We start from the raw sequence: 57671 nt of genomic DNA, 5'->3' as shown, positions 1-57671 counted from the left end.
CGTCGACCTGGGACGAGCCCTGGCGGGCCGAGCTGATGTCCCTGCGCGATCACACCGACGCGGACACCGCCATGGGGGCGCTGGTCGTCGACGTGGACAGGCGTCGCTGATCAGGGCTGCCGGAATCCAAGCACGTGCTGGGCCTGGGCTTCGCACCCAGGCCCAGCACGTGCACGCAGGCAGGCCGGCGGTGACCTCAGCTGGGGCGTACGGCCATCTTGTCGAGCGCCTCCAACAGGCCCGGCAGCTCCGGACCACGGCCCACCGGCAGCACTTCGCCCGGCTCCTCGTCGAGCAGGACGAACGCGATGTCGTCGGTGCGGGCCACGAGCGACCAGCCGGGCCCGTCCGCACGCAGGGTGCGCGCGTCACCCGACGCGAAGGCCGACCGGACGCGCCCCAGGGGAGGCGGAGTGTCCACGTAGGCACGCGCCTCCGCTAGGACGCGCCGGACGCCGCTGTGGCCCTTCGGCGCGCCCTCCTCCGGGCCGTCGGTCGTCGCGGACGGCTCCTTCGGGGTCGCGAAGTCGGCGTCGTCGATCTGCTCCCGCCACGCCGCCCACTGGAGCGCGATCTCGTCCGCGCCCAGGCGTCGCTGCGCCGGACCCCAGGTGGTCGTGTCGGGCGGGGTCAACGGAGGACCCTCGGCGGCCTCCGGGTCGGGGTCGTGCGGCGCGGGAACGCCGGGGGCCGCGACGGCGACCGCCAGCGGCCAGCCCGGCAGGCCGGCGACGACCGACCGCTCGTCGGGTGAGAGGTCGTACTCCATGCCGCAGTCCCAGGACGCGATGGCGACGGCCACCAGCGACACGTCGTCGACGACGACGGTCCACCGCGCACCGTCCCCGTCCTGGCCCAGCACCAGGCCGTAGCCGTCGGCAAGCGGTGGGAGCCCGAGCGCCGCGCAGGCCTCCGGGTAGTCGTCGCCCAGCACACTCGGGAACTTCGCCGGCGTCAACAGCACCGCCGTGAGCACATAGAGCGCATCGTCCTCGGCGGCGACGGCGTCCTCGTCCGTCCCGGCCATCCCAGCCTCCCCTTGGGTTTGTCCAACGGCGCGCACCCTAGTGCGACCAGAAGGCGCTTGTCACGACTCCCCAGCACACCCGGAGCTGCAGGTTTCCACCTGGACGGGGCGAATCGACCACCGACCGTCCAGATGATCAGGCGGCGGGCAGCCCGAGAAGCGCACGGGCGACGGCCCGCGGCGACTCGTCGCGTTCCCGTGCGAGCGCGATCACCGCGCGACACGCCAGCTCGTTGACCCCGAAGGACAGTGCCTCCGGCGACACCCAGCCCGCGGCCTCGTCCATCCGTTCCTGGTCGTCCTCCGCGCAGGCCGAGACGTACGCGGACGCGGCCTCGAAGAGGTTGGGCGTGCGCCCCTTCTCGGTGCGCCGCTCCCCACTGGTGTCCGCCCCCGCCCGCGCGGTCTCCTCCGCGCGCGTGCCGTTGAACACTCGGGCACAGGCCTTGCGAACCCTGTCGAACACGCCGACCACCTTCCCCCTGTGTGGTTGTCTCGCTGATCACTCAAATACTGCCACTCAAACTAGAGTTGAAGCTTCGACGGCAGAAGGGGGAGGGCACGATGCAGCGCTTCGATCGGCTCGCACAGATCCGGCGGATGGACCCGCACGAGGACGCCTCCGAGATCTACCGGCTCACGTCGGCGTACGAATTCCCCTGGGACTTCACCCGTGCACTTGAGCTGGCCCTGTACCGCACGTACGCCGTGCCCGGTATCGGCCGGCTGCTCGCCGAGACGGCGGAGCTCACGGACCGCTCCCAGAAGCGCTACGACGACACCTCGCTGCTCCTCGACGCCGTCGTCGAGCACGGCTTCGACAGCCTCCAGGGGCGCACGGCCGTCCGCCGCATCAACCAGATGCACCGCAGCTACGACATCAGCAACGACGAGATGCGCTACGTCCTGTCGACGTTCGTCGTGATGCCCAAGCGGTGGATCGACGCCTACGGCTGGCGCAGGATGTCGCGCCACGAGATCATCGCCTCCGCCGTCCACTACCGCACCCTGGGGCGGCACATGGGTATCAAGGACATCCCCGAGTCCTACGAGGAGTTCGCGGCATTCCTCGACGCCTACGAGGAGGCCCACTTCGGGTGGGACGAGGACGCGCGCCGCGTCTCGGACGCCACGCTGGACCTGATGGCCTCCTGGTACCCGCGCCCGCTCGCACCCCTTCTGCGCGCCTCGACGCTCGCCCTGCTCGACGAGCCGCTCCTGAGGGCCTTCAGATACCAGCCGCCCGGTGCCGTGACCCGGGCGCTCGTGCGCCGAGCGGTGCGGCTGCGGGGACGTGCCGTCCGGCTGCTTCCGCCGCGCCGCGCGCCCCACCACGCGCGGCAGAACCGGGAGATCAAAGGCTACCCGGACGGCTACCGGCTGGAGGAGCTCGGCACCCGTCCGGTGCCCGGCGTCCGGGGCTGCCCCGTGCGGCACGTGGGCGGGTCAGCCACCCAGTGAGGCGAGCGTGTCCCGCAGCCAGGTGAGTTCGGCCCGGGACGTGGCGCGCGCGATGGTGAGGACGCCGCGCCGGAAGGGGTCGTCCACCTCCTCGGCGCGCAGCGGCCGGTCGCCCTCGTAGAAGAAACTCGCCGGTTCCTCCAAGAACGCCAGCCTGCGCCGCAGTACGGCCGACTGGGCGGCGGGGTCCTCCAGGTGCCGGAGGAAGGCGAGCACCGTGAACCAGCGGTTCTCGTCGGAAATGTCGCGCTGCACGGGGTCGGCGAGTCGGCGGCGCAGCTCACGTCTGCCGTCCTCGGTGAGCGTCAGCGTGTGGCGGGGGGCGGCCACGGCGCCGGGCTCTGTCGCGCGGGCCAGGAGGCCCGCCTTCTCCAGCCGCTTGATCGCTGGGTAGAGCGTGCTCTCGGCGACGGGACGGACGTGCCCCGTCAGTGCCGTGATCCTTTTGCGCAACTCGTAGCCGTGCAGCGGGGTGTCGTACAGGAATCCGAGGATGGCGAGCTCCAGCATGCCCGCATTCTCCCATGCGCGCTGTACATCGCCTGAGTAATATTGCGCTTCCTCTATACATCGGTTCCGATGTATCTTCCTTCGTGTGCCGTGCAAGGCGGCGACGCAACGAGGGAGGACGCGATGAAGCAGGCCGAGTTCGACGACAGGGGGAGCCACATCCGATGGACGGAGGTGCCGGGAACCGAACCCGCGCGCGTGTACGTCCATGGGCTGGGGGCGGCGTCCGGCGTGTACCACGCGCACATCGCGGCACGGCCCGAACTCGCGGGCCGGCGAAGCCTGTTCGTAGACCTTCCCGGGCACGGCATCAGTGACCGGCCGGCCCACTACGGGTACACGCTGGAGGACCATGCCGACGCCCTGGCGGTCGCCCTGGACGCGGCAGGCGTGACGGGTGCCGAGCTGATCGCGCACAGCATGGGTGGCTCCGTGGCCGTCGTGCTCGCCCACCGCCGGCCCGAACTGGTCTCCCGGCTGGTCCTCACCGAGGCCAACCTCGACGCCTTCCCGCCGCCGACCGCGGGGAGCAGCGGCATCGCCTCGTACGAGGAGGACGCGTTCGTCGCGGGCGAGCACGCGCGCGTGCTGGAAAAGGTCGGTCCGGTGTGGGCGGCCACCATGCGCCTCGCCGACCCGCGCGCCCTGCACCGCAGCGCCGTCGGCCTGAGGCGCGGATCGGATCCGATCATGCGCGAGATCCTCGAAGGGCTGGCCATCGAGCGCCTCTACCTCCAGGGCGGGCTGAGCGGGGAACTGGCCGGCAGACAGGCCCTGGAGGCGGCGGGCGTGCGCGTGGTGACCGTGCCGGGCGCGGGGCACAACGTCATGTTCGACAACCCTGACGCCTTCGCGGCGGCGGTCGCCGGACAGGTGTGAGGGGTGGTCAGGCCTCCCGTACGGCCAGGGCCAGGAACCGCGCGTCCTCGTCGACGTACGACGTCATCCGCCACCCGGAGCCGGCCAGCAGCGGGCGCAGACGGGCCTCGGCGCGCAGGTCGTCCGGCGTGATCTGGCGGCCCTGGCGTGCCGCGAGCGCCGCCCTGCCGATCGGGTGGAACAGCGCCAGCGTGCCGCCGGGCCGCACCACGCGTGCCAACTCCCACAGGTTCTCCGCCGGACGGGGGAGGTGCGCGATGAGGCCCGCCCCGAACACCGCGTCGAGCGACCGCGAGCGCAGCGGCAGCGCGGCCACGTCGGCGAGCACCAGGTACCCGTCCCTGCCACGCCCGGCCCGTACGGCCGCTTCCAGCATGGCCGGGGTCAGATCGGCCCCGACGACCACTCCCGAGGGCCCCACGGCCGCACGCAGCGGCGGCAGCGCGCGCCCTGTGCCGCAGCCCGCGTCGAGCACGCGGTCGCCCTCGCGCAGGGCCAGTTCGGCGACCGCGGCCTCGTAGGCGGGGCCGTCGTCGGGGAAGCGGCTGTCCCAGTCGGCGGCACGGGCCGTGAAGAACTCCTGGACGTGTGTGTGGTCGTCGCTCATGTTCCGCATGATCCCTCACCGGCGCGGAGGATGTCCCTGCGCGCATGTTCGAGCGGGACGCGATCGTTCCGGCGCAATTCTGCGTCATATTCCAGCACCTTCCGAAACGCGCCCCCTATGTGCTCCCGTGCCCCCTAGCGTCCCTGGGCCATGGGACACCTGGACCACGCCACCTTCGGCTGGCTGACCCCCGTGCTGTCGTACGCGATGGCCTGCATCGGCGCCGCGCTCGGACTGCGCTGCACCGTCCGCGCGCTCGGCGCCACCGGCAGGGCGCGCCGCAACTGGCTCGTCACCGCCGCCTCCGCCGTCGGCACCGGCATCTGGACGATGCACTTCGTGGCGATGCTTGGCTTCGGCGTCAGCGGCACGGACATCCGCTACGACGTACCGCTGACCGTTCTCAGCCTCCTCGTCGCCATGATCGTCGTCTGCGCCGGCGTGTTCGCCGTCGGCTACGGCCGCGACCGCACGCGCGCGCTGCTCCTGGGTGGGCTCACCACCGGGCTCGGGGTCGCGAGCATGCACTACCTCGGCATGGCCGCGGTACGGCTGCACGGTGAGGTGACCTACGACCCGGTGCTCGTCGCAGCGTCCGTCCTGATCGCCGTGGTCGCGGCGACCGCGGCCCTGTGGGCGGCCCTCAACAGCAGGTCGCCCCTCGCGGTCACCCTCGCCTCCCTCGTCATGGGGGCGGCGGTGAGCAGCATGCACTACACCGCGATGTTCGCGGTGAACGTGCGAGTCACGCCCTCCGGCGCGGTGCTGCCCGGGGCCACGGCGATGCAGTTCATCTTCCCCCTCGCCGTCGGCCTCGGTTCCTACCTCTTCCTGACCTCCGCCTTCGTCGCGCTGTCGCCCACGTCCGGGGAACGCGAGGCCTCCGCCACGGCCCAACGACCGGTCGAGCGCGTCGCCGGCTAGCGGCGGGCGCGGACCACGACGGAACCGCACCGCGCACGCCGACCCACGCGGGCCGCACCGCACGCCGAACCACTCCCGAGCGAGGAGGCCATGCGTACACCCCGTAGGACCCCCACAGCAGGCGCCGAGACGCCGCCCCCCGTTCACGGCCGTCGTGCGCACGCCGGACCGCCCGCAGATGAAGGGCCGGACGAGCAGATGGACACCGTGACGCACGAGGCGCCCACACGCGCGGGGCGATGGCGGATACGCCCGCGCACCGTCCGCGCCAAGATCGTCTGCCTGCTGATGGTGCCAGTCGTCTCCCTCCTCGCCCTGTGGGCGTACGCCACCGTCAGCACCGCCCAGGACGTCGCCCGCCTGCGCCAGCTGCAGCGCGTGGACTCCCAGGTCCGGGCCCCGGTCGCCGCCGCGGTCGCCGCGCTCCAGGCCGAGCGAGCCGCCGCCGTCGCACACGCGACCGCTCCCACCGCCAGCCGGGGCGACGCGTACAAGGAGCTCTCCGAGCGCACCGACCTGGCGGTCGCCAAGCTGCGCCTCGGCGACGACAGCACCGTCGCCGACAGCCAGGAACTGCCCGCCGGAGTCGCCCAGCGCCTCGAGGCGTTCGTCACCGGCGCCGAGGAACTGCGCTCCCTGCGCAGCGGGGTGCTCGACCGCAGCGCCGACTGGGACGAGACGTACGGGCGGTACACGAAGAGCATCTCCGCGGCCTTCGCGGTGGGCGGTGCGCTCTCCGGCATCCAGGACGCCGAACTGGGTTCCGACGCGCGCGTGCTCCTGGAGTTCTCCCGTGCGGGTGAGGCCCTCGCCCAAGAGGATGTCGCGCTCTCCAGCGCGCGGCTCACCGGCCGCTTCGACGGCGAACGACTCCGGTTGTTCACCGGCGCCGTCGGCACCCGCCGCGTGCTCACCGAGTCGGCCGTCGCGGACCTGCGCGGCCCCGAACGCGCCGCCTGGCAGAACCTCGCCGACGCCGGCGCCTACACCGCACTGGGAGCCGCCGAGGACAAGGTGCTCGCGGGCAGGCCGGGAGCGCACGCGATCGCCGCGGTGCCGGAGGCAGGCTGGGACAAGGCACACGTCCGTGTGCAGGACGGCATGCGGACCATCGAGGAGGACGCCGGACACGGTGTCGCCCGCCGGGCCGACCCCTTCACCCGAGGTCTGCTCACCGCGGCCGGCGCCGCCGTCCTGCTCGGTCTCGCCGCCGTCGCCGCGTCGCTCGTCATCTCCGTACGCATCGGACGCGGCCTCGTCGTCGAACTGGTCAGCCTGCGCAACGGCGCCCTGGAGATCGCCCGGCGCAAACTCCCCGAGGCCATGGGGAAACTGCGTGCGGGCGAGGAGATCGACATCCGAGCCGAAGCCCCGCCCGGGCCGCCCGCCGAGGACGAGACAGGACAGGTCGCCGAGGCGCTCGGCACCGTGCACCGTGCCGCGCTGCGCGCCGCCGTGGAGCGCGCCGAACTGGCCAGCGGCATCTCCGGTGTCTTCGTCAACCTCGCCCGGCGCAGCCAGGTCCTCGTCCACCGCCAGTTGAACCTCCTCGACAGCATGGAGCGCCGCTCCGATGACCCCGACGAACTCAGCGACCTCTTCCGCCTCGACCACCTCACGACCCGCATGCGGCGCCACGCCGAGAGCCTGATCATCCTGTCCGGCGCGGCGCCCGGCCGGGCCTGGCGCATGCCGGTCTCCTTGACCAACGTGGTCCGCGCGGCGGTGTCCGAGATCGAGGACTACGCGCGCGTGGAGGTACGACAACTCCCTGAGGCCGCCGTCACCGGCGCCGCCGTCGCCGACCTCACCCACCTCCTTGCCGAGATCGTCGAGAACGCCGCTCAGTTCTCGCCGCCGCACACGCGGGTGCGCATCACCGGTGAGCCCGTCGGCAACGGCTACGCCGTCGAGGTCGAGGACCGGGGCCTCGGCATGGGCCAGGAGACCCTCGCCGACGCCAACCGTCGCATCGAACAGTCCGAGGCCCTCGACCTGTTCGACAGCGACCGGCTCGGCCTCTTCGTGGTCAGCAGGCTCGCGGCACGCCATGGCATCAAGGTCCACTTGCGGACCTCGCCCTACGGCGGAACCACCGCGGTCGTCCTGCTGCCCACCGCGCTGCTGCACAGCGGCGCGACGCACCCCACGACCCGTCAGGCGGCCGACGCGGAACGCGAGTACACGCGCGTGCCCGACTCCGTCGCGCACCAGGAGGCCATGTCCGCCACCGCCGACCGGCCCGCCCTGGTCGCCCCCGTCCGGGCCGTCGCGCAGACCGCGGCCGAAACCCCGCCCCCCGGAGTCACCACCTTGCGCCTGCATCGCCCCCCGGACGACTCCGAAGGATCCGACGACCTCCCGCGCCGGGTGCGGCAGGCCAGCCTCGCGCCCCAACTGCGCGAGCCGCGCCCCACGGGACCGGCACCCGCGCCGGTCCCGGCGCACGACGACCGGCGCACCCCCGAACTCGTACGGGACCGCATGGCGGCCTACCGCGACGGCTGGGCGCGCGGAGGAGGCAGGCAACCAGGCGGCGGAACAACACCGAATTCCGCGCCGGGCAGCGACAGCAGCGAAGGAGACCCCGCATGATCCAGGACTCGAGCATGAGAGCGGCCCAGCGGTCCGGCGAACTCGACTGGTTGCTGGACGACCTGGTGATGCGCGTGAGCGAGGTACGGCACGCCGTGGTGCTGTCCAACGACGGCCTCGCTGTGGGCGCCTCGACCGACCTCAGGCGTGAGGACGCCGAACACCTGGCCGCGGTCGCCTCCGGCTTCCACAGCCTGGCCAAGGGCGCGGGACGGCACTTCGGCGCAGGAGGTGTGCGACAGACCATGGTCGAGATGGACGACGGCTTCCTGTTCGTGGCCGCCGCGGGCGACGGCTCCTGCCTTGCCCTCCTCACCGCCGTGACCGCCGACATGGGCCTGGTGGCGTACGAGATGGCGCGGCTGGTCAAACGGGTCGGCGAGCACCTCTTCACGCCGCCACGCGTCGGTGCGCGGCCACCCGCCGCAGGATGACGTGAGAGGGCTGTCCGCACCGATGACCGAGGACATGACGGGCGCCCCGCGCGAGCCGGGCAGCCAGTGGTACGACAACGAGGCCGGCCCCCTGGTCCGCCCGTACGCCATGACGGGCGGCCGCACGAAGCCCGGCCCCGCCGGGGTGCGCTTCGACCTGATCGCGCTTGTCACCCTGGACCCGGCCGCACCCGACGTCGACGACGACCTCGCGCTCGGCCCGGAACACCGGGCCCTGATCGACCTGTGCCGCACCGAGACGCAGTCCGTCGCCGAACTCGCCGCGGGCGCCGACCTTCCCGTGGGTGTCGTGCGAGTGCTCCTCGGTGACCTCCTGGAACTCGGCCGCGTCACAGTGAGCCGCCCGGTGCCCCCCGCCCAGCTTCCCGACGAACGGATCCTGCGCGAGGTGATCGAGGGACTACGGGCCCTCTAGACGTACCTCGCGCATCTGTTGCCGGCACTCCTGAGAGAAGTGATCGATGATCTCCGAGTACTCCGACGCCGCGGCCGACGACACGGCCCCGCTGGCGTTGAAGATCCTGGTCGCCGGCGGGTTCGGCGTGGGCAAGACCACCCTGGTGGGCGCGGTCAGCGAGATCAGACCGCTGCGCACCGAGGAACTGCTGAGTCAGGCCGGTCAGTTGGTCGACGACACCGACGGCGTGGACCAGAAGGTCACCACGACCGTGGCCATGGACTTCGGGCGTATCACCATCCGTTCCGGCCTCTCCCTCTACCTGTTCGGCACGCCCGGCCAGGACCGTTTCTGGTTCCTGTGGGACGAACTGTCCCAGGGAGCCCTCGGCGCCGTGGTCCTCGCGGACACGCGGCGCCTTGAGGACTGCTTCCCGGCCGTGGACTACTTCGAGCACCGGCGCATCCCGTTCGTGGTCGCCGTCAACTGCTTCTCGGGCGCCCGGACGTACGGCTCCCAAGAGGTCTGCCGAGCTCTCGACCTCGACCGGGGAACCCCCGTCGTGCTCTGCGACGCCCGCGACCGCGACTCGGGGAAGGAGGTGCTGATCCGACTCGTCGAGTACGCCGGGCGCATGCACACCGCCCGGCTGCTCGACTCGGTCGGCTGACCGTCCGGCCAACCGCTCAGTCGGCGACCGCCTTCTGCGCCAGCACCTTGCCGATCCTCACGCGCACCAGCAACTCGCCCGGAACGCCGTTGCGCGCGCCGAACTCCTCCGCGCGCTCCTCGCCCATGTACCGCGCGCCGATGCGGGCGGCCCAGTGGCGTATGTCGTCCAGGTCCTCCGAAATGCGGGCGCGGCCCTGCAGGACCACGAAGTCGAACGGCGGCCGGTCGTCGTCCACACACAGGGCGACCCGGCCGTCCCGGGCCAGATTGCGCCCCTTCACCGTCTCCTTCCCGGTGTTGAACACCACATCGTCCCCGTCGATCAGGAACCAGATCGGGGCCACGTGCGGACTCCCGTCGGCCCGCACGGTGGACAGCTTCGCGGTGCGGGTGCCGTACGACACGAACGCCCGCCATTCCTCATCGGTCATCTTCTCTGCCATGTACCCATCCTCCTTGCCCGGCGGCCTGTCGTTGGGGAAGGCTGGCGGAGCAATCCTCCGGCCAGGGGGAGACGTCACACGGGGAGATTTTCGGATCATGGCGCAGAACCAGGGACTCGGCTGGTTGCTGGACGACCTGACCGAACGGGTCGAACACGTACGACACGCACTGGTCCTGTCCAACGACGGGCTGGTGACGGGGGCGAGCACGGGACTCAGGCGCGAGGACGCGGAACATCTCGCCGCCGTCTCGTCCGGACTGCACAGCCTCGCCAAGGGCTCGGGACGGCACTTCGGAGCCGGCAGAGTCCGCCAGACGATGGTGGAGTTCGACGACGCGGTGCTCTTCGTCACGGCCGCGGGCACGGGCAGCTGTCTGTGTGTGCTGAGTGGCGCGGAGGCCGACATCGGCCAGATCGGCTACGAGATGACGCTGCTCGTCAACCGGGTCGGCGAGCACCTCGCCGTGGACGCCCGGCAGCCCGAACGGACTCCGATAGTGGACATGTGACCTGCGGTTTCGCCGCCCCCCGCGGAGTTATCCACAGGCTCGCCACGACAAGCGCCGGATTGGCTACGGTTTTTTCACGGCGAACGCACTCGGCGCGAGCCACCCACTCCACGGGGGAGACCGACCATGTCCGGCGACACGCTCACCACACCGCACGACCTGTCCCGCACACCCAGCCGCGCGGCACGGGAACTGGGACTCAAGCGCAGCGAGTTCGACCTCGCGGTGCACCTCGGCCGCATCCGGACCGTGCCCGACGAAGGAGGCGGGGGACGCCGTCGCGTCACCCAGCCCGAGATCGAACGGCTGCGCTCGGCGGACGGCTTTCCCGAAGCGCTGCGCGAGAGCGTCAGGGCCGTGGGCACCACGGAGGGCGCGGCCATCCTGGAGGTGACGCCCGCAAGGTTCACCCGCCTGGCGCGGCTCGGCCTCGTGATCCCGGTCAAGTTCCACCTCAATCGTTACCGCGCCGTCGTCTGGCTCTATCTCGCCGAGGAACTCCAGCAGTTCGCCGAGGGCCAGGGCAACGACCAACTGCTCAGCGGCCGCACCCCCGAGACGCTGCGGGACCAGCTGGCGGCGGGTCTGGACCTGCGGCCCCGGACCTGGCGCGGGCGGTACCTGGGATTCCTGCTGCGGCAGACCAACGACCCCTGGGAGTGCGCCGGGGCTGTGGCGGCCCTGCTCGATCCCGTGCAGATCGCGGAGATCGTCAACGACCCCTACGAACGCGCGTATCTCAACCGGTTCCGGCCAGGGCCGCCCGCGCACGGCACTCCCGGCTCACCCGCAGCGCACCTCGTCGAGAGGATCATGACGGCGGACGCCCCGGACGAGATCAGCTGGCTGCGGTCCGACCTGGAGCAGACCCTGGACCAGGCACGCGCACACCGTCCGGCCCCACGTCCCGGCGCCAGGCCGACCCCATCGACCAAGTCGGACCCGCTACCTGCGCCGATGGACACGACAGAACCGGAACCGTTCGAGGAGTCCCGGCGTCCACGCGGCCTGCTGGGCTGGCTGCGCCGCAGAAGCTTCTGAGCCCGCTCGCGCGCTGAGCGTCGTGCGCTAAAGAGCCCGGAACAGCCCCTCCTGGACGACCGACACCAACAGGCGTCCCTCAAGGTCGTAGATCCGCCCGCGGGCCAGACCCCGGCCGCCGGTGGCGATCGGCGACTCCTGGTCGTACAGGAACCACTCGTCCGCGCGGAACGGCCGGTGGAACCACATCGCGTGGTCCAGCGACGCCATGTCGAAGTTCCGCGGCCCCCACAGCGGCTCGACAGGAAGGCGTACGGCGTCCAGGAGGGTCATGTCGCTGGCGTAGGTCAGCGCGCACGTGTGCACCAGCGGGTCGTCGCCGAGCGGCCCGACCGCGCGCATCCACACGGCACTGCGCGGCTCGGCGTCCTTGACGTCCTCGGCACTCCAGCGCAACCGGTCCACATAGCGGATGTCGAAGGGCTGCCGACGCGCCATCCGCTCCAACTGCTCGGGCAGCGCGCCCAGATGCCGCCGGACCTCTTCCGTGACCGTCGGCAGGGACTCCGGGTCCGGTACCTCGCGGGCCGGCGGCAGCTGGTGCTCGAAGGATCCTTCCTCAGGCTTGTGAAAGGAGGCGGTGAGGTTGAAGATCGTGCGGCCCTGCTGCACGGCGGTGACCCGGCGGGTCGTGAACGACCGGCCGTCGCGGACCCGCTCGACCTGGTACACGATCGGCACACCCGGCCGGCCGGGACGTAGGAAGTACGCGTGCAGCGAGTGCACCGGACGCTCGCCGTCCGTGGTGCGGCCCGCGGCGACCAGTGCCTGGCCGGCCACCTGGCCGCCGAAGACCCGCTGCAGGGACTCCTGCGGGCTGCGGCCACGGAAGATGTTGACCTCGATCTGCTCCAGGTCGAGCAGGTCGACCAGCCTCTCCGCCGGATTCGTCATGACTGGGATTCTCCTTGACTCACAGCTGGCCGACATCGGTGACACGGACGACGGCGCGGCCCTCCGCGTCGGAGGCGGTGAGGTCGACCTCGGCGCTGATGCCCCAGTCGTGATCGTCGTTCGGGTCGTCGAAGATCTGCCGGACCCGCCACAGGCGGTTCTGCGGCTCCTCCTCGATCACCAGCAGCTTGGGGCCGCGCGCGTCGGGGCCGGTGCCCAGGTCGTCGTACTCGTCCCAGTACTTGTCCATCGCCTCGCCCCAGGCATCGGCGTCCCAGCCCGACTCGGCGTCCAGTTCGCCCAGTTCCCCGACCTGGTCGAGGGCGGCGAGCTCCACGCGGCGGAACATGGCGTTGCGGACGAGGACGCGGAAGGCGCGCGCGTTGCTCGTGACGGGCTTGACCTGGTCGGCCTTCTCCTGCGCCTCCTCGGCTGTCATCTCCTCCGGGTTGGCGAGCTGCTCCCACTCGTCCAGCAGGCTGGAGTCGACCTGGCGCACCATCTCGCCCAGCCACTCGATCAGGTCCTGGAGGTCCTCGGACTTGAGGTCGTCCGGCACAGTGTGGTCGAGGGCCTTGTAGGCGCTCGCGAGGTAGCGCAGCACGATGCCCTCGGTGCGCGCCAGCTCGTAGTGGGACACCAACTCCGTGAAGGACATGGCCCGTTCGTACATGTCACGGATGACGGACTTCGGCGACAGCGGGTGGTCGCCGACCCAGGGGTGACTCTTGCGGTACGTGTTGTACGCGTGGAAGAGGAGCTCCTCCAGGGGCTTGGGGTAGGTGACGTCCTGGAGGCGCTCCATGCGCTCCTCGTACTCGACACCGTCCGCCTTCATCGCGGCCACGGCCTCACCGCGCGCCTTGTTCTGCTGGGCGGCGAGGATCTGCCGGGGGTCGTCCAGCGTGGACTCCACGACCGACACCATGTCCAGCGCGTACGACGGCGACTCCGGGTCCAGCAGTTCGAAAGCGGCCAGCGCGAAGGTGGACAGCGGCTGGTTCAGCGCGAAGTCCTGCTGCAGATCCACGGTGAGGCGGACGATGCGGCCCTCGGCGTCCGGCTCGTCGAGCTTCTCGACGATGCCGCCGTCCAGCAGCGAGCGGTAGATCGCGATCGCGCGACGGATGTGCCGCAGTTGCTGCTTGCGGGGCTCGTGGTTGTCCTCAAGGAGGTGCCGCATCGCCTCGAAGGCGTTGCCCGGTCGTGCGATCACCGACAACAGCATCGTGTGCGTCACCCGGAAACGGGAGGTCAGCGGCTCCGGTTCGGAGGAGATGAGCTTGTCGAAGGTGCTGTCCGACCAGCCGACGAAGCCCTCCGGCGCCTTCTTGCGGACGACCTTGCGACGCTTCTTCGGATCGTCGCCCGCCTTCGCGAGGGCCTTCTCGTTCTCGATGACGTGCTCGGGCGCCTGCGCGACGACGAAGCCCGCCGTGTCGAAGCCCGCACGTCCGGCACGCCCGGCGATCTGGTGGAACTCGCGCGCCCGCAGCGTGCGCACACGGTTGCCGTCGTACTTGGTCAGGGCCGTGAACAACACCGTGCGGATGGGGACGTTGACACCTACGCCGAGCGTGTCCGTGCCGCAGATGACCTTCAGCAGACCGGCCTGCGCCAGCTTCTCCACCAGACGCCGGTACTTCGGCAGCATGCCGGCGTGATGGACACCGATGCCGTGCCGTACGTAACGGGAGAGGTTGCGGCCGAACTTGGTGGTGAAGCGGAAGTTGCCGATCAGCTCGGCGATCTGCTCCTTCTCCTCCTTCGAGCACATGTTGATGCTCATCAGCGCCTGCGCCCGCTCCACGGCCTGCGCCTGCGTGAAGTGCACGATGTAGACGGGGGCCTGCTTCGTCTGCAGCAGCTCCGTCAGCGTCTCCGTGAGCGGGGTGCGCTGGTACTCGTACGACAGCGGGACGGGGCGGGTCGCCGAGCGGACCACCGAGGTCGGACGGCCGGTGCGCCGGGTGAGGTCCTTCTCGAACATCGACACGTCGCCGAGCGTGGCCGACATGAGGATGAACTGTGCCTGCGGCAGTTCCAGGATCGGAATCTGCCAGGCCCAGCCGCGGTCCGCCTCCGCGTAGAAGTGGAACTCGTCCATGACGACCTGGCCCACGTCCGCGTTCCGGCCGTCGCGCAGCGCGATGGAGGCCAAAACCTCCGCGGTGCAGCAGATCACGGGTGCGTCGGCGTTGACGGACGCGTCGCCGGTCAGCATGCCGACGTTCTCCGTGCCGAAGATCTTGCACAGTTCGAAGAACTTCTCCGACACCAGCGCCTTGATGGGAGCCGTGTAGAAGGTGACCTCGTCACGGGCCAGCGCGGCGAAGTGGGCACCCGCCGCGATCATGCTCTTGCCGGAGCCGGTGGGGGTCGACACGATCACGTTCGCGCCGGAGACCACCTCGATCAGCGCCTCCTCCTGGTGGGGGTAGAGCGTGAGCCCCCGCTCCTGCGCCCACGACTCGAAGGCTTCGTAGAGGGCGTCGGGGTCGGCGGTCGGCGGCAGCTGATCGATGAGGGTCACGCACCCATCTTGCCTGCCCGCCCCCTCGATGGGGGAATCGGCTGCCGGCCCGAAGATCACGACCGCTACGCTGTGTCGCCGACGGAGCGTCATCGCACCCGGTCAACTGGACAGCGGCGCACGAAGAATGGGACGGGCAACGGCCATGATGGGACCAGCACACTCACTGTCGGGCGCCGCGGCCTGGCTCGGCGTCGGGGCGGCGGCGGCCGCAGCCGGGCACACGATGCCCTGGCCGGTCCTGCTGTGCGGTGCGTTGATCTGTGCCGGCGCGGCACTCGCCCCGGACCTCGACCACAAGGCCGCCACGATCTCCCGCTCCTTCGGCCCCCTCTCACGGTGGCTGTGCGAGATCGTCGACAAGCTGTCCTACGCCGTCTACAAGGCGACCAAGAAGCAGGGCGACCCGCGCCGCTCCGGCGGACACCGCACCCTCACCCACACGTGGCTGTGGGCGGTCCTGATCGGCGCCGGCTCCTCGGCCCTGGCGATCACCGGTGGCCGGTGGGCGGTGCTGGCGATCCTCTTCGTGCACATGGTGCTGGCCATCGAAGGTCTGCTGTGGCGGGCGGCCCGCGGTTCCAGCAGCGATGTCCTGGTGTGGTTGCTGGCCGCGACCAGTGCCTGGATCCTCGCCGGAGTGCTGGACAAGCCGGGCAACGGCTCGGACTGGCTGTTCACGGCGCCGGGCCAGGAGTACCTGTGGCTCGGACTGCCGATCGTGCTGGGCGCCCTGGTGCACGACATCGGGGACGCGCTGACCGTGTCCGGCTGCCCGATCCTTTGGCCGATCCCCCTGGGCCGCAAGCGCTGGTACCCGATCGGTCCGCCGAAGGTGATGCGGTTCCGGGCCGGCAGCTGGGTCGAGCTGAAGGTGCTGATGCCGGTGTTCATGCTGCTCGGGGGAGTGGGCGGCGCGGCCGCGCTGAACTTCATCTGAAGCGCACCGTCGATGGCGTCGACTGCTCAGGTGGTGGTGGCCCCGCCCTCGCCGTAGCGCCGCTCGAAGCGGGCGATGCGGCCCTCCGTGTCCACCGTGCGGGCCTTGCCCGTGTAGAACGGGTGGCTCTCCGAGGAGATCTCCACGTCCACGACCGGGTAGGTCTCGCCGTCGTCCCATTCGATGGTCTGGTCGCTGCTCGGGGTGGACCGGGTCAGGAAGGCGTATCCGGCCGCACGGTCACGGAAGACGACGGGGTGGTAGCCGGGGTGCTTGTCCTGCGGCATGTGCGCTCCTTGTGCGGTGGGGGCAGGGGCGACGGGCCCGGGACGCAGGGATCAGCCGGACAGGGCGTCCTCGTCGACGATGTGCACCGCGGCCTCCTCGGCGGAGGCGGCGGCGCCGTCGATACCGACGTCGGTGGCGACCAGCGCGGCCTCGTCGTCCTCGTGCGCGCCTTCGTCGGGAGCCACGAGCCGACCGGAGCGGGCGGCGCCGACCTCGTAGTCCAGCGCTTCGCCGTCGGTGCCGTCGGCGTCGCCGATGCCGTCCCCGTCGGGCGCGGTGAGGTCCGGAACCTCCTCGGCGAGCCGCTGGTCGAGGGTCTCGCCCTGTTGGCGCTCCGACGCCGTCACACCGGAGTGCTCCACGGCCCAGGGCCTCTCCGGAGGGGACCAGCCGCGGTCGAGGGGATCCTCGACACCGTCGTTCTCCAGCGTGTCCTCGGCGTCCAGCAGCCCCGCGTCGTCCTGAACCTCGGAGGCGTCGGGCTGGTACACGTCGTCTCCCCATCCGTCGGCGCTGTTCACGGGTACCTCCAGGGGGTGGGGACGGGCCCGTGCCGGCCGCGGTCTGCGCCGGACCGCAACTGCACGGGACACCGGCTGCGCGCGACGCGAACCGAGACATTCCGGGACGCTTCCCGAGCGGGTGCCGCTTCCCAGCGTTCCACTCCGGATCGGGACCGCGCAACGGCAGACGGTAAGGAAGGCGCGACGGCAGACGGTAGGGAAGGACGGCGGACCGCCCCGACCTGCACGTCGGAGCCGTGGCCGTGGTCTCGGGCAGTGCGGGGGCACCGTCCGCCGCCGGGCCAGGCAGCGCGCGGGGGCCGCCTCGTGGGAGGCGGCCCCCGGTCGGGCGAGCCGTGGGTGGGGCCGGCGGCGGTCTCGTCGGCGCCACGGTCAGCCGTGCCAGGACCTCCACAGTTCCGCGTACGCGCCGTCCGCCGCGACGAGGTCGTCGTGGCTGCCCAGTTCGCTGATGCGGCCGTTCTCGACGACGGCGATGACGTCCGCGTCGTGGGCGGTGTGGAGGCGGTGGGCGATGGCGACCACCGTGCGTCCGTCGAGGACGCGGGCCAGGGACCGCTCCAGATGGCGGGCCGCGCGCGGGTCGAGGAGAGAGGTCGCTTCGTCCAGGACCAGTGTGTGCGGGTCGGCCAGTACCAGTCGGGCCAGCGCGATCTGCTGGGCCTGGGCCGGGGTGAGCGCGACCCCGCCCGAGCCGACCTCGGTGTCCAGGCCGTCGTCGAGAGCCTGCGCCCAGTCGTCCGCGTCGACCGCGCCGAGCGCCGCCCACAGCTCGGCGTCCTCCGCGTCACCGCGGGCGAGGCGGAGGTTGTCGCGCAGGGATCCCACGAAGACGTGGTGCTCCTGGTTGACCAGGGCGACGTGCGAGCGGACCCGCTCCGCCGGCATCCGGGACAGTTCCGCACCGCCGAGGGCTACGCGGCCGTCCCGGGGTGCGTAGATCCCGGCGAGCAGCCGGCCCAGCGTCGACTTCCCCGCGCCCGAGGGGCCGACCAGCGCCAGCCGGGTGCCTGGGGCGACCTCCAAGGACACCTTCCGCAGCACGTCCACGCCCTCGCGGTAGCCGAAGTGGACTCGCTCCGCGAGCACCTCACGCCCGTCGGGCGCCAGCGTGTCGTCTCCGGCGTCGGGCTCGATGTCGCGGACCCCGACCAGCCGGGCCAGCGACACCTGGGCCACCTGAAGCTCGTCGTACCAGCGCAGGATCAGGTTCACCGGGTCGACCAGCATCTGCGCGAGCAGCGCGCCGGTCGTCAGCTGACCGACATCGATCCAGCCCTGGAGCACGAAGGCGCCGCCGAGCATGAGGACGGAGCCGAGGACCGTCACATGGACGATGTTGATGACCGGGAAGAGCACCGACCGCAGCCAGAGGGTGTAGCGCTCCCAGGCCGTCCACTGCCGGATCCGCAGCTCCGACAGCTCGACTCGACGGTCGCCGAGGCGGTGGGCCTCGACGGTGCGCCCGGCGTCGACCGTCTCCGCGAGGGCGGCGGCCACGGCGGCGTATCCGGCGGCCTCCGAGCGGTAGCCGGCCGGGGCCCGCTTGAAGTACCAGCGGCATCCGACCACCAGCAGCGGTACGGCCACCAGCACGGCGGGGGCGAGCGGCGGCGCCATGACGACGAGCCCACCGAGCAGCAGTCCCGCCCACATCACGCCGATGGTCAGCTGCGGCACCGCCTCACGCATCGCGTTGGCGAGCCGGTCGATGTCGGTGGTGATGCGGGAGAGCAGGTCACCCGTCCCGGCCCGCTCCAGGACACCTGGTGGCAGCCGGACCGACCGTACGAGGAAGTCCTCGCGCAGGTCGGCCAGCATCCGCTCGCCGAGCATCGCCCCACGCAGCCGCACCTGCCGTACGAACGCGGCCTGCACGATCAGCGCGAGCACGAACAGCGTGACGGTGAACTCCATGTGGAGCTCCCTGGCATCGTCCGACACGCGCTCGACGAGGTCGCCCAGCAACCAGGGGCCCACCATGGAGGCGACCGTGGCGGCCGTGTTGACGGCGACGAGGAGCAAGAAGGCACGGCGGTGCCGACGCAGCAGCTCACCCACGTAAGTGCGTACGGTCGCGGGGGCGCCCACGGGCAGGGTGTTCGCCGTGGTGGGGGCGGCCGGGTCGTACTCCGGTGGCGCCACGCCGATCATGCTGTCTCCTCAATTTCTTCCAGTTCCTTCAACACACCGTTGAGGGCGACACCCTCGTCTCGCGGTGCTGCCTCCCCCTCGTCCCGCGACGTGCCTTCCCCGCCGCGCAGCGCGACCTCCTCCTCGGTCTCGCGCGTCACCACGGCCCGGTACCGGTGGTCCTCGTACAGCAGTTCGCGGTGCACACCCACCGCCGCGACCTCGCCCTCATGCACGAGGACGACGCGGTCCGCTCGGTCCAGGAGCAGTGGTGAGGAGGTGAACACGACAGTCGTGCGCCCCGCCCGAAGGCCACGCACACCGGTCGCGATCCGTGCCTCGGTGTGCGAGTCGACGGCGGAGGTCGGCTCGTCCAGGACGAGCACCGGCGGGTCGGTGATCAGCGACCGGGCCAGGGCGAGGCGCTGGCGCTGGCCGCCCGACAGGGACCGCCCGCGTTCGGTGATGCGGGCGTCCATCGGGTCCTCGGCGTCGACCGACCCCTGGACGAGCGCCTCCAGGACATCCCCGCACTGCGCGGCCGCCAGCGCGTCCTCGGCGGCGACGTCGCCCGAGGCGGGCACGTCGAGGAGTTCGCGCAGGGTGCCGGAGAGCAACACGGGGTCCTTGTCCTGGACCAGGACGGCAGTCCGCGCGCAGTCCAGCGGCAGTTCGTCCAGCGGAACGCCGCCCAGGAGTACCGACGGACCGTCCTCTGTGGGGTGGCCGCCCAGCCGTTCGGCGAGTCGCCCCGCCGCGTCGGGGTCGCCGCACACCACGGCGGTGAGTCGGCCGCTGGGCGCGAGCAGACCGGTGGCCGGGTCGTACAGGTCCCCGGAGGGCGTGTCGGCCGCCCGCGATCCGTCGGCGTCCGTCGCCCGCTCCAGCGACAGCACCCGGGCGGCCCGTTTGGCCGACGGTCGGGAGAAGGAGTACGCCATGGCGATCTCCTCGAAGTGCCGCAGCGGATAGGTCAGCACCATGACCGAGCTGTAGACGGTGACCAGCTCGCCGACGGTGATGCGGCCCTCGCGGGCCAGGTGGACGCCGTACCAGACGACCGAGACGAGCAGCAGCCCGGGCAGCAGCACCTGGATGGCCGAGATCAGCGACCACATGCGGGCGCTGCGCACGGCGGCACGGCGGACCTCCTGGGAGGCGCGACGGTAGCGGTCGAGGAACAGTTCCTCTCCGCCGATGCCACGCAGCACGCGCAGGCCGGCGACTGTGTCGGAGGCCAGTTCGGTGGCGTAGCCCGCCTTCTCGCGCTGGAAGTCGGCACGGCGGGTCGCGCGGGGCAGCAGGGGCAGCACCGCGAGCGCCAGCACGGGCAGGCCCACGGCGACGACCAGTCCGAGCGCCGGCTGGTAGACGGCCAGACTGACACAGACCAGCACGACGGTCAGCGCGGCGGCGGTGAAGCGCGAGACGGCCTCGACGAACCAGCCGATCTTCTCGACGTCACCCGTGGAGACGGCCACGACCTCGCCGGCCGCGACGCGCCGGGTCAGCCCCGAGCCGAGCCGGGAGGCCTTGCGGGCGAGCAGCTGCTGGACGCGGGCGGCCGCGGTGATCCAGTTGGTGACGGCGGCACGGTGCAGGAACGTGTCACCGATGGCGATACCGGCGCCGAGCAGGGCCATCAGCCCGCCCGCGAGGGCGAGTCGGCCACCCGAGCGGTCGACGACGGCCTGGATGGCGAACCCGACGCAGAACGGCTGAGCGGAGACGGAGAGGAAGTGCAGCAGGCCCCAGGCCAGTGACTCCAACTGACCGCCCAGCTGGTTCCGGCCGAGCCACCAGAGGAATCGAGGCCCCGAGCGCGCGTCCGGCACACCCGGGTCGGGATACGGAAGGTCGTGGATCTGCATGTCGTCCCAGTGGCTCGTGTCAGGGAAGGGATGGGGGGAGGCGAAAGGAGGCAAAGGACAAGGGCCGAGCGCACGGCGATCGGCGGCAACAAACCGTGAAAGGTTCGCGTCGCAGGGTGGTCAAAATCAACCCGTTTTCCGCGGCACCGCCAGGATCCGGCTACCGTCCGTCAGGAGATGCCACCATGGACCGATGCGGACTCGTGGAGTACGGCATGCTCTGGTCGCGATGACGGCCCTCGGAACCCTCTCGGCATCGCTGGGGGCGTGCGGCGGAGGGGGAGCGGTGACCGGGGGCGGCTCCAAGGCCGCCCGCCCCGCCCGCACGACCAGCGACGATCCGACCCGCATCCCGGACGTCGGGGACCGGTTGCAGCGCCGGATCCCGGCCGACTCACGCCAGGTCGTGGCGGTCTACGGCGACGGCAGGAACTCCGCGAACGCGACGGTCGTGCTGTACACGAAGGACGGCACCGTCTGGGACCGGACCCGCAGTTGGCCCGCGCACAACGGCAAGAAGGGCTGGACGACCGACCACCACGAGGGCGACAAGCGCAGCCCCGTCGGCGTGTTCACGCTCAGCGACGCGGGCGGCGTGCTCGCGAACCCCGGCGCGAAACTGCCGTACACCCGCTCCGCCGCCTTCGCGGCCCCGCGCTCGTGGGCCTCCTCGCACTGGCACGACTTCGACTACGTCATCGCCATCGACTACAACCGCGTCAAGGGCACCCCGCCGAACGAACCGACCCGCCCCGAGGGAGAGGAGAAGGGAGGCAGCATCTGGCTCCACCTCGACCACGGCAGCGGTACGTCGGCCTGCGTCAGCCTGTCCAAGCCGGCGATGGAGTACCTGCTGCGCACGCTCGACCCCGCCCGTCATCCCGTGGTGGTCATGGGAGACAGGGCCGACCTGAACGCCTAGGGTCTTTCGTTTGGATCAGGCCGGACCCCGCGAGCCCGGCATGATCCAAACGAGAGGCCCTAGTGCTGTGACCGGGGAGCCGTGCCGGGCGTCGCGAGCCGGTGAACCTTTTCGGTCACAGCACTGGGGGGAGGCATCATTGCGGACGGTGCCCGACTCCCCGTAGAACACCGGCCATGAGAAGCCGGATCATCATGTCCATGCTCGCCGGAGTGACCCTCCTGGCGGGCACCCTTCTAGGAACGGGCCCAGCGCACGCGGTGCCGGATCGAGACACCGGCGCCCCGGGCCGATCGGCGGACGTTCCCGCGGAGTTCGGCACGGACTGGCACGACCCCGTCACCGCCGCCCCGCCCGTCACCCGGCCCGCCGGGAAGTCCTGCCAGGTCACCGTCGCCGAGGCGCAGTTCCGGGACTTCACGCCGTACCAGGGCACCTACACCCCGCCCGAGGGATGCGGTGACCGCTGGAGCAAGGTCGTGCTGCGGCTCGACGGCAGGGTCAAGGGGCGGCAGTTCGACCGGCTCGGGTATGTGCACGTCGGCGGGGTGGAGATCTTCCGCACGTCGACACCGGAACCCTCGCCGGACGGCATCGAGTGGTCCGTCGAGAAAGACGTCACGCGCTACAGCGACACCTTCCGCGCCGGCCACGACGTGGAGATGCTCATCGGCAACGTCGTCGACGATACCTACACCGGAGTGATCGACGTCAAGGTCACGCTCACCTTCTACGAGGGGAGACGGGCCGCTGCACCCGACCGCGTCCTCACCCTCACCGGCGACTCGACCGTCACCACCCCGCGCAACAGCGAGCGCATCGTCGCCGAGGTGTACGCCACCGGCTCCGGCGGCGGCTGCGAGGAGTACTGGTATCTGGCGGTGCCCAAGGAGGCTCCGTACTCCTGCCAGGCCGACGACGGCCCCTACCGCGAGGTGCGGATCAAGGTCGACGGCCGACTCGCCGGGATCGCGGCGCCCTTCCCGCACGTGTGGACCGGCGGCTGGTCGAATCCCTTCCTCTGGTACGTCGTTCCGGGTCCGCGTGCCTTCGACATCAAGCCGATCGAGTACGACCTGACGCCGTTCGCCGGAATCCTCAACGACGGCCGCGCGCACCGCGTCGAGGTCTCCGTCGTCGGCGTGCCCGAGGGGCAGAGCGGCTGGAGCGCGCCGGTCAACGTCCTCGTCTGGCAGGACGCGGAGAAGGACCGGGTCACCGGTGGGCTCACCGAGCTGCGGGCGAGTGACCTCGCCAACTCCTCTACATACACGCCGGGCACGGCGCACCGCCTGGACACCGAGGGCGGCCACCGGCTGACCGTCGCCGGATACGTCGACACGTCTCATGGACGGGTGACGACCACCGTCAGTCGAGCGCTCGCGAGTTCGTCCCTGCATCGCTGGACCGACGGCGAGAGCGTCGACGGGCTGGACGCCACGTGGACGGATGTCGAGTCGGTCACCGTCGACGGACACGGACCGGCCCGCACCACGCGCACACAGCGGACGTACACCATGAAGGGCACGACCACGGTGGGGGCGGACGACCGGCTGCGCACCGTGCTGACCCTCGGGGACCGCGCCGCCGTCGTCGAGACGCGCGGGGAACGGCGCACCGCGTGGTCGCGGCTCGACGACACCTACACGGGCGACGCGACCTTCACCGTCAACGTGCCCAGGGATCAGCGGCACGCGGTCGGTACGACGAGCGAGCGCTACCGGCTGTACGGCTCGGCGGGTTGCTACGACCGCTCGCTGACCACCGTTCAGGGGGTGCTCACCGAAGACCGAAGGGGCTGCTGAGACCGGCTGGGGGCGGACTGCTGAGGCGGTTGTGTGTCGTGCACCACTCGTGACGGATTTACACGGATGCAACGCAGGGGTCTTCCGAAGGATCAAGAAAGCCACCAGAGTGGGCCTTTCACGGAAGCTGCTTTCCGTATCGCAGAAGTCTCCCCCCGGGCTTCTGTGCTCCACGTCCCTCTAGGAGTGCTCGTGCCGCAGTCCGTCCCCTCTCTGCCGCGACGCCTCGCACGCTTGCTGCGTACCTCTCTCTTCACGCAGGTCGCCTGCGCGCTCGTGCTCGGCATCGTCTTCGGAAAGTTGTGGCCCGGCGTGGCCACGGACCTTCAGCCGCTCGGCGACGGTTTCACCCGGCTCATCAAGACGATCATCTCGCCGCTCGTGTTCTGTGTGGTCGTCGTCGGCATCGCCAAGGCCGGTGACCTGAAGGCGTTCGGCCGGATCGGGCTCAAGGCCCTCATCTGGTTCGAGGTCGCGAGCACGCTCGCCCTGATCATCGGACTCCTCGCCGCCAACGTCGTCCAGCCGGGCTCGGGGATGAACGTCGATCCGTCCACGCTCGACGCCTCGGCGGTCGACGCGAAGACGGGCGGCGGTTCGCTGCCGTCGACGACCGAGTTCGCCCTGAATGCGCTGCCCACGAGCTTCATCGGTGCCTTCGCGGAGAACTCCCTGCTCCAGGTGCTCATCCTGGCCTGTCTGGTGGGCGCCGCCCTGCTGCACCTCGGCCACACCAAGGTGCCGCAGGTGCTGCCCGCCATCGAGCAGGCCCAGGAGATCATCTTCGCGATCGTCGGCTTCGTGATGCGGCTGGCGCCGATCGCGGTGTTCGGCGCGATGGCCGTCCTGATCGGCCAGTACGGGCTCGGTGTCATCGAGACATACGCCAAGCTGATCGTCCTGTGTTACGCGGCCGCCGCGCTCTTCATCACGCTGCTCGCCGTCGCCCTGCGGATCGTCACGGGGCTGAGCCTGTGGAAGTTCCTGCGCTACATCCGTGAGGAGATGCTGCTCGCGCTCGGCACCGCCTCCACCGAGGCCGTCATGCCGCGCGTGATGCAGAAGCTGCGCAAGGTGGGCGCCCGCGACGACGCCGTGGGCCTGGTGCTGCCGACGGGGTACTCCTTCAACCTCGACGGCGCGTCGCTCTACCTGTCCATCGGCACCCTGTTCATCGCCCAAGCCGTGGGCGTGGACCTCAGCCTGGGCCAGCAGATCACCGTGGTCCTGGTGCTGATGCTCACCAGCAAGGGCATGGCGGGCATCCCGGGCTCGGCCTTCCTCGCCCTGTCCGCGACCGCCACCTCGCTCGGGGCCATCCCGGCCGGCGCCGTCGCCCTGCTGCTCGGCGTGGACCGCATCATGGACTCGATGCGTGTCGTCACCAACCTGCTGGGCAACTGCGTGGCCGTGCTCGCCGTCTCCCGCTGGGAGGGTGCGCTGGACATCGCACGGGCGAAGAAGATGCTGAACGCGGAGATCGAGTTCGTGCCGGACGCGGACGAGCAGGAAGCCGCCGTCGGGTCCCCGAAGCCCGGGGTGCCCGCGTCCACGTCCACGTCCAAGGCCGCACCCGTGGACGGGATCCCGGTTCAGCCCGGCCAGGAACCCGCCAAGGAGCCCGCCCCCGAGGTCGGTTGACCGGGGCCTCGTCACGACGGCCTTGCGCCCCCGCTCCGGACTGTCGGAGTGGGGGCGCAAGGCCGTTCGTCGTGAAGTGGCGGAATCTCAACAGTCCCGCAAGGGCACCCCGTCGATCAGCGTGTCCAGCAACGCGCCGAACACCTCCCGCTGATCGTCGGTCAGCGGCGCCAGGATCTCGCGCGCGGCGGACCGGCGCGCACCGCGCAACTCCCGCAGGGTCTTGCGACCGTCGTCGGTGAGCTCGATTCGGATCACCCGGCGGTTGGTCGGATCGGGCACGCGGAGCACCCTGCCGCCCGCCTCCAGCCCGTCGACCAGGGAGGTCACCGCCCTGGGGACCACCTCCAGGCGCTCGGCGAGGTCGGCCATGCGGGGCGGGGAGCTGTAGTGCGCCAGCGTGCGCAGCAGCCGGGACTGGGCCGGTGTGACGCCCAGGCCGCACTGCTCGATGTGCCGCTTCTGGATGCGGTGTACGCGGCGCGTGAACCGCAGCAGTTGCTCGGCGAGCATGCCGTCGGGATCGGCGATGGTCATGCGGGAACAATATCAGGATGTCGTTCATTGTGAGTATAGGTAACAATGAGCTAAGCTCCGTCAGTCTCCGCCACGGCTCACGTCGTCTCACTCTCCGTAGGAGCCCATGCACCCCGACACCCCAACCTCCTGGAGCCCATCTGCCGACGCCGGCGAACAGCCACGGCAGGTGCGGCGCATCCTGAAGCTCTTCCGCCCCTATCGCGGCCGGCTCGCGGTCGTCGGCCTGCTCGTCGGTGCCTCCTCGCTGGTCTCGGTGGCCACGCCCTTCCTGCTGAAGGAGACCCTCGACGTCGCGATCCCCGAGGGGCGCACCGGCTTGCTGAGTCTGCTCGCCCTCGGCATGATCCTCAGCGCCGTCCTCGCCGGCGTCTTCGGCGTCCTGCAGACCCTGATCTCCACGACGGTCGGCCAACGCGTGATGCACGACCTGCGCACCGCCGTCTACGACCGCCTGCAGCGCATGTCGCTCGCGTTCTTCACGCGCACGCGTACCGGCGAGGTGCAGTCCCGCATCGCCAACGACATCGGCGGCATGCAGGCCACCGTCACCTCCACCGCCACCTCGCTGGTCTCCAACTTCACCAGCGTGGTCGCCACGATCATCGCGATGGTCGCCCTCGACTGGCGCCTGACGGTCGTCTCGCTGCTCCTGCTGCCGGTCTTCGTGTGGATCAGCCGCCGCGTCGGCAACGAACGCAAGAGGATCACCACCCAGCGCCAGAAGCAGATGGCCACCATGGCCGCCACCGTCACCGAGTCGCTCTCGGTCAGCGGCATCCTCCTCGGCCGCACCATGGGCCGCTCCGACTCCCTCACGCGGTCCTTCGGCGAGGAGTCCGAGCGTCTGGTCGACCTCGAGGTGAGGTCGAACATGGCCGGCCGCTGGCGCATGGCCGTGATCGGGATCGTCATGTCCGCCATGCCGGCCGTCATCTACTGGGCCGCGGGCATGGCCCTCCAGCTCGGCGGCCCGGACGTCTCCCTCGGCACGATCGTCGCCTTCGTCTCCCTCCAGCAGGGCCTGTTCCGCCCGGCGGTCAGCCTGCTGTCGACCGGCGTCCAGATCCAGACCTCGCTCGCCCTCTTCCAGCGCATCTTCGAGTACCTCGACCTGCCGATCGACATCACCGAGCGGCCGGACCCGGTCCACCTCGACCAGGTCAAGGGCGAGGTCCGCTTCGAGAACGTCGAGTTCCGCTACGACGGCAAGGGCAGCCCCGTCCTCGAGGGCATCGACATCACCGTCCCGGCGGGCGGCAGCCTCGCGATCGTCGGCCCGACCGGCGCGGGCAAGTCCACGCTGGGCCACCTCGTGCCCCGGCTGTACGACGTGACGGGCGGCCGGGTCACCCTCGACGGCGTCGACGTGCGCGACCTGGACTTCGACACGCTCGCACGCGCGGTCGGCGTGGTCTCGCAGGAGACGTACCTCTTCCATGCCTCGGTCGCCGACAACCTGCGCTTCGCCAAGCCGGACGCCACCGACGAGGAGCTGTACACCGCGGCGCGCGCCGCGCAGATCCACGACCACATCGCCTCCCTGCCCGACGGTTACGACACGGTCGTCGGCGAGCGCGGCCACCGCTTCTCCGGCGGCGAGAAGCAGCGCCTGGCGATCGCGCGGACGATCCTGCGCGATCCGCCGGTGCTGATCCTCGACGAGGCGACCAGTGCCCTCGACACCCGCACCGAAGCGGCCGTCCAGGAGGCCATCGACGCGCTGTCGGCCAACCGGACCACGCTCACCATCGCCCACCGCCTCTCCACCGTTCGGGGCGCCGACCAGATCGTGGTCCTCGACTCCGGACGCGCGGTCGAACGCGGTACGCACGAGGAGCTGTTGGAGCGGGACGGGCGGTACGCGGGCCTCGTACGCCGGGACGCCCAACTCGAGTCGACAAGCTGAAGATATGCCAGGTTTGTGACGATATGCGGGTTACCGTGCCCGCATGCAGATGAACACTCCGCCACGGAGCACGATTCGACTGACGCGCCGGGGACGACTCGCCCTCGTCATGGCCGGCGCCGTCGTGACCGGCACCGCCGTGGCGGTGCCGCTGCTGATCCTTGGCACCGAGGAGGAGGCCAAGCCCACCAGCCTGGTGATCCCCGAGGGATGGCGGGCCGGCCAGATCTACGAAGCCGTCGACAAGGTGCTCGAACTGCCCTCGGGCACGGCCAAGAAGTCGCTGGAGCGGGCCAACCTGAGGCTCCCCAGCGACGCCGACGGCAACCCGGAAGGCTACCTCTTCCCGGCGACGTACCCGCTCGGCGCGAAGGCGACGCCGGAGTCCCTGCTGAAGGCCATGGTCGACACCGCGAACGCCAAGTTCCACAAGGCCCCGATCGCCGCCGGCGCCCAGCGCAACGCGATGAACGTCTACCAGGCCGTCACCATCGCGAGCCTCGTCCAGGCCGAGGCCGCCACCAAGGCCGACATGGGGAAGGTGGCCCGGGTGGTCTTCAACCGCCTGGAGCGCGGCATGCCGCTCCAGATGGACTCCACCATCAACTACGCGCTCAACCGCACCACACTGCGCACCACGGAGGCCGACACCCGGATCGACAGCCCCTACAACTCCTACCAGCGCATGGGTCTGCCGCCCACTCCGATCGACAGCCCCGGCGAGGAGGCCCTGCGCGCCGCGATCAGCCCACCCCCGGGCGACTGGCTGTACTTCGTCACGGTCAAACCGGGCGACACACGCTTCACGGCCGACTACGCGGAGCACGAGCGCAACGTCGCCGAGTTCAACCGCAACCAGCAGAGCGCGTCGGCGTCCGCCGGCTGACCCGGCCCGCTGGAGTTCGGGCATGCGCGGCGTGTCCATGCCGCCGCGGGCGGACCCGGCACACCCCAGCCGGAGGCTCAGGCCGCGACGGTCTCCTCGGTCAGCAGTCGCCTGATGTCCCGCACGGCCGAGCGCCCGGCGCGGTTGGCGCCGATGGTGCTGGCCGACGGGCCGTAGCCCACCAGATGGACCCGTGGATCGGCGACCGCGCGGGTCCCGTCGAGCCGGATGCCGCCGCCCGGCTCGCGCAGCCGTAGCGGTGCCAGATGGTCGATGGCGGCCCGGAAACCGGTCGCCCACAGGATGACGTCGGCGTCGACCCGCCGACCGTCGCCCCACTCCACACCCGCGGGTGTGATCCGGTCGAACATCGGCTGCCGGTCGAGGACCCCGTCCTCCAGCCCACGCCGGATCGCGTCGTTCAGCGGCAGCCCGGTCACCGAGACGACACTCCGGGGCGCCAGGCCCTGCCGGACCCGCTCCTCCACCAGGGCGACCGCGGCACGGCCCGCACCCTCGTCGAAGGGGCCCTCGCGGAACACGGGCGGCCGACGCGTCACCCAGGTGGTGGCGGCCGCGTAAGGGGCGAGCTCCAGGAGATGCTGTGTGCCGGAGGCGCCGCCGCCCACCACGATCACCCGCTGCCCGGCGAACGCCTCGGGCCCCGGGTACTGCGCGGTGTGCAACTGCCGTCCCCGGAACGTCTCCTGACCCGGGTAGCGCGGCCAGAACGGCCGGTCCCAGGTGCCGGTCGCGTTGATCAGCGCCCGCGTCGACCACACACCGTCGGACGTCTCGACACGCAGCCGCCCGTCCGGCCCCTCCCGCACGGCCCGCACGTCGACCGGCCGCCGCACCCGAAGGTCGAAGGTGCGCTCGTAGGTGTCGAAGTACGCGGCGATGACCTCGGACGACGGCCGCCCGCCGTCCGCACCTGTGAGCTCCATGCCGGGCAGGGAGTGCATCCCGTGCACCTTGCCGTACGTCAGCGACGGCCACCGGAACTGCCAGGCACCGCCCGGGCCGGGGGAGTGGTCGAGAACCACGAAGTCGCGCTCCGGTTCAAAACCGCTGCGCCGGAGGTGAAAGGCGCTGGACAGACCTGCCTGCCCAGCGCCTGTGACGACTACCTCGACCTCGCGCGTGTTGTTCACGTTTCTACCAACAGTGGCGAGGTCGTGGATCTTCCCGCGCGCTCAGCGCCCGCTCGCGACGAGAAACGGGACTCCCGCCCCCGCCTTCGCAGGGCCCACCAGCCCACGGGCCGCCAGCTCGGGAATCACACCCTCCCCGAACCAGTACGCCTCCTCCAAGTGCGGGTACCCCGACAGCACGAAGTGCTCAACACCCAGCGCGTGGTACTCCTCGATCAGATCGGCCACCTCCGCATGACTGCCGACCAGTGCCGTGCCCGCGCCGCCGCGGACGAGGCCGACGCCCGCCCACAGGTTCGGGTGGATCTCCAGGCCGGCGCGCGAGCCGCCGTGCAGGGCGAGCATCCGCTGCTGGCCCACTGACTCACTGCGCCCGAGCGCCGCCTGCGCGGACGCGATGGTGTCCGCGTCGAGGTCGTCGAGCAGCCGGTTCGCAGTCGTCCACGCCTCGGCGGAGGAGTCACGGGAGATGGTGTGCAGCCGGATCCCGAAGCGGACCGTGCGCCCCTCCCGCTCGGCCAGCGAGCGGATCCAGTCGATCTTCTCCTTGACCTGGGCGGGCGGCTCGCCCCACGTCAGATAGACGTCGGCGTGCCGGGCGGCGACCGGCCCGGCCGCCGCCGACGACCCGCCGAAGAACACCTGCGGGACCGGGTCCGGCGGCACTGCGGTCAGCCCGTCGTCGACCTGGTAGTGCTCACCGTGGAAGTCGTACGGCTGCCCCTGCCACACCCCGCGGACGACCGACAGGAACTCGTCCGTACGGGCGTAGCGGCGGTCGTGGTCGAGACGGTCGCCGAAGCGGCGCTGTTCGGTCGAGTCACCGCCGGTGACGACGTTCAGCAGCAGCCGCCCGCGCGTCAGGCGCTGGTAGGTCGCCGCCATCTGGGCTGCGAGCGTCGGCGAGATCAGCCCCGGCCGGAACGCCACCAGGAACTTCAGCCGTTCGGTGTGCTGGGCGAGCGCGACGGTCGTCAGCCAGGCGTCCTCGCACCAGGTGCCGGTCGGCGTCAGCACCGCCTCGAAGCCCAGCCGTTCGGCGGCCTTGGCGATCTGCGCGAGGTACTCGATGTCCGGGGCGCGCAAGCCGGCCATCCGCCGAGCCTTGTTCGGGCCGTAGGCGTGCCGGTCCACGAGCGTGCGGCCGTCGCCGCCCGTGGGCAGGAACCAGTGGAGACGTACGGTCATGTCACTGCTCCTTGAAGACGCGCGGAGCGGTCGTGGACGGCGGCAGGTCGCCGTTGTAGCGGGTGTCGACGAAGTCCCCGAAGTTCACCTTGCGCGGGATCAGCTTCAGGCTCGTGAAGGTGTCCGCGATCTCCTGCTCGGAGGCGATGAGCGGCTTGTCGACCGCGACGGGAACACGGGAAGCGTTGGTGCGCTTGACCGCTGCCAGCGCTGACTCGTAGGGCAGCCCCGTGTCCTCGGCCCACACCTTGGCCCACTCCTCGGGGTGGTCGTACACCCAGGCGTAGGCGCGGCGCAGCCGGTCCAGGTAGTCCTTGACGGCGGCGGACTTCTTCTTGTTCTTCAGCGCGTCGGGCGACGCCACCTGGAAGGTGAGGCCGTTGGTGATGCCGTCGCCAGTGGTGAGCACACGGCCCTGCTTGGCCTCGAGCACCTGCGAGGTGTACGGGTCCCACACCGCCCACGCGTCCACCTTGCCGGAGGTGAACGCGGCCAGCGCGTCGGCGGGCTGGAGGTACTTCACCTTGACGTCGCCGAAGGTCAGCCCGGCCTTCTTCAGGCTGGCCACCAACTGGTAGTGCGCGGAGGACCCCTGCGCCACGGCGATGGACCTGCCCTTGAGCTGCTCGGGGTTCTTCAGCTTCGAGTCGTTGGGTACGAGGATGGCGTCGCCCTTGGACGTGCCGTGCCAGGCGGCCACCACCGAGATGCTGGAGTTGGCCCCGGCCGCGAAGACCGGCGGGGTGTTGCCGACGCCGCCGATGTCGACGGCCTTGGCGTTGACGGCTTCGAGGAGGGGCGGGCCCGAGGTGAACGTGGACCACTTGATCTTGTAGTCGAGGTTCTTGAGTTCTCCGGCGGCCCGCAGGATGGCCTCCGAACCACCCTTCTGATCACCGACGTCGAGCGTGAGCGAGCCCTTGCCGTCGGTGCCGCCGCCCGTCGAGGTGTTCGCCGCCGAGTTGCCGCCGCAGGCGGTGAGCGCGAGGGCGAAGGGGAGGAGCAGGGCGGCGGGGGCGAGACGTCGTCGCATGGGGGATCCGTTCTGTGGTGTTGCTCTGGTGTCCGGGGGAGGAGGGGGATCAGGCGGCCTCGGCGGCGGTGTCGACGCCCAGGCGCTCCAGGAGACCGGCGCGCAGTTCGGCGAACCGGGGGTCGGCGATGTCGCGCGGGCGGTCGAGGTCGATCTCCTGCTCGTGCGCGATGACACCGCCGTCCATCACGAGGACGCGGTCGGCGAGCAGGACCGCCTCCTCCACGTCGTGCGTGACCAGCAGCACGGCGCAGCCGCGGCGCTGCCACAACTCGCCCACCAGACGCTGGGCCTTGATGCGGGTCAGCGCGTCGAGCGCGCCGAACGGCTCGTCGAGCAGCAGCAGATCGGGCTCGCGCACCAGAGCGCGGGCCAGGGAGGCGCGCTGGGCCTCGCCGCCGGAGAGGGTCTTGGGCCAGGCGTCGGAGCGGTGGCCGAGGCCGACCTCGGTGAGGGCCTGCTCGGCGACGGAACGCCCCGGCTTGCCCGGCAGACCGAGCAGGACGTTGCGCCACACCTTCTTCCACGGCATCAGCCGGGGTGCCTGGAAGGCGACGGCCTTGCGGCGCGGCACCAGCACGGTGCCCTCGATGTCGCGGTCGAGCCCCGCGAGGACGCGCAGCAGTGTCGACTTGCCGCAGCCGCTGCGGCCGAGCAGTGCCACGAACTCGCCCGGGCGGACGTCGAGTCGGAGCTCGTCGATGACGGCACGTCCGTCGAAGGAGCGGGTCAGTCCCTCCACATGCACGGCGTGCGGTACGGCCTGCGGCACGCCCAGGGCGCCCGCTTCGGGGCTCACCGGCCGGTGAACGTCGGTCGCCATTGCAGCAGCAGCCTTTCGAGGGAGCGGACGATGAAGTCGGCGAGCAGGCCGAGGAAGGCGTAGACGATCAGGCAGACCATGATCACGTCGGTCCGCAGGAAGTCCCGCGCCTGCACCATCAGGAAGCCGATGCCGGAGTCGGCGTTGACCTGCTCGGCGAAGACCAGCGCGAGCCAGGCGATGCCGAGCGAGTAGCGCAGGCCCGTCATGGCGTTCGGCAGCGCGCCCGGGAGGACGACGTGCCGTACGAGTCCCCAGCGCGACAGCCCGAGGGACTCCCCGGCCTCGATGAGCTGGGAGTCGACGCCGCGGATGCCGGCGTAGACGTTGAGGTAGAGCGGGAACGTCACGCCGAGGGTGATGATGGCGACCTTCGGGGCCTCGCCGATGCCGAACCAGATGATGAACAGCGGGATGAGGCCCACGAAGGGCACGGTCCGCAGCATCTGCACGGGGGCGTCCACGAGGTCCTCGCCGATCCGGAACAGGCCGGAGACGAGGGCGAGCGTGGTGCCGACGACCGTGCCGAGCAGCAGGCCGACGGCGACGCGCTGGAGCGAGGTGGTCATCGCCTCGGTCAGCGATCCGTCGGACACCAGGTCCCTGGCGACCTCAGCGATCCGGCCCGGCGAGGCCAGCACGTCAGGCGTCAACACACCTGTGCTGCTGAGGAGTTGCCACAACGCGAGGAGCAGGAGCGGGCCGCTGGTGCGGCGCAGCCAGCGGGGGACGCGGGTGCGGCGGGAGGAGCTGGGGATCAGGCGTTCGAGGTCGGGTGAGGGCTGGGTGCCGGCCTCGACCTCGGTGGTCTCGGAGGCGCATATGGGGGAAATGTCGGACTGTGGCGAGTCGGGCGGGGCATGGCTGATGCTCATGGGGGCTCCACAGGAGGAGAGCGGCCAGAGAGGGAGGAGACCTGCCTGTGCGTCGCCGCGTCACGGAGGTGTGGGGCCGGTCCGGACGTGCGGATGCGGCGGGCGCAGGCGCGAGAAAGGTGAAGAGAGGTGAAAAGGCGTCAGCAGCCGCGGCGACACGCGGCGGAGGCCACCCGCAGCAGGTCGATGTGACCGCGCGTGGTGAGCAGGGCTGAACGCAACATGCGGCCGAAGGTAGTCATCCGGCGTGCTCATGGTCAACGGTGTCTCGCGGGATGGACCCCTCGTATCAGGGGGCGAGAGTACGGTCGGGTGTGCGGTACGGGTGTGAAACCGGGCGGATGGGTCAGGATGGGAGCATGTCAGATGCCTTCACCACCCGAGTCCTGAACGTCTCCACCGGTTCCGCGGAGAGGATCGCCGACCTCACCCGTGACTGCGAGGCCTTCCTGCGGGAGGCGGCCGCGGGCCGCGACGGGCTGCTGAACGTCTTCACACCGCACGCGACCGCCGGCGTGGCGATCATCGAGACGGGCGCCGGCAGCGACGACGACCTCCTCGCCGCCCTGCACACCCTCCTGCCCGCCGACGACCGCTGGCAGCACCGCCACGGCAGCCCCGGCCACGGCCGCGACCACGTCCTCCCGGCCCTCGTCCCACCCCACGCGACCCTGCCGGTCATCGACGGACGCCTGGAGTTGGGTACGTGGCAGTCGGTGTGTCTGGTGGATACGAACAGGGACAATCCGGACCGGAAGGTCCGCCTGTCGTTCCTGGGCTGAAGCGGCGCGGAGCCGACCTGCAGCCCCACTTCGGGCCCCAGCTCACGGATTTTGGTGTCCCGCTGGAATTCGGTCAGATACACATTCGGCTCGTTCCGGCAATCTATCCGGCTCATTCCTGTCGGGAATTCCTCGATGCGCGCCCTGTCGAGGAAGGTTCTCCATGAGCCGTTCAGCTCGCCCGAACGACCGCACCGGGCGCCGTTTCCCCACGTCGCAGGGGGAGTTCACGCTGCCGGTCACCGTCACCCCGGCCCTTCCCGTCGATCCGCTCAGCGACCGCAAGGACTACCTGCACCGCGGTGGCCGTACTGCCCGCGCCGGCGAGTCCGGCAGTGTCGTGGCGCTGGTCCTCCCCCATCAGCGCAAGGATGTGGCCCGTCTCATGTCCGACGCGGGCATCAGGCCCCAGATCACGCAGGTCCGCTCCGGCGAGGCCGAGCTGAGCCGCATCACCGGCGCCCAGGCTCCGTCCGGTGTCCCCGTCGGGGGCAGCGGGCCGGTCGCGGAGCGCCCCAAGTGCGGCGGTGCCCCCTTCCGTCGTCTGGGCACCCGCCCGGGGCGGGGCGGCGGTGGTGAGTCCCGCCGGTCTGCTGAGGGCCCGTCAGATCGCCGAGGCCCGCAAGGCCGCTCGGGTCCGCCGCGGCGCATAGCCCGGCAGCGGTGTGGCGCACAGGTCGGCAGCGGTGCCCGGGTACCGCCGCGGACCCTGAGCGCCAGGTCGGCGGACATCACGGCGAAGCGGGCCCCAGCCTCCGGCGCCCTTGCCGAGACCGGCATCCGCTGGTCCTCGTCCGCCGCGACCCCGAGACGTACGAGCAAGTCCAGATCGCCTGATTGTCAGCGTCCGGTCTCGTCGCGGCGGCAGTGCAGGAAGAGGTGGGGCTCGGGCCCGGCGCCGGGGTGGTCCGGGGTGAAGGTGGTGCTGAGCCGGGACAGCACCGTCAGTCCCGCCGCCTCCACCACGCCGGTGACGTCCTCCTCGGTGAAGCTCGTCGCGCGGACCCGCTGACCCATGAAGACCACCTCGAGGTCCTCCACGTCCGCGGGTACGGTGGCCAGCACCAGATGCCCGCCGGGGCTCAGGGCCAGAGCCAGCCGCCGCATCAGAGCCGACTGCTCGGCGCGGGTCATCTGCAGCAGCGAGAAGAACACGCACACGCCGTCGAACGAGTCCGCTTCGAGCGCGAGATCCCTGATGTCGCCGCAGCGGAAATCGGCCCCGGGGACCTGCCGGGCGGCGAGTTCGACCATGACGGGGGAGACGTCGACGCCCAGCACCGAGTGCCCCGCCGCGATGAGCGCGGCCGCGGTGGGCCGCCCGGTGCCGCTGCCCACGTCCAGCGTCCGCGCGGCGGGCGGCAGCCGCTCGATCAGCCACTCCAGCGCGGACAGGTGTGCGGGGGCATGGGCGAACGCCTTCTCGTAGTCGGCGCCCAGCGCGTCGAACAGCACGGCGGCGGGCGGCCGTTGGTCCTCGTGACTTGTGTCGTCGTGCCTCACGTCGGCATCCCCTCGCTCGTCGGCCCGCATCGTCGCACCCGCCGGACGTGTGCCACAACGGCGGCCCGGTGCGCGTCCCGGCGGGCCGGGCGGGGGAGAATGAGGGCCGTACCCAACGGTCGACCTTGTTGAGGAGCGGGAAATGCAGGACGCGCGAGCGGGCCAGGTCGCCGGGCCCGAGGACCTCATTGACGTGGCGCGCCTGGTCACGGCGTACTACGCGCTGCACCCCGACCCGGCCGAACCGGGGCAGCGGGTGGCGTTCGGCACCTCGGGACACCGCGGCTCGTCTCTCGCGGCGGCGTTCAACGAGGACCACATCGCAGCCACCAGCCAGGCCATCTGCGAATACCGCGCCGCCCAGGGCACCGACGGCCCCCTCTTCCTCGGCGCCGACACCCACGCCCTGTCGGAGCCCGCCCGGATCACGGCGCTCGAGGTCTTCGCGGCGAACGAGGTGACCGTCCTCATCGACCAGGCCGACGGATACACGCCCACCCCCGCCGTCTCGCACGCGATCCTCACCCACAACCGGTCGCGCACGTCCGGTTTCGCCGACGGCGTGGTGGTCACCCCCTCGCACAACCCGCCTGCCGACGGCGGCTTCAAGTACAACCCCCCGAGCGGCGGTCCCGCCGGATCCGAGGCGACCTCCTGGATCCAGGACCGCGCCAACGAGATCATCGTCGGCGGCATGAAGGACGTACGGCGCATCCCCTACAGCCGCGCCCTGACCGCCCCCGGCACCGGCCGCCACGACTTCCTCGGCGCCTACGTGGCCGACCTGCCGAACGTGCTGGACCTGGACGCGATCCGGTCCGCCGGCGTGCGCATCGGCGCCGATCCGCTGGGCGGCGCCTCGGTCGCCTACTGGGGCCGTATCGCCGAGCAGCACCACCTCGACCTGACCGTGGTGAACCCGCTCACCGACCCCACCTGGCGCTTCATGACGCTCGACTGGGACGGCAAGATCCGCATGGACTGCTCCTCGCCGTACGCCATGGCCTCGCTCATCGAGCAGCGCGAGCGGTTCGACATCGCCACCGGCAACGACGCCGACGCCGACCGGCACGGCATCGTGACGCCGGACGCGGGCCTGATGAACCCCAACCACTACCTGGCCGTGGCGATCTCATACCTGTTCTCCCACCGCAGGCAGTGGCCCGAAGGGGCCGGCATCGGCAAGACCCTGGTGTCGTCGAGCATGATCGACCGAGTCGCGGCGGACGTCGGCCGTCCGCTGGTGGAAGTCCCCGTCGGCTTCAAGTGGTTCGTGGACGGTCTGTCCGACGGCACGCTCGGCTTCGGCGGCGAGGAGTCGGCGGGCGCGTCCTTCCTGCGCCACGACGGCTCGGTGTGGACCACTGACAAGGACGGCATCATCCTGGCCCTGCTCGCCTCCGAGATCACGGCGGTCACGGGCCAGACCCCCTCGCAGCACTACGCCCGGCTCACCGACCGCTTCGGCGCCCCCGCCTACGCGCGCGTCGACGCCCCGGCCTCCCGCGAGGAGAAGGCCCTGCTCGCCAAGCTGTCCCCGCGCCAGGTCACCGCCGACACCCTCGCCGGAGAGCCGGTCACCACGGTCCTCACCGAGGCGCCCGGCAACGGCGCCGCCCTCGGCGGCATCAAGGTGGCCACCGCGAACGCCTGGTTCGCCGCCCGTCCGTCGGGTACCGAGGACGTCTACAAGATCTACGGGGAGTCGTTCCTCGGCCCGGACCATCTGCGCCAGGTCCAGGAGGAGGCCAGGTCCGTGGTGCTCGGGGCGCTCGGAGCCTGACGCGACATCCGGCCGTCCCTGGCAGCTGCTGCCCGCCTGCAGCAGCTGCACCGCCGGCTCGTGGGCCGTACTGATCGGCCATCACGGGCCCACTGCGTGGCCGGCAGCAGCATCACGTCGTTGCGGAGCGGAAGCCTGTTGGCCAGGGCGATGTCCAGGCCCGGCAGCGCCGGGGTGCTGGAGTGACTGGTGATCAGGCAGTCGATGTCCGAGGCGTCCAGCCCGGCGATCTGCAGGGCCCCGCGCGCCGCACGCTCCCCGTAGGACTGCACGGCCTTCCAGGCCGGGGCGGTGCGCTCCTGGACGGTCTGCGGCGCGGGTATCGCCTCGAGAGCGGCGATCACGCGGTCCACGTCCTGCTGGGTGAACCCGTCGCGTGCCAGCGCCTTTTGGGCGGGCCCGATGCCGACAGCCCGCAGGCCGCCGCCGTGGCCGGGCGCGACAGTGGTCTCCAGGGGCAGCATCCACCCGCGGGTCTCGATGCCCGTACTGGATGCGATGGCGTCGATCCGCGGCGCCCACGCCGCGTGCGGGTGCCGGTCGCGCACCTCCGCGACGATCTGGCTGGTCTCCACGGCGTGCTCGCCGTGTACCCACGGCAGGAGGACAGAGGTGAGCGGCCATGATGCGGCACCTTTCCAGGGGAACAAGCAGGGACGTTCGTCTTGAGCATGGGTGCTAATTGGATATTTCCGCTGTGATGTGGACGACTTGGACAGCCCTTGGCCGCGTGACACGGCACACACCGCTGAACAGGGGCCCTCGGGGCGGTTCCGCAAGTCGTGCCCGACGTGCCGTCACCGACGCGGCGGACGCGTACTGGTGATCCACCGTCAGGTGGTGAAGGTCACAAACGGGATGCCGGATCGTATGTCGCAGATCACAGCCGCCCGTGCTTATGATGCACGCGCTCGAGCTTGTGAACTGCCTCACATGTTGTGCGGTCCATCGGTCAAGGACGACTGGAAGGGAGGCCAGGGGCGTGAACATCTACGCACCCGTCCTCGTGCTCGGAGCCCCCAGGCGACGTTCGCCCTCTTCCCTGTGCGCGTCACACCGAACGGTTCGACCAGGCAGAACTTGAAGCGACGAGTGCGGCATCGAGCTCACTTCCGCACCTGTCGGCGGCGACGCCTCCCGATCAAGTGCTGCCTGACGGCGGTGATCTCGCCGTCTTCGACGGCGAGATCACCCGCCCGGGCTCACCTTCGGCTCGCTGACGCTGTCGGGGCTCGTGGAGACGCTGCTCTTTGACGCTCTCCGCCGTCGGTCACGCGTACGTCTGGCGCGACGGCCCGGAACGGCACCAACGGACTGGAAGGACTGAGGGACCCCCATGGGACTCGAAGAGAAACTGCCGAGCGGATTCCTGCTGACCACCGTCGAACAGGCCTCGGGCTGGGTGCGGAAGGCGTCCGTCTTCCCCGCGACTTTCGGCCTCGCCTGCTGCGCCTTCGAGTTAATGGCGGCCGGCGCGGGCCGGTATGACCTCGCACGGTTCGGCATGGAGGTCTTCCGCGGCTCACCGCGCCAGGCCGACCTGATGATCGTCGCCGGCCGGGTCAGCCAGAAGATGGCGCCCGTGCTGCGGCAGATCTACGACCAGATGCCGAACCCCAAGTGGGTCATCTCCATGGGGGTGTGTGCCTCCTCGGGCGGCATGTTCAACAACTACGCGATCGTCCAGGGCGTCGACCACATCGTTCCTGTCGACATCTACCTGCCAGGCTGCCCGCCCCGCCCCGAGATGCTGATGGACGCGATCCTCAAGCTCCATCACAAGATCCAGAACTCGAAGCTCGGGGTCAATGCGGAGGAAGCCGCCCGCGAGGCCGAGGAAGCGGCGCTCAAGGCGCTCCCGACCATCGAGATGAAGGGGCTCCTGCGTTGACCGGCGGCGGCACACCGCCCACCTGTGCCCATGCGAACGGCAGCGAACAAGCCCCCGCCGCACCGGAGACAGCCGGTGAATCCGTCGGCGTCCGTCAGCCTGGCCCGTCTTTCCGGCCGTACGACGGCCCGGGGCGCGCGCCCGGCGAGAAAGGCGTCCTGGACCTGGTCGTCGACGAACTCGAGAGGGCGCTGAAGGAACAGGGACTCGACCCTGACCTCGCCATAGTCAACAAGGTCGCCGACCGCGGCGAACTCACCTTCCACATCGAGCGCGAGCACCTCGTGCCGGTGGCCAGGACCCTGCGCGACGACCCCGCGCTGCGCTTCGAGTTGTGCACGGGCGTCCTCGGTGTCCACTACCCCGGCGACCAGGGCCGAGAGCTCCACGTCGTGTACCACCTGCGCTCGATCACCCACGGGCGGCTGCTCCGCCTGGAAGTCTCGGCGCCCGGCACCGACCCCCGCGTGCCCTCGCTGGTGCAGGTCTATCCGACCACCGACTGGCACGAGCGCCAGACCTACGACTGCTTCGGGATCGTGTTCGACGGTCACCCGGCCCTGACCCGGATCACTCTGGACGACCGGCAGGGCTTCCCACAACGCAAGGACCACCCCTTGGACGGTGTCGCCGTCGAGTACAGGGGCGCCCGGATCAACCAGCGGAGGTCGTACAGCCGATGACCACCTCACACGTGCACGCCACCCCCGCGTCCAGCGCTCGCGAGACGACCGAGGGCACCGTCTACACGGTCACCGGCGGGGACTGGGACGAGGTCGTGCAGTCCATCGCGCGCGCCGACGACGAGCGCATCGTCGTCAACATGGGCCCCCAGCATCCGTCCACCCATGGAGTGCTCCGGCTGATCCTGGAGATCGACGGCGAGACCGTCACCGAGGCGCGCTGCGGCATCGGCTACCTCCACACCGGCATCGAGAAGAGCATCGAGTACCGCACGTGGACGCAGGGCACGACGTTGGTGACCCGCATGGACTACCTCACGTCGTTCTTCAACGAGACGGCGTACTGCATGGGCGTGGAGAAGCTGCTCGGCATCGAGGACGACATCCCCGACCGGGCCACGATCATCCGGGTGCTCCTGATGGAGCTGAACCGGCTCTCCTCGCACCTGGTGTGCATCGCCACCGGCGGTATGGAGCTCGGCGCCACGACGGTGATGATCTACGGGTTCCGTGACCGTGAACTCATTCTCGACGCATACGAGTTGATCACCGGTTTGCGGATGAACCACGCGTTCATCAGGCCGGGCGGACTCGCCCAGGATCTGCCGGCCGGGGCCGTCGACCAGCTGCGCGACCTGGTCAGGACGCTCAGGAAGAACCTTCCGGAGTACGACAAGCTCGCCACCGGCAACCCGGTCTTCAAGGGCCGCATGCGCGACGTCGGCTACCTCGACCTCGCCGGCTGCATGGCGCTCGGCGTCACGGGGCCCATCCTGCGCTCCACCGGCCTGCCGCACGATCTTCGCAAGGCCGAACCGTACTGCGGCTACGAGACGTACGACTTCGAGGTGCCGACTGCCGACTCCTGCGACGCCTACGGCCGCTTCCTGATCCGCCTGGAGGAGATGCGGCAGTCGCTGCGGATCGTCGAGCAGTGCCTCGACCGGCTGGAGCCGGGGCCCGTGATGGTCGCGGACAAGAAGATCGCCTGGCCCGCCCAGCTGGCGCTCGGTCCCGATGGTCTCGGTAACTCCCCCGACCACATCAAGGAGATCATGGGGGGCTCCATGGAGGCCCTGATCCACCACTTCAAGCTGGTCACCGAGGGCTTCCGGGTCCCGCCCGGGCAGGCCTACGCCACTGTCGAGTCGCCCAAGGGGGAGCTCGGCGCGCACGTCGTCTCCGACGGCGGCACGCGCCCCTACCGGCTCCACTTCCGCGAACCCTCCTTCGCCAATCTGATGGCCCTGGCGGCGATGTGCGAAGGCGGCCAGCTGGCCGACGTCATCGTCGTCGTCGCGTCCATCGACCCCGTTCTGGGAGGCGTCGACCGCTGACGGAACCGTAGAAGCGTCACTCGGCGGGCGGCCCGGTCGATCTGCCCCGGCCCGCCCGCCTCGGCATTCCGGCCCGAGTGCGGGCGAATCGATGTGCGGTTTGCGACAGCACAGCTGTCTGTCATCGAGAAAAAGGCCGTCAGCCCTCCCTGAAGGACAGCTCAGCGTCAACCCAACTTCTACAGAGGGCTCTTGACGATCTTTCCGGGATCGGGTGACACTGCTGTTGCGTTTGACGTCCCTTGTTGCGTCAGTGTAAATCTGGAGAGCTTATGTCGTTGGAACAGCCAGCCGTCCCACGATTAAAAAGCGCCACCGAGGTTTCCCGAAACGAGTTGCCCGCCGTTCTGGGCGGGTTCGACCTCAGCGATCAAGACCGGTTCGGCGACGGATTCCCGCATGAGGTCTTCGCCCGGCTCCGCCGGGAAGCGCCCGTTCTGCTGCACCCACCCGGGCGCACCCGCGACGGTGAGAACTTCTGGGTGCTCTCCCGCTACGCCGACGTGGTCGAGGCCGCGGCGCATCCGCTGCTGTCCTCCCAGGGTGGCGGTGACCGCGAGGGCGGCGGCACCCACCTCGACGACCTGCCCGCCGGCACCTACTCCGGCGCGATGCTCAACATGACCGACGACCCCCGGCACCGGCTGCTGCGCGAGCTCGTCACACCCTCGGTCACCGGCCCGGTGCTGGACGCGCTGACCCCGACCATCACGGAACGCGCCGAGGCGATCATCTCCGAAGTGGTCCAACGAGGTTCCTGTGACTTCCAGAACGACGTCGCCGGCAGGTTCTCCGTCGAGGTGGTGGCCGCGCTGATGGGCGTGCCCCGCCAGGACTGGCCGCAGTTCGTCGACTGGACCGAGGTGGTGATGGGCTACGAGGACCGTGAGTCCGGCGAGTCCTCCTCGCGGAGCCAGGCGGCGCTGCTGGCCATGTACCAGTACGGCGTCAAGCTGATCGCCGAGAAGCGGGCCAACCCGGCGCAGGACTTCCTGTCCGTGATCGCCGCCGGTGACCTGCCGGAAGGCCACGGCGAGCCGCCGCTGCGCGAGTACGAGCGCGAGGTGTTCGTCAACCTGCTGTCCCTGGCCGGGAGCGAGCCCACCCGTAACGTGATCGCGGTGGGCCTGCTCGCCCTGGCCGAGCGGCCGGACCAGTGGCAGGCGCTGCGCGCGGACCGGTCCCTGCTGGACAGCGCCATCGAGGAGATGATGCGCTGGTCCACGCCGACGCCGTACAACCGGCGCACGGCCACCGAGGACTTCACGTTCAACGGCGTGCAGATCCGGCGCGGGGACAAGGTGACCCTGTGGTGGTCCTCGGCCAACCGGGACGAGAGCGTGTTCGCCGACCCCATGACCTTCGACGTGCGCCGGGACCCCAACCCCCACGTGGCCTTCGGCTGGGGGCCGCACAGCTGCCTCGCGGTGGACCTGGCCCGCCTCGAACTACGCACGCTGTTCAGCGTGTTGCTCGACCGGGTGGCCGAGGTGCGGCTGACCGGTCCGGTGCCGTGGGCCAACAACAGCAAGCACACGGTGGCACTGAAGGTGCCTGTGGAGTTCGTCCGGGCCTGAGCACCCGTGGCCTGCCGCTCGCGGCCGGCGCCGCGACCCGGACCGCCGCGGCGGTCCGGGGGCGGCGGTCACAGGGTGGTGACCCCGGCACGCCCGAGCGTGCCGTCTGCCGGTGCCCGAGGCCTGTCTGCTGTCGATGATCGATCTGGAGTGTGGCCGGCCTGCCGCCGCCACAGGCCGGGCCGGCGGCGTGCCCGCCGGCCGAACGTGCCGGGTGCGCGGAATCGGCCCTTCCGGCCTGCCCGCAGTGTCGCGGTAGCCGTCCGCCCGGAGTGACTTCCGGCAGATCTGACGTGTCCTCACCAATGTTGTGACGTGGAGGGGGAATCCCGGGTGGGTAACTCTGCTTGCCAAGAACCGGTCGCGGTCGTCGGCCTGGCCTGCCGGCTGCCGGGTGCGGCGAACCCTGCTGAGTTCTGGCAGCTGTTGCGGGACGGGCGGGACGCGCTGGGCGAACCCGGTCCGCGTCGCTGCCACCCGGATGGCCCAGCCGTGCCGGTGCTGCCCTCCGGTGAGCCGGTGCGGGCGGGTTTCCTGGACCAGGTCGACTCGTTCGACGCGGGGTTCTTCGGCGTCTCGCCCGGAGAGGCGGCCGTGCTGGACCCGCAGCAGCGGCTGGTGCTGGAGCTGGCCTGGGAGGCGTTCGAGGACGCCGGGATCATCCCGGGCGACGGCGACGGCGACGGCGACGGCGAAGGCGAAGGCGGCACCGGGGTGTACGTCGGCGCCACCTACGACGACTACGCCGCGCTGCGCGGCGCCCGGCTGAGCCCTCACTCGGCCACCGGCCGTAACCGAGCGATGATCGCCAACCGGGTGTCCTACGCGTTGGGCCTGCGCGGGCCGAGCCTCGTGGTGGACAGCGCGCAGTCCTCCGCGCTGGTCGCGGTGCACCTGGCCTGCCGGGCGCTGGCGGCGGGGGAGTGCACGGTGGCGCTGGCCGGCGGCGTCAACCTGAACATCTCCCAGGACGGTTACGACGTCACCCGGGCGCTGGGCGCGCTCTCGCCGGACGGACGCTGCTACACCTTCGACGAGCGGGCCAACGGGTTCGTACGCGGCGAGGGCGGCGCCGTACTGGTACTCAAGCCGCTGTCGGCGGCACTGGCCGACGGGGACACCGTGCACGCGGTGATCCGGGGCAGTGCCACCAACAACGACGGCGGCGGCGATTCGCTGACCGCCCCGCGCCAGGAGGCGCAGCAGGACGTGCTGCGCATGGCCTGCGCGGCGGCCGGGGTGTCCCCGGCCGAGCTGAGTTACGTGGAACTGCACGGCACCGGAACGCCACTGGGCGACCCGGTCGAGGCCGCGGCGCTGGGCACGGTCGCGCGGCGCGAGCGGCCGCTGCTGGTCGGCTCGGTCAAGACGAACATAGGTCACCTGGAGGGCGCGGCCGGAATCGCCGGTCTGGTCAAGACGGTCCTGTGTCTGTCGCGCCGGCAACTGGTGCCCAGCCTGAACTTCCGCACCCCCAACCCGCGGATCCCGTTGGCGGAGCTGGGGATGCGGGTGGTCACGGAGACCGGGCCGTGGCCCACCGTGGAGGGCCCGCTGCTGGCCGGAGTGAGCTCGTTCGGCATGGGCGGGGCCAACTGCCACGTGGTACTGGCCGAGCCGCCCACTCCCGGCGCAGCGCCGGATCGCGAGGCCGGGCGGTACGACGGGCCGGTGCTGGTGCCGTTGTCCGCCCGGGCTCCGGCGGCACTGGCCGAACTGGCCGGCCTGGTGGGCGAGTCGGTGCCGGGGTCCGTGGTGGACCTGGCCTACTCGCTGGCCACCACACGCAGCCGGCTGGAGCGGCGGGCGGTGCTGGTCGCGGAGTCGGCCGAGGAGGCGTCCGGCCTGCTGGAGGCGCTGGCCGGCGACATGCCGAACGCGCGGGTCGTGCGCGGCACCGCTGTCGAGGGGCGGACGGTGTTCCTGTTCGCCGGCCAGGGCAACCAGCGGCCGGGCATGGGCCGGGAAATCTACCGGCGCCACCCCGTGTTCGCCGCGGCGGTGGACGAGATCTGCGAGGAGATGCGCCCGCACCTGCCACGGCCGCTGCTGGAGGTGGTCTTCGCCGAGGAGGGTTCGGCGGACGCGGCGCTGCTGGACGATCCGACCTACACGCAACCCGCGTTGTTCGCCGTCCAGGTCGGGCTCTTCCGGCTGGTCGAGAGCTGGGGGGTCACCCCGGACGCGGTCCTCGGCCACTCCTTCGGCGAGCTGGCCGCCATGCATGTCGCCGGGGCGATGTCGCTGGCCGACGCCTGCGCGCTGGTGGCCACCCGCGGCCGGCTGATGCACGAGATCCCGCCCGGTGGGGCGATGGTGCTGGTGGAGGCGTCCGAGGCGGAGCTGCTGCCGGACGTCGAGGGGACCGGCGGACTGGTGTCGATCGCCGCGCTCAACAGCCCGACCGCCACGGTGCTGTCGGGGGACGAGGACGCCACGCTGGCGATCGCGGGCCGCTGGTCCGGCAGGGGCAGGCGCACCCGGCGGATCCAGGTCCCGATGGCCAGCCACTCGTCACACGTGGACGGCATCCTGGACGGGATGCGCGCGGCCGCGGCCCGGATCGACTGGCGGCGGCCGACCCTGCCGGTCCTGTCCTCGCTGACCGGTGCCGAGCTGGACGTGACCGGGGTGGACTGGCCGGAGTACTGGGCACGGCACACCCGCGACACGGTGCGGTTCGCCGACGCGATCGCCGCGGCCTGCGCGGGCGGCGCGCGTACGTTCCTGGAGCTGGGTCCGGACGGGACGCTGAGCGCGATGGGCCCGGGCAGCGCGCCGCAGGACGCGGCGTTCGTCCCCGCGATGACCGGCGGCGAGCGCCCGGACCTGAGGTCGTTGCTCACCGCGGTGGCCCGGGTGCACGTGCGCGGTGTCCCCGTGGACTGGGCCCGGTTCTACGAGGGCTCCGGGGCCCGGCGGATCCCGCTGCCCACTTACCCGTTCCAGCGGCGGCGGCACTGGATCGCCGGGGTGACGGCCTCCGGCGGCACGACGTCCGCACCGGTGGATGCGCCGGCGGCACAGACACCGGAGCGGCCGGTCTCGCGACTCGCCGGGCTGCCCGCGTCCGAGCGGGAGCAGGCGGTGCGCGCGCTGGTGCGCGCCGAGGTGGCCGCGGCGCTGGAGCTGGAGTCGGCCGAGCGGCTGGACGTGCGCCGCACGTTCCGGGACCTGGGTTTCGCCTCGCTGATGGCGGTGGAGCTGGGGCAGCGGCTGACCGAGGTGACCGGGCTGCGGCTGCCCGCCACAGTCGTACTGGACCACCCGACCCCGGAACGGATCACCGAGCACCTGATCGCGGAACTGGCCGCCGGGACACCGATCGCCGGGACACACTCCGAGCCGACGGTGGCGGCGCCCGCGGCCGAGCCGATCGCGATCGTCGGGATGGCCTGCCGGTTCCCCGGCGGCGTGGGCTCGCCGGAGGACCTCTGGGACCTGGTGGCCTCCGCCGGTGACGCGGTCGGCGGGTTCCCCACCGACCGCGGCTGGGACCTGGACGCGTTGTTCGACGCCGATCCGGACCGGCCGGGCCGCAGCTACGCGCGCACCGGCGGTTTCCTGTACGGGGCCGCCGAGTTCGACGCGGGACTGTTCGGCATCTCGCCGCGCGAGGCGCTGGCCATGGATCCACAGCAGCGGCTGCTGCTGGAGACCTCCTGGGAGGCGCTGGAGCGGGCCGGGATCGACCCGCTGTCGCTGCGTGACAGCGCGACCGGGGTGTTCGCCGGAGTGATGGCACAGGACTACGGCCCGCGGATGCACGAGGGCGCCGCCGGCCTGGACGGCTACCTGCTGACCGGCACCACGGCCAGCGTCGCCTCCGGCCGGATCGCCTACACCCTGGGGCTGCGGGGCCCGGCGGTCACCGTGGACACGGCGTGTTCCTCGTCGCTGGTGGCGGTGCACCTGGCGGCGCAGGCGCTGCGCACGGGGGAGTGCTCGCTGGCACTGGCCGGCGGGGTGACGGTGATGTCCACGCCGGGCATCTTCGTGGAGTTCTCCCGGCAGCGCGGGCTCGCGCCGGACGGCCGGTGCAAGTCCTTCGCGGCCGCGGCCGACGGCACCGGATGGGCGGAGGGCGCCGGGCAACTGGTGCTGGAGCGGTTGTCCGACGCGCGCCGCAACGGCCACCGGATCCTCGGCGTGCTGCGTGGTTCGGCGGTGAACCAGGACGGCGCGTCCAACGGTCTTACGGCACCCAACGGCCCGTCGCAGGAGCGGGTGATCCGCACCGCGCTGGCCGCCGCGCACCTGTCCGCCGCGGATGTGGACCTGGTGGAGGCGCACGGTACCGGGACCGCGCTGGGCGACCCGATCGAGGCGCGGGCGCTGCTGGAGACCTACGGCCGGGACCGCGGGGACGACCCGGTGTGGCTGGGGTCCCTGAAGTCCAACATTGGCCACACCCAGGCGGCGGCCGGGGTCGCCGGTGTCATCAAGGTGGTGCAGGCGATGCGGCACGGCCTGCTGCCCCGCACGCTGCACGTGGACGAACCCTCGCCCCATGTGGACTGGTCGGCCGGCGGGGTGCGGCTGCTCACCGAGGAGCGGCCGTGGCCGGAGCGCGACCGGCCGCGCCGCGCCGCGGTGTCCTCGTTCGGGATCAGCGGCACCAACGCGCACGTGATCGTCGAGCAGGCGCCCGAGACGGCGGCGGAACCCGCGGTGGAGCCGAACACGGCGCTGCGGTCCGGTCCGGTGCCGGTACTGGTGTCCGGGCAGACCGCGACCGCGTTGCGCGCGCAGGCGGAGCGGCTGGCCGCGCACCTGGAACAGCGGACCGAGCCGCGCCTGGAGGACGTCGCGCGCGCGGCCGCCGCCTCCCGGGCGCGGCTGGAGCACCGTGCCGTGTTCACCGCCACCGACCGCGCGGACCTGCTACGGGGACTGCGCGCCCTGGCCGCCGACGAGGAATCGCCCGGCCTGGTGCGCGGGGTGGCCGATGTGGACGGTCGCACGGTGTTCGTGTTCCCCGGTCAGGGTGCGCAGTGGGAGGGGATGGCGGTCGAGTTGCTGGATTCCTCGCCGGTGTTCGCGGCGCGGATGGCGGAGTGTGCGGCGGCGTTGGGTGAGTTCGTGGACTGGTCGTTGCTGGGTGTGCTGCGGGGTGAGGCGGGTCAGCCGTCGTTGGACCGGGTGGATGTGGTGCAGCCGGTGTCGTTCGCGGTGATGGTGTCGTTGGCGGCGTTGTGGCGGTCGTTCGGGGTGGAGCCCGATGCGGTGGTCGGTCATTCGCAGGGGGAGATCGCGGCCGCCTGCGTGGCGGGGGCGCTCTCCCTGCGCGACGCCGCGAAGGTGAGCGCGCTGCGCAGCGCCGCGCTGGGCGCGTTGGCCGGCGCCGGCGGGATGATGTCGGTGGCGCTGCCGATCGCCGAGCTGGAACGGCGGCTGGCGGCCCGCGCCGACCAGGTGTCGGTGGCCGCCGTCAACGGGCCCGCCGCGGTGGTGCTTTCCGGCGAACCCGGCCCGCTCCGGGAACTGGTCGCCGAGCTGACCGCCGAAGGGGTGCGGGCCCGGCTGGTCGCGGTGGACTACGCCTCGCACTCCGAGCAGGTGGAAAGGATCCACGCCGAACTGCTGGACCGGCTCGCCGGACTGGAGCCGCGCAGCGCCGAGATCCCGTTCTACTCCACGGTGACCGGCAAGCGACTGGACACGGCGCTCCTGGACGCCGAGTACTGGTACCGGAACTTACGCCGGACCGTCCGCTTCGAGGAGACGATCCGGGAGCTGGACCGCGCCGGACACCGGGTGTTCGTGGAGGCCAGCCCGCACCCGATCCTGACCGCGGCCGTGCAGGACACCGTCGAGTCGGCCGGCAGCACGGCCGTGGTGGTCGGTTCGCTGCGCCGCGACCAGGGCGGCCCAGGCCGGTTCCTGCTGTCGCTGGCCGAGGCTCACGTGCGCGGCGTCCCCGTGGACTGGACCGCGGCGTTCGGCGCCGGAGGCCGCCGGGCGGAGCTGCCCACCTACGCGTTCCAGCGGGAGCGCTACTGGCTGTCCCCACGGTCGGGCGGATCGGACCCGGCCGCGTTTGGGATGGACACCACCACCCACCCGCTTCTGGGCGCGACCGCTTCGGTGGCCTCCACAGGTGAGCTGCTGCTCACCGGAGAGCTGTCCCGGCAGCGCCAGCCGTGGCTGGCCGACCACACGGTGTTAGGCACCGCGGTGCTGCCCGCCGCGGCTTTCGTCGAGCTGGCCGTACGAGCCGGGGACGAGGCCGGCTGCCGGTCGCTGGAGGAACTGACCGTGCACGCGCCGCTGCCGCTGCCCGAGCGCGGCGGCGTGCGGGTGCAGACGGTGCTCGGCGCACCGGGCGAGGACGGCGGCCGCGCCGTGGACGTGTACGCGCGACAGGGCAGCGGACCGGAGTGGACACACCACGCCACCGGCAGGCTCTCCATGGCCGATGTGCCCGCGCCCGAGATCGGCGGCTGGCTGCCCGAGAGCGCCACCCTGGTCGAGCCGGCCGACCGCTACCCGGCACTGGCGCGGCTCGGCTACGGCTACGGGCCCGTGTTCCAGGGCCTGCGCCGGTTGTGGCGGCACGGCGAGGAACTCTTCGCCGAGGTCGCCCTGCCCGAACCGGCGGCGGGGGAAGCCGCGTCGTTCGGGTTGCACCCGGCACTGCTGGACGCGGCGTTGCAAGCGGCCCTCCCGGCCGACGGCACGGCCGACGCCGCTTCCACGACCCTGCTGCCGTTCGCGTTCACCGGGGTCCGGCTGTACCGGGCCGGTGCCGCCGCGGCGCGGGTGCGACTGCGCCCCGCGACCGGGGGAGCCGTGTCGGTCACCGTGACCGATGGCGAGGACAACCCCGTCGCCGTGATCGACTCGCTGGCCTTCCGCCCGGTGACCGCCGGACAACTCACCGTCGGCCGCCAGGACCACCTGTACCGCACCAGCTGGGTTCCGCTGGTGGTTCCGGCGCAGGACGGTGCGTGGACGGTGTCGGAGGGTCCGGGCGGGCTGGAAGAGCTGGGCGAGCAGGTGCCCGCCGTGGTGGGTGTTCCGACGGCCGGGGTCACCGACGCCCTGGCGGTGGTGCAGCGCTGGCTGGCCGAGGAGCGGTTCGTCGGGTCCCGGCTGGTGCTGCTCACGCGCGGTGCCGTCGCCGCCGGGCCGGGGGACCCGCCGGTCGACCCGGACGCGACGGCGGTATGGGGCCTGGTGCGCAGCGCGCAGACCGAGAACCCCGACCGCTTCGTCCTGGTGGACACCGACGGGCACGTCGCGTCCGAGGCGTTGCTGCCCCGGCTGGCGGTGACGGATGAACCGCAACTGGCGGTGCGTGGCGGGCGGGTGTTCGTGCCGCGGTTGGGCCGGGTGTCCGAGGTGGGTGGGGGTGTGCCGTGGTCGGCTGGGGGCACGGTGCTGGTCACGGGGGCGAGTGGGGCGCTGGGGCGGTTGGTGGCGCGGCATCTGGTGGAGCGTCATGGGGTGCGTGGTCTGGTGCTGGCTTCTCGGCGGGGTGGTGAGGCGCCGGGGATGGCGGAGCTGGTCGTGGAGTTGCGTGGGCGGGGTGCCGAGGTGGCGGTGGTGGCGTGTGACGTGGCCGAGCGGGAGGCGGTGGCGGCGCTGCTGGCCGCGCATCCGGTGACCGCGGTGGTGCACGCCGCCGGGGTCCTCGACGACGGGGTGCTGGCCGCACTCACCCCGCAACGGGTGGCCGAGGTGTTCCGGGCGAAGGTGGACGGCGCGCGGCACCTGGCCGAGCTGACCGGCCCGGAGCTCACCGCGTTCGTGCTGTTCTCCTCGGTGGCCGGGACGTTGGGCAACGCCGGGCAGGCCGCGTACGCGGCGGCCAACGCCGCACTGGACGGACTGGCCGCACAGCGCCGCGCCGCCGGGTTGCCCGCCACCGCGGTCGCCTGGGGACTGTGGGCCGAGAACAGCGGGATGACCGAGCGGATGGCCGACACCGACCGGGCCCGGCTCGCCCGCGCCGGGGTGTTGCCGCTGGACTCCGGCACCGCGCTCGACGTGTTCGACGCGGCCACGGCACTGGAGGATCCGGTGCTGGTGGCCGCCCGGCTGGACCTGGCGGCGCTGCGCGAGCGGGCGGCCGAAGGTGTGCTGTCCCCGGTGCTGCGCGCACTGGTGCCGTCGGTGCGCCGCGCCGCCGTCACGGATCGTACGGCGGACGGCGCCGACGGGCTGCGTCGGCGGCTTGCCGAAGGGGAGCCGCTTCGGGTGCTTCAGGACCTCGTGCTGACCCAGGCGGCGGTGGTGCTCTGCCACTCCGACCCCGGCGGGCTGTCACCGGACCGGCCCTTCAAGGACGTCGGTTTCGACTCGTTGACCGCGGTGGAACTGCGCAACCGGCTGAGCCGGGTGACCGGAGTACGACTGCCCGCGACGCTGGTGTTCGACCACCCCACCCCCGCAGGACTGGCCGGGTACCTCAGGGACCAGCTGGTCGGCGGCACCGCCGCGACGAGCACCCCGGCGGCCGCCTCCCCGGTCATGAGCGCGGACGAGCCGATCGCGATCGTCGGCATGGCCTGCCGCTTCCCGGGCGGGATCGCCTCGCCGGAGGACCTCTGGGACCTGGTGGCCCGCGGCGGCGACGCCATCGGCGGGTTCCCCACCGACCGCGGCTGGGACGTGGCCGGCCTGTACGACCCCGACCCCGACCGGGCCGGTCACTCCTACACCCGGCACGGCGGCTTCCTCTACGACGCCGGCCGGTTCGACGCCGGCCTGTTCGGGATCTCGCCGCGCGAGGCGCTGGCCATGGACCCGCAGCAGCGGCTGCTGCTGGAGACGGCCTGGGAGACGCTGGAGCGGGCGGGGATCGACCCGTCCTCGGTCCGCGGCAGCCAGACCGGCGTGTTCACCGGCGTGATGTACCACGACTACGCGGCCACGCTGCGCGAGCTGCCCGAGGGCGTCGAGGGGCACTTGCTCACCGGCACCGCAGGGAGCGTCGCCTCCGGCCGGGTCGCCTACACGTTCGGCCTGCAGGGGCCCGCGGTCACCGTGGACACGGCATGTTCCTCGTCGCTGGTGGCGGTGCACCTCGCGGCTCAGGCGCTGCGTTCCGGGGAGTGCTCGCTGGCGCTGGCGGGCGGGGTGACGGTGATGGCCGAGCCGACCACGTTCACCGCGTTCTCCCGGCAGCGCGGGCTGGCCGCGGACGGGCGGTGCAAGCCCTACGCCGGGGCGGCCGACGGCACCGGCTGGTCCGAGGGCGTCGGCCTGCTGCTGCTGGAGCCGCTGTCCGCGGCACGCCGCAACGGGCATCGCGTGCTGGCCGTGGTGCGCGGTTCGGCGGTGAACCAGGACGGCGCGTCCAACGGTCTCACGGCACCCAACGGTCCCTCGCAGGAACGGGTGATCCGCTCCGCGCTGGCTGCCGCAGGACTGCGCGCACAGGACGTCGACGCGGTGGAGGGCCACGGCACCGGGACACCGCTGGGCGACCCGATCGAGGCGCAGGCGCTGCTGGCCACCTACGGCGCCGACCGCGACCGGCCGTTGTGGCTGGGGTCGATCAAATCCAACATCGGACACGCGCAGGCCGCGGCCGGAGTGGCCGGCCTGATCAAGATGGTGCAGGCGCTGCGGCACGGGGAGCTGCCCCGCACCCTGCACGTGGACGAGCCGTCCCCGCACGTGGACTGGGCGTCCGGGGGAGTGCGGCTGCTCACCGAGGCCCAGCCCTGGCCGGACACCGGCCGCCCGCGCCGCGCCGGGGTGTCCTCGTTCGGCATCAGCGGTACCAACGCGCACGTCATCGTCGAGCAGGCGGAGCCCGAGCAAGCCGACGAGTCCGGTGCGGCGCAACCGCACACCGAGCCGCGGCTGTGGCCGGTCGCGCTGTCCGGGCAGACCGAGGACGCCCTGCGCGAGCAGGCCGCGCGGCTGGCCGCGCACCTGACCGACCACCCCGGCGACAGGGTGCTGGACATCGCCTGGTCCAGCGTGGCCGGCCGGGCCGCCCTGGAACACCGCGCCGTCGTGCTGGCCGCCGACCCGGAGCAGCTGGGCGAACGGCTCGGCGCACTGGCCGAGGGCCGGGACACCCCGGGCGTGCCGCGCGGCACCGCGACCGACGCGGCGCGGCGGGTGGCGTTCGTGTTCCCCGGGCAGGGCGCGCAGTGGGCCGGGATGGCGCTGGAACTCCTCGACTCCGCACCGGTGTTCGCCGCCCGGCTCGCCGAGTGCGCCGCCGCGATCGAGGCCCACACGGACTGGTCGGTGCTGGACGTGTTGCGCGGCGCGCCGGGCGCGCCGGGGCTGGAGCGGGTGGATGTGGTGCAGCCGGTGACCTTCGCGGTCACCGTGTCGCTGGCCGCACTGTGGCGCGCGCACGGCGTGGAACCGGAGGCGGTGATCGGCCACTCGCAGGGCGAGATCGCCGCGGCCTGCGTGGCCGGGGCGCTGTCCCTGGCCGACGCCGCCGCGGTGGTGTGCCTGCGCAGCCGCGCGCTGACCGAACTGTCCGGCAAGGGCGCGATGATGTCGGTGGCGCTGCCCGCCGAGGAGTTGCGGACCCTGTTCACCGACGACCGGCTGGGCGTGGCCGCGATCAACAGCCCCACCTCCACCGTCGTCTCCGGAGATCCGTCCGCCCTGGAGGAGCTGCGGGCCGACTGCGCGTCGCGCGGGGTGCGGACCCGGCACATCGCGGTGGACTACGCCTCGCACTCCACCCAGGTCACCGCCGTAAAGGACAGCCTGGCCGGTCTGCTCGCCGACATCAGCCCGCGGGCGACGCCGATCGACATGTACTCCACGGTCACCGGGCAGCGGCTGGACCCCCGTGAACTCACCGGCGCGTACTGGTACACCAACCTGCGCCAGACCGTCCGGTTCGCCGACGCGGTGCGCGCCGCGCTGGACGCCGGGATCGGCACCTTCCTGGAGATCAGCCCGCACCCGGTGGTCGCCCCGGGCGTGCAGGAAACCGTGGACGCCGCCGGGGCGCGGGCCGCCGTACTGTCCACGCTGCGCCGCGACGACGGCGGCTGGCCGCGGTTCGCCCAGTCGCTGGCCGAGGCGCACGTGCGCGGGGCCGGCGTGCGGCTGGCCGAGGTGTTCGAAGGCACCGGCGCACGACGGGTGGACCTGCCCGCCTACGCCTTCCAGCACCGCTGGTACTGGCTGGCCCAGCAGGCCCGGTCGCGTGCCGACACCTGGCGCCACCGCGTCGAGTGGCGCGCCGCGGGTGCGCCGAAGCGCACCGAACCGGACGGCGAGTGGCTGGCCCTGGTGCCCCGCTCCGGCGTGGCACAGGACTGGCTGGAGACGCTCACCGGCGGCCTTCCGGTGCGCGCCGTCACGGTGGACACCGAGCACGCCGACCGTGCCGCCCTGACCGGCCGGCTGCGCCGCGCGCTGGCCGAGCACACCCCACGCGGCGTGCTGTCCCTGCTGGCCGCCGACCGCCGCCCGCACCCCGAGCATCCCGTGGTGCCCGCCGGAGCGGCGGCCACCCTGGCACTGGTTCAGGCGCTGGGCGACCTGGACGTGGCGGTGCCGTTGTGGCTGGTGACGTCCGGCGCGGTCAGCACCGGCGACAGCGATCCGGTGCGCGAGCCGAGCGCGGCGCAGGTGTGGGGGCTGGGCCGGGTGGCGATGCTGGAACACCCCACGTTCTGGGGCGGCCTGGTCGACCTTCCCGCCGAACTGGACGCGGCCGCGCTGGAACAGCTGCGCGGCGTGCTGGCCGGCGGCTGGGGCGAGGAGGACCAACTGGCCGTACGCGCCGGCGGTACGCTGCTGCGCCGGCTGGTGCGCGCCCCGCTCGACGGCGGCGGCGGCGTCGCCGGCGGCTGGCAGGCCAGGGACACCGCGCTCGTGACCGGCGGCACGGGCGCGCTGGGCCCCGAAGTCGCCCGCTGGCTGGCCGGACTCGGCGTCCGGCACGTGGTACTGCTCAGCCGCAGCGGAGCGAAGGCGGAGGGGGTCGCCGAGCTGGCGGCCGAACTCGACGGCCTCGGCGTGCGGCTGACCGCGCGGGCCTGCGACATCGCCGACCGGGCCGCCGTGGCCGCGCTGCTGGCCGGGTTGCGTGAGCAGGGCGAGGCGGTGCGCACCGTGGTGCACGCCGCCGCGCTGATGCGGCTGGCCGCACTGCCCGACACCGACCTGGCCGAGTACGCCGACGTACTCACCGCCAAGGTCCAGGGCGCCCGGAATCTCCTCGAACTGCTCGACCCGGCAGAGCTGGACGCGCTGGTCTTCTACTCCTCCATCGCCGGGGTGTGGGGCAGCGGCGACCACGGCGCCTACGCCGCGGCCAACGCCGAGCTGGACGCGCTGGCCGACCAGGCCCGCGCGGCCGGAGTGCCGGTGACCTCGGTGGCCTGGGGCGTGTGGGACGGCGCCCGCTTCCCCGAAGGGGTGGACGCGGGCCAGCTGCGCCGCCAGGGCCTGCCGCTGCTCTCGCCGGGGCCGGCGCTGGACGCCCTGCGAACCATCCTCGAGCGCGCCGAGACCGGGCTGTCGGTGGCCGACGTGGACTGGCCGAAGTTCATGCCGCTGTTCGCCTCGGCCCGCAGCAGGCCGCTGTTCGCCGAGATCCCCGAGGCGCAGCGCGCGCTGTCCGGGGCGTCCCGGCCGGAGGCGTCGCAGCCGTCAGGTTCCTCCTGGGCGCAGCGGCTGGCCGGGCTGTCCGACACCGAACGCCGCAGCACCCTGCTGCGGCTGGTGCGCGAGCAGGCCGCCGTGGTGCTGGGCCACTCCGGCCCGTCCGAGATCGACGCGGACCGGGCCTTCCGCGAACTGGGCTACGACTCGTTGACCGCGATCGAGCTGCGCAACCGGCTCGGCGAGGTCAGCGGGCTGACGCTGCCGGCCACCCTGGTGTTCGACCAGCCCACCCCGGCCGCGGTGGCCGAGTACCTGCGCACCCGGCTGGCGCCCCCCGAGCCACCCCTCCTCGCAGAACTGGACCGACTCGCCGAGCGGCTGTCCGGGGTGGACACCGACGCCGAACGGGCCGACATCGAAACGCGGCTGCGGTCGATGCTGTCGCTGATCGGCACAGATGAGGACGACATCGACTTCGACCCGACGTCGAACGAGGAGATGTACGACCTCATCGACCGCGAACTCGGAGCGAACTGAAGGGGGTTGGGCATGTCCGAGGAAGAGAAGCTGCGCGGCTACCTGAAGCGGGTCATGGTCGACCTGCGCAAGGCCAACCGCCGCCTGCAGGAGATCGAGCAGACCCGCACCGAGCCCGTCGCCGTCGTCGGCATGGCCTGCCGCTACCCGGGCGGGGTGCGCTCCCCGGAGGACCTGTGGCGAGTGCTGGCCGAGGGGCGGGACGTCACCGGCGAGCTGCCCACCGACCGCGGCTGGGACATCGAGGGCATCTACGACCCGGACCCGGACCGCTCCGGCCACTCCTACGTGCGGCGCGGCGGCTTCCTGGACGACCCGGGCGAGTTCGACGCCGGCTTCTTCGGGATCTCGCCGCGCGAGGCACTGGCCATGGACCCGCAGCAGCGGCTGCTGCTGGAGACCTCCTGGGAGGCGCTGGAACGGGCCGGGATCGACCCCACCGGGCTGCGCGGCAGCCGCACCGGCGTGTTCGTCGGCCAGAACCACCAGGAGTACGGCACCGCCCTGGCACACGCCCCGGCAAGCGTCGAGGGGCACCTGGTCACCGGTGTGGTCTCCAGCGTGCTGTCCGGCCGCGTCTCCTACACCCTCGGCGTCGAGGGGCCGGCGATCACCGTGGACACCGCCTGCTCCACCTCGCTGGTCACGCTCCACCTGGCCGTACAGTCGCTGCGCAACGGGGAGTCATCGCTGGCCCTGTCGGGCGGTGTGACCGTGCTGGCCAGCCCCGGGCCGCTCATCGAGTTCAGCCGCCAGCGGGTGCTGGCCGCCGACGGCCGGTGCAAGGCGTTCTCCGCCGGGGCCGACGGCATGGGCATGGCGGAGGGCGCCGGTGTACTGGTGTTGGAACGGCTGTCCGACGCGCAACGCAACAACCACCCGGTGCTCGCCGTCATCCGCGGCTCCGCGGTCAACCAGGACGGCGCCTCCAACGGACTGACCGCCCCCAACGGACCCTCCCAGCAACGGGTCATCCGCGCGGCGCTGAACGCTGCCGGTCTGTCCCCCGCCGACATCGACCTGATCGAGGCACACGGCACCGGCACCTCCCTGGGCGACCCCATCGAGGCACAGGCGCTGCTGGCCACCTACGGCGCCGACCGCGACCGGCCGTTGTGGCTGGGCACCGTGAAGGCCAACATCGGACACACCCTCGCCGCCGCCGGGGTGGCCGGGGTGATCAAGTCCGTGCTGGCGCTGAACCACGGGACCGTGCCGAAGACGCTGCACGCGGAGACTCCGTCCCCCCACATCGACTGGTCGTCCGGCACCCTGTCGCTGGCCACCGAGGCGGTGCCCTGGCCCCGCGGTGAGCGGCCGCGCCGTGCCGCGGTGTCCTCCTTCGGCATCAGCGGCACCAACGCGCACGTCATCCTGGAGGAGGCTCCCGACCCGGCCACACCAGCCGACGAAGCGCCGGAACCGGTTGCCGAGCCCGCGAGGGTGTCTGCCGTGTCGGAGCCGGTGCTCTCGTTGCCGGTGCCGGTGGTGCTCTCCGGTCGTAGCGCCGACGCGCTGCGTGCCCAGGCCGCCCGGTTGTGTGAGTTCGTC

43 protein-coding genes and 2 pseudogenes (1 of these 45 running past the window's edge) are annotated in these 57671 nt (G+C 71.8%); 25 read left to right on the top strand and 20 right to left on the bottom strand.

The window, feature by feature from the left end; translation table 11 throughout:
- Positions 1 to 110, top strand: partial view of a hypothetical protein gene (locus AC067M_RS26460; protein ID WP_478699522.1) — the end only. The gene continues 3196 nt to the left of window position 1, outside the view; the window shows 110 of its 3306 coding nt (coding positions 3197–3306); its start codon lies beyond the left edge, outside the window; its stop codon occupies positions 108 to 110.
- Between the two features lie 86 nt (positions 111 to 196).
- Here AC067M_RS26460 and AC067M_RS26455 read toward each other — a convergent pair whose 3' ends face one another.
- Positions 197 to 1027 carry a hypothetical protein gene (locus AC067M_RS26455; RefSeq protein ID WP_478699521.1) on the bottom strand — a complete coding sequence of 277 codons (831 nt, stop codon included), beginning with the start codon at positions 1025 to 1027 and terminating at the stop codon, positions 197 to 199.
- Positions 1028 to 1163: 136 nt separating this feature from the next.
- Complete coding sequence (locus tag AC067M_RS26450; RefSeq protein ID WP_478699520.1) at positions 1164 to 1493, bottom strand: hypothetical protein; 330 nt, start codon at positions 1491 to 1493, stop codon at positions 1164 to 1166.
- A 98-nt stretch (positions 1494 to 1591) separates the two neighbouring features.
- On the opposite strand from AC067M_RS26450, the gene AC067M_RS26445 reads away from it, so the two are divergent.
- Positions 1592 to 2488: an oxygenase MpaB family protein gene (locus AC067M_RS26445; RefSeq protein WP_478699519.1), complete on the top strand. Its 897-nt coding sequence runs from the start codon at positions 1592 to 1594 to the stop codon at positions 2486 to 2488.
- Here AC067M_RS26445 and AC067M_RS26440 read toward each other — a convergent pair.
- Entirely contained in the window at positions 2474 to 2998 is a 525-nt protein-coding gene (locus AC067M_RS26440; RefSeq protein ID WP_478699518.1) for a PadR family transcriptional regulator, read from the bottom strand. The genes AC067M_RS26445 and AC067M_RS26440 overlap by 15 nt on opposite strands.
- 123 nt (positions 2999 to 3121) lie before the next feature.
- On the opposite strand from AC067M_RS26440, the gene AC067M_RS26435 reads away from it, so the two are divergent.
- A complete protein-coding gene (locus AC067M_RS26435) occupies positions 3122 to 3877 on the top strand; it encodes an alpha/beta fold hydrolase (protein ID WP_478699517.1) in 756 nt (251 codons plus the stop codon).
- Positions 3878 to 3884: 7 nt separating this feature from the next.
- On the opposite strand, the gene AC067M_RS26430 is transcribed toward AC067M_RS26435, so the two are convergent.
- On the bottom strand, positions 3885 to 4484 hold the full coding sequence (locus AC067M_RS26430; protein WP_478699516.1) for a class I SAM-dependent methyltransferase: 600 nt from the start codon (positions 4482 to 4484) through the stop codon (positions 3885 to 3887).
- Positions 4485 to 4634: 150 nt separating this feature from the next.
- On the opposite strand from AC067M_RS26430, the gene AC067M_RS26425 reads away from it, so the two are divergent.
- From AC067M_RS26425 to AC067M_RS26405, 5 genes are all read left to right on the top strand, one after another.
- Positions 4635 to 5408: an MHYT domain-containing protein gene (locus AC067M_RS26425; protein ID WP_478699515.1), complete on the top strand. Its 774-nt coding sequence runs from the start codon at positions 4635 to 4637 to the stop codon at positions 5406 to 5408.
- Between the two features lie 90 nt (positions 5409 to 5498).
- Positions 5499 to 8003: a sensor histidine kinase gene (locus AC067M_RS26420; RefSeq protein WP_478699514.1), complete on the top strand. Its 2505-nt coding sequence runs from the start codon at positions 5499 to 5501 to the stop codon at positions 8001 to 8003.
- The gene (locus AC067M_RS26415; protein WP_478699513.1) at positions 8000 to 8437 is read left to right on the top strand and encodes a roadblock/LC7 domain-containing protein; all 438 of its coding nucleotides are present in this window, start codon (positions 8000 to 8002) and stop codon (positions 8435 to 8437) included. Before AC067M_RS26420 ends, AC067M_RS26415 begins: the two co-directional genes overlap by 4 nt.
- Before the next feature lie 22 nt (positions 8438 to 8459).
- Positions 8460 to 8873, top strand: coding sequence for a DUF742 domain-containing protein (locus tag AC067M_RS26410; RefSeq protein ID WP_478699512.1), 414 nt, complete (start codon positions 8460 to 8462; stop codon positions 8871 to 8873).
- A gap of 46 nt (positions 8874 to 8919) precedes the next feature.
- Positions 8920 to 9525, top strand: a complete 606-nt coding sequence (locus AC067M_RS26405; RefSeq protein WP_478699511.1) for a GTP-binding protein — start codon at positions 8920 to 8922, stop codon at positions 9523 to 9525.
- 16 nt (positions 9526 to 9541) lie between these two features.
- On the opposite strand, the gene AC067M_RS26400 is transcribed toward AC067M_RS26405, so the two are convergent.
- Positions 9542 to 9970, bottom strand: a complete 429-nt coding sequence (locus tag AC067M_RS26400) for a PPOX class F420-dependent oxidoreductase (RefSeq protein WP_478699510.1) — start codon at positions 9968 to 9970, stop codon at positions 9542 to 9544.
- A 97-nt stretch (positions 9971 to 10067) separates the two neighbouring features.
- Between AC067M_RS26400 and AC067M_RS26395 the strand changes: the two genes are divergently transcribed.
- Positions 10068 to 10481, top strand: coding sequence for a roadblock/LC7 domain-containing protein (locus tag AC067M_RS26395; RefSeq protein WP_478699509.1), 414 nt, complete (start codon positions 10068 to 10070; stop codon positions 10479 to 10481).
- A gap of 126 nt (positions 10482 to 10607) precedes the next feature.
- A complete protein-coding gene (locus tag AC067M_RS26390) occupies positions 10608 to 11522 on the top strand; it encodes a DUF6397 family protein (RefSeq protein WP_478699508.1) in 915 nt (304 codons plus the stop codon).
- Between the two features lie 27 nt (positions 11523 to 11549).
- Here AC067M_RS26390 and AC067M_RS26385 read toward each other — a convergent pair whose 3' ends face one another.
- Both AC067M_RS26385 and AC067M_RS26380 read right to left on the bottom strand, forming a co-directional pair.
- Positions 11550 to 12416, bottom strand: coding sequence for an acyl-CoA thioesterase (locus AC067M_RS26385; protein ID WP_133932451.1), 867 nt, complete (start codon positions 12414 to 12416; stop codon positions 11550 to 11552).
- 19 nt (positions 12417 to 12435) lie between these two features.
- Positions 12436 to 14949, bottom strand: coding sequence for a DEAD/DEAH box helicase (locus tag AC067M_RS26380; RefSeq protein ID WP_478699507.1), 2514 nt, complete (start codon positions 14947 to 14949; stop codon positions 12436 to 12438).
- A gap of 145 nt (positions 14950 to 15094) precedes the next feature.
- Between AC067M_RS26380 and AC067M_RS26375 the strand changes: the two genes are divergently transcribed.
- Positions 15095 to 15889, top strand: coding sequence for a metal-dependent hydrolase (locus tag AC067M_RS26375; RefSeq protein ID WP_478699506.1), 795 nt, complete (start codon positions 15095 to 15097; stop codon positions 15887 to 15889).
- Between the two features lie 26 nt (positions 15890 to 15915).
- On the opposite strand, the gene AC067M_RS26370 is transcribed toward AC067M_RS26375, so the two are convergent.
- The 4 genes from AC067M_RS26370 to AC067M_RS26355 all read right to left on the bottom strand — a co-directional run bounded on the left by AC067M_RS26370 (position 15916) and on the right by AC067M_RS26355 (position 20705).
- On the bottom strand, positions 15916 to 16176 hold the full coding sequence (locus tag AC067M_RS26370; RefSeq protein ID WP_478699505.1) for a type B 50S ribosomal protein L31: 261 nt from the start codon (positions 16174 to 16176) through the stop codon (positions 15916 to 15918).
- A gap of 51 nt (positions 16177 to 16227) precedes the next feature.
- Positions 16228 to 16698: a DUF5709 domain-containing protein gene (locus tag AC067M_RS26365; RefSeq protein WP_478699504.1), complete on the bottom strand. Its 471-nt coding sequence runs from the start codon at positions 16696 to 16698 to the stop codon at positions 16228 to 16230.
- Between the two features lie 375 nt (positions 16699 to 17073).
- On the bottom strand, positions 17074 to 18855 hold the full coding sequence (locus AC067M_RS26360) for an ABC transporter ATP-binding protein (protein ID WP_478699503.1): 1782 nt from the start codon (positions 18853 to 18855) through the stop codon (positions 17074 to 17076).
- Positions 18852 to 20705 (bottom strand): ABC transporter transmembrane domain-containing protein, encoded by a 1854-nt coding sequence (locus AC067M_RS26355; RefSeq protein WP_478699502.1) that lies wholly within the window; start codon positions 20703 to 20705, stop codon positions 18852 to 18854. Before AC067M_RS26355 ends, AC067M_RS26360 begins: the two co-directional genes overlap by 4 nt.
- A gap of 193 nt (positions 20706 to 20898) precedes the next feature.
- Between AC067M_RS26355 and AC067M_RS26350 the strand changes: the two genes are divergently transcribed.
- From AC067M_RS26350 to AC067M_RS26340, 3 genes are all read left to right on the top strand, one after another.
- A complete protein-coding gene (locus AC067M_RS26350; RefSeq protein WP_478699501.1) occupies positions 20899 to 21627 on the top strand; it encodes a L,D-transpeptidase family protein in 729 nt (242 codons plus the stop codon).
- A 176-nt stretch (positions 21628 to 21803) separates the two neighbouring features.
- Entirely contained in the window at positions 21804 to 23432 is a 1629-nt protein-coding gene (locus AC067M_RS26345) for a peptide-N4-asparagine amidase (protein ID WP_478699500.1), read from the top strand.
- 192 nt (positions 23433 to 23624) lie between these two features.
- A complete protein-coding gene (locus AC067M_RS26340; RefSeq protein WP_478699499.1) occupies positions 23625 to 25073 on the top strand; it encodes a cation:dicarboxylate symporter family transporter in 1449 nt (482 codons plus the stop codon).
- Between the two features lie 87 nt (positions 25074 to 25160).
- On the opposite strand, the gene AC067M_RS26335 is transcribed toward AC067M_RS26340, so the two are convergent.
- Positions 25161 to 25610, bottom strand: a complete 450-nt coding sequence (locus AC067M_RS26335) for a MarR family winged helix-turn-helix transcriptional regulator (RefSeq protein ID WP_478699498.1) — start codon at positions 25608 to 25610, stop codon at positions 25161 to 25163.
- Between the two features lie 106 nt (positions 25611 to 25716).
- Between AC067M_RS26335 and AC067M_RS26330 the strand changes: the two genes are divergently transcribed.
- Both AC067M_RS26330 and mltG read left to right on the top strand, forming a co-directional pair.
- Complete coding sequence (locus AC067M_RS26330; protein ID WP_478699497.1) at positions 25717 to 27519, top strand: ABC transporter ATP-binding protein; 1803 nt, start codon at positions 25717 to 25719, stop codon at positions 27517 to 27519.
- A 43-nt stretch (positions 27520 to 27562) separates the two neighbouring features.
- Positions 27563 to 28405, top strand: coding sequence for an endolytic transglycosylase MltG (gene mltG, locus AC067M_RS26325; RefSeq protein ID WP_478699496.1), 843 nt, complete (start codon positions 27563 to 27565; stop codon positions 28403 to 28405).
- Between the two features lie 77 nt (positions 28406 to 28482).
- Here mltG and AC067M_RS26320 read toward each other — a convergent pair whose 3' ends face one another.
- From AC067M_RS26320 to AC067M_RS26295, 6 genes are all read right to left on the bottom strand, one after another.
- Positions 28483 to 29559: an NAD(P)-binding domain-containing protein gene (locus AC067M_RS26320; RefSeq protein WP_478699495.1), complete on the bottom strand. Its 1077-nt coding sequence runs from the start codon at positions 29557 to 29559 to the stop codon at positions 28483 to 28485.
- Positions 29560 to 29601: 42 nt separating this feature from the next.
- Positions 29602 to 30747: an LLM class flavin-dependent oxidoreductase gene (locus AC067M_RS26315; RefSeq protein ID WP_478699494.1), complete on the bottom strand. Its 1146-nt coding sequence runs from the start codon at positions 30745 to 30747 to the stop codon at positions 29602 to 29604.
- A 1-nt stretch (position 30748) separates the two neighbouring features.
- Complete coding sequence (locus AC067M_RS26310) at positions 30749 to 31780, bottom strand: ABC transporter substrate-binding protein (protein WP_478699493.1); 1032 nt, start codon at positions 31778 to 31780, stop codon at positions 30749 to 30751.
- 49 nt (positions 31781 to 31829) lie between these two features.
- Entirely contained in the window at positions 31830 to 32603 is a 774-nt protein-coding gene (locus tag AC067M_RS26305) for an ABC transporter ATP-binding protein (RefSeq protein WP_478699492.1), read from the bottom strand.
- Complete coding sequence (locus AC067M_RS26300; RefSeq protein WP_478699491.1) at positions 32576 to 33478, bottom strand: ABC transporter permease; 903 nt, start codon at positions 33476 to 33478, stop codon at positions 32576 to 32578. The genes AC067M_RS26305 and AC067M_RS26300 overlap by 28 nt, the downstream gene beginning before the upstream one ends.
- A gap of 140 nt (positions 33479 to 33618) precedes the next feature.
- On the bottom strand, positions 33619 to 33702 hold the full coding sequence (locus tag AC067M_RS26295; RefSeq protein ID WP_349817350.1) for a putative leader peptide: 84 nt from the start codon (positions 33700 to 33702) through the stop codon (positions 33619 to 33621).
- Between the two features lie 135 nt (positions 33703 to 33837).
- Here AC067M_RS26295 and AC067M_RS26290 point away from each other — a divergent pair, with 135 nt between their 5' ends.
- Both AC067M_RS26290 and AC067M_RS26285 read left to right on the top strand, forming a co-directional pair.
- A complete protein-coding gene (locus AC067M_RS26290) occupies positions 33838 to 34260 on the top strand; it encodes a secondary thiamine-phosphate synthase enzyme YjbQ (RefSeq protein WP_478699490.1) in 423 nt (140 codons plus the stop codon).
- Between the two features lie 262 nt (positions 34261 to 34522).
- Positions 34523 to 34913, top strand: a pseudogene (locus AC067M_RS26285) (DEAD/DEAH box helicase); the annotation flags it as partial.
- Between the two features lie 187 nt (positions 34914 to 35100).
- Here AC067M_RS26285 and AC067M_RS26280 read toward each other — a convergent pair.
- Positions 35101 to 35793: a class I SAM-dependent methyltransferase gene (locus AC067M_RS26280; protein ID WP_478699489.1), complete on the bottom strand. Its 693-nt coding sequence runs from the start codon at positions 35791 to 35793 to the stop codon at positions 35101 to 35103.
- A 112-nt stretch (positions 35794 to 35905) separates the two neighbouring features.
- Between AC067M_RS26280 and pgm the strand changes: the two genes are divergently transcribed.
- Entirely contained in the window at positions 35906 to 37546 is a 1641-nt protein-coding gene (gene pgm, locus AC067M_RS26275; protein WP_478699488.1) for a phosphoglucomutase (alpha-D-glucose-1,6-bisphosphate-dependent), read from the top strand.
- 86 nt (positions 37547 to 37632) lie between these two features.
- Here pgm and AC067M_RS26270 read toward each other — a convergent pair.
- Positions 37633 to 38170: pseudogene (locus AC067M_RS26270) on the bottom strand (beta-ketoacyl-[acyl-carrier-protein] synthase family protein); the annotation flags it as partial.
- A gap of 712 nt (positions 38171 to 38882) precedes the next feature.
- On the opposite strand from AC067M_RS26270, the gene AC067M_RS26265 reads away from it, so the two are divergent.
- The 6 genes from AC067M_RS26265 to AC067M_RS26240 all read left to right on the top strand — a co-directional run.
- Positions 38883 to 39437 carry a NuoB/complex I 20 kDa subunit family protein gene (locus tag AC067M_RS26265; RefSeq protein WP_393629949.1) on the top strand — a complete coding sequence of 185 codons (555 nt, stop codon included), beginning with the start codon at positions 38883 to 38885 and terminating at the stop codon, positions 39435 to 39437.
- Positions 39434 to 40120 (top strand): NADH-quinone oxidoreductase subunit C, encoded by a 687-nt coding sequence (locus tag AC067M_RS26260; RefSeq protein WP_478699487.1) that lies wholly within the window; start codon positions 39434 to 39436, stop codon positions 40118 to 40120. Before AC067M_RS26265 ends, AC067M_RS26260 begins: the two co-directional genes overlap by 4 nt.
- Entirely contained in the window at positions 40117 to 41457 is a 1341-nt protein-coding gene (locus AC067M_RS26255) for an NADH-quinone oxidoreductase subunit D (RefSeq protein WP_478699486.1), read from the top strand. Before AC067M_RS26260 ends, AC067M_RS26255 begins: the two co-directional genes overlap by 4 nt.
- Positions 41458 to 41792: 335 nt before the next feature.
- Positions 41793 to 43034 carry a cytochrome P450 gene (locus AC067M_RS26250; RefSeq protein ID WP_478699485.1) on the top strand — a complete coding sequence of 414 codons (1242 nt, stop codon included), beginning with the start codon at positions 41793 to 41795 and terminating at the stop codon, positions 43032 to 43034.
- A gap of 333 nt (positions 43035 to 43367) precedes the next feature.
- A complete protein-coding gene (locus AC067M_RS26245) occupies positions 43368 to 56120 on the top strand; it encodes an SDR family NAD(P)-dependent oxidoreductase (RefSeq protein ID WP_478699484.1) in 12753 nt (4250 codons plus the stop codon).
- A 12-nt stretch (positions 56121 to 56132) separates the two neighbouring features.
- Positions 56133 to 57671, top strand: a 1539-nt coding sequence (locus AC067M_RS26240; protein WP_478699483.1) for a type I polyketide synthase, incomplete at its 3' end; no start/stop codon positions are given.

The sequence above is a fragment of the Streptomyces sp. NPDC043427 genome, from assembly GCF_056436655.1.
The sequence above is the reverse complement of the archived record's forward strand: the minus strand, read 5'-3'. Positions and strand labels throughout refer to the sequence as shown.

What these genes read in the sequence shown, in the direction of transcription:
- AC067M_RS26445 (WP_478699519.1), top strand. Translation starts at nt 1,592, where the DNA reads ATGCAGCGCTTCGATCGGCTCGCACAGATCCGGCGGATGGACCCGCAC.
- AC067M_RS26430 (WP_478699516.1), bottom strand. Translation starts at nt 4,484, where the DNA reads ATGAGCGACGACCACACACACGTCCAGGAGTTCTTCACGGCCCGTGCC.
- AC067M_RS26440 (WP_478699518.1), bottom strand. Translation starts at nt 2,998, where the DNA reads ATGCTGGAGCTCGCCATCCTCGGATTCCTGTACGACACCCCGCTGCAC.
- AC067M_RS26420 (WP_478699514.1), top strand. Translation starts at nt 5,499, where the DNA reads ATGCGTACACCCCGTAGGACCCCCACAGCAGGCGCCGAGACGCCGCCC.
- AC067M_RS26335 (WP_478699498.1), bottom strand. Translation starts at nt 25,610, where the DNA reads ATGACCATCGCCGATCCCGACGGCATGCTCGCCGAGCAACTGCTGCGG.
- AC067M_RS26355 (WP_478699502.1), bottom strand. Translation starts at nt 20,705, where the DNA reads ATGCAGATCCACGACCTTCCGTATCCCGACCCGGGTGTGCCGGACGCG.
- AC067M_RS26405 (WP_478699511.1), top strand. Translation starts at nt 8,920, where the DNA reads ATGATCTCCGAGTACTCCGACGCCGCGGCCGACGACACGGCCCCGCTG.
- AC067M_RS26360 (WP_478699503.1), bottom strand. Translation starts at nt 18,855, where the DNA reads ATGATCGGCGTGGCGCCACCGGAGTACGACCCGGCCGCCCCCACCACG.
- AC067M_RS26400 (WP_478699510.1), bottom strand. Translation starts at nt 9,970, where the DNA reads ATGGCAGAGAAGATGACCGATGAGGAATGGCGGGCGTTCGTGTCGTAC.
- AC067M_RS26410 (WP_478699512.1), top strand. Translation starts at nt 8,460, where the DNA reads ATGACCGAGGACATGACGGGCGCCCCGCGCGAGCCGGGCAGCCAGTGG.
- AC067M_RS26350 (WP_478699501.1), top strand. Translation starts at nt 20,899, where the DNA reads ATGCGGACTCGTGGAGTACGGCATGCTCTGGTCGCGATGACGGCCCTC.
- AC067M_RS26290 (WP_478699490.1), top strand. Translation starts at nt 33,838, where the DNA reads ATGTCAGATGCCTTCACCACCCGAGTCCTGAACGTCTCCACCGGTTCC.
- AC067M_RS26300 (WP_478699491.1), bottom strand. Translation starts at nt 33,478, where the DNA reads ATGAGCATCAGCCATGCCCCGCCCGACTCGCCACAGTCCGACATTTCC.
- AC067M_RS26330 (WP_478699497.1), top strand. Translation starts at nt 25,717, where the DNA reads ATGCACCCCGACACCCCAACCTCCTGGAGCCCATCTGCCGACGCCGGC.
- AC067M_RS26280 (WP_478699489.1), bottom strand. Translation starts at nt 35,793, where the DNA reads ATGCGGGCCGACGAGCGAGGGGATGCCGACGTGAGGCACGACGACACA.
- AC067M_RS26305 (WP_478699492.1), bottom strand. Translation starts at nt 32,603, where the DNA reads ATGGCGACCGACGTTCACCGGCCGGTGAGCCCCGAAGCGGGCGCCCTG.
- AC067M_RS26395 (WP_478699509.1), top strand. Translation starts at nt 10,068, where the DNA reads ATGGCGCAGAACCAGGGACTCGGCTGGTTGCTGGACGACCTGACCGAA.
- AC067M_RS26310 (WP_478699493.1), bottom strand. Translation starts at nt 31,780, where the DNA reads ATGCGACGACGTCTCGCCCCCGCCGCCCTGCTCCTCCCCTTCGCCCTC.
- AC067M_RS26315 (WP_478699494.1), bottom strand. Translation starts at nt 30,747, where the DNA reads ATGACCGTACGTCTCCACTGGTTCCTGCCCACGGGCGGCGACGGCCGC.
- AC067M_RS26295 (WP_349817350.1), bottom strand. Translation starts at nt 33,702, where the DNA reads ATGTTGCGTTCAGCCCTGCTCACCACGCGCGGTCACATCGACCTGCTG.
- AC067M_RS26375 (WP_478699506.1), top strand. Translation starts at nt 15,095, where the DNA reads ATGATGGGACCAGCACACTCACTGTCGGGCGCCGCGGCCTGGCTCGGC.
- AC067M_RS26345 (WP_478699500.1), top strand. Translation starts at nt 21,804, where the DNA reads ATGAGAAGCCGGATCATCATGTCCATGCTCGCCGGAGTGACCCTCCTG.
- AC067M_RS26435 (WP_478699517.1), top strand. Translation starts at nt 3,122, where the DNA reads ATGAAGCAGGCCGAGTTCGACGACAGGGGGAGCCACATCCGATGGACG.
- AC067M_RS26255 (WP_478699486.1), top strand. Translation starts at nt 40,117, where the DNA reads ATGACCACCTCACACGTGCACGCCACCCCCGCGTCCAGCGCTCGCGAG.
- AC067M_RS26425 (WP_478699515.1), top strand. Translation starts at nt 4,635, where the DNA reads ATGGGACACCTGGACCACGCCACCTTCGGCTGGCTGACCCCCGTGCTG.
- AC067M_RS26370 (WP_478699505.1), bottom strand. Translation starts at nt 16,176, where the DNA reads ATGCCGCAGGACAAGCACCCCGGCTACCACCCCGTCGTCTTCCGTGAC.
- AC067M_RS26390 (WP_478699508.1), top strand. Translation starts at nt 10,608, where the DNA reads ATGTCCGGCGACACGCTCACCACACCGCACGACCTGTCCCGCACACCC.
- AC067M_RS26415 (WP_478699513.1), top strand. Translation starts at nt 8,000, where the DNA reads ATGATCCAGGACTCGAGCATGAGAGCGGCCCAGCGGTCCGGCGAACTC.
- pgm (WP_478699488.1), top strand. Translation starts at nt 35,906, where the DNA reads ATGCAGGACGCGCGAGCGGGCCAGGTCGCCGGGCCCGAGGACCTCATT.
- AC067M_RS26455 (WP_478699521.1), bottom strand. Translation starts at nt 1,027, where the DNA reads ATGGCCGGGACGGACGAGGACGCCGTCGCCGCCGAGGACGATGCGCTC.
- AC067M_RS26385 (WP_133932451.1), bottom strand. Translation starts at nt 12,416, where the DNA reads ATGACGAATCCGGCGGAGAGGCTGGTCGACCTGCTCGACCTGGAGCAG.
- AC067M_RS26265 (WP_393629949.1), top strand. Translation starts at nt 38,883, where the DNA reads ATGGGACTCGAAGAGAAACTGCCGAGCGGATTCCTGCTGACCACCGTC.
- mltG (WP_478699496.1), top strand. Translation starts at nt 27,563, where the DNA reads ATGCAGATGAACACTCCGCCACGGAGCACGATTCGACTGACGCGCCGG.